This window comes from Paenibacillus cucumis (ex Kampfer et al. 2016), assembly GCF_019748695.1.
GTDB classification, from domain to species: Bacteria; Bacillota; Bacilli; order Paenibacillales; family Paenibacillaceae; genus Paenibacillus; species Paenibacillus polysaccharolyticus.
Genome location: NZ_JACLIC010000012.1, coordinates 115,344 through 173,014, shown reverse-complemented (window position 1 = coordinate 173,014; position 57,671 = coordinate 115,344). Strand labels below are relative to the sequence as shown.

Annotated in this window: 48 protein-coding genes and 2 pseudogenes (2 of these 50 cut by a window edge); 16 read left to right on the top strand and 34 right to left on the bottom strand. The window is 43.8% G+C overall.

Features of this window, described 5'->3' with window-relative positions; all coding sequences use genetic code 11:
* Positions 1-1,119, bottom strand: partial view of an MFS transporter gene (locus H7T88_RS08710; RefSeq protein ID WP_221788123.1) — the 5' portion only. The gene continues 390 nt to the left of window position 1, outside the view; the window shows 1,119 of its 1,509 coding nt (coding positions 1-1,119); the start codon lies at positions 1,117-1,119; the stop codon falls past the left edge of the window.
* A gap of 132 nt (positions 1,120-1,251) precedes the next feature.
* Here H7T88_RS08710 and H7T88_RS08705 point away from each other — a divergent pair, with 132 nt between their 5' ends.
* Positions 1,252-2,073, top strand: a complete 822-nt coding sequence (locus H7T88_RS08705; RefSeq protein WP_221788121.1) for a MerR family transcriptional regulator — start codon at positions 1,252-1,254, stop codon at positions 2,071-2,073.
* A 91-nt stretch (positions 2,074-2,164) separates the two neighbouring features.
* On the opposite strand, the gene H7T88_RS08700 is transcribed toward H7T88_RS08705, so the two are convergent.
* The 3 genes from H7T88_RS08700 to H7T88_RS08690 form a co-directional block, all read right to left on the bottom strand.
* Positions 2,165-3,799 carry a hypothetical protein gene (locus H7T88_RS08700; protein WP_221788120.1) on the bottom strand — a complete coding sequence of 545 codons (1,635 nt, stop codon included), beginning with the start codon at positions 3,797-3,799 and terminating at the stop codon, positions 2,165-2,167.
* Positions 3,783-4,529: an ABC transporter ATP-binding protein gene (locus tag H7T88_RS08695; RefSeq protein ID WP_154888732.1), complete on the bottom strand. Its 747-nt coding sequence runs from the start codon at positions 4,527-4,529 to the stop codon at positions 3,783-3,785. Before H7T88_RS08695 ends, H7T88_RS08700 begins: the two co-directional genes overlap by 17 nt.
* An 872-nt stretch (positions 4,530-5,401) precedes the next feature.
* A complete protein-coding gene (locus H7T88_RS08690; protein WP_221788119.1) occupies positions 5,402-6,283 on the bottom strand; it encodes a nucleoside hydrolase in 882 nt (293 codons plus the stop codon).
* A 242-nt stretch (positions 6,284-6,525) separates the two neighbouring features.
* On the opposite strand from H7T88_RS08690, the gene H7T88_RS08685 reads away from it, so the two are divergent.
* Together H7T88_RS08685 and H7T88_RS08680 are read left to right on the top strand one after the other, a co-directional pair.
* Positions 6,526-8,256 (top strand): sensor histidine kinase, encoded by a 1,731-nt coding sequence (locus tag H7T88_RS08685; RefSeq protein WP_221788118.1) that lies wholly within the window; start codon positions 6,526-6,528, stop codon positions 8,254-8,256.
* Positions 8,234-9,874 carry a response regulator gene (locus H7T88_RS08680; RefSeq protein ID WP_221788117.1) on the top strand — a complete coding sequence of 547 codons (1,641 nt, stop codon included), beginning with the start codon at positions 8,234-8,236 and terminating at the stop codon, positions 9,872-9,874. Before H7T88_RS08685 ends, H7T88_RS08680 begins: the two co-directional genes overlap by 23 nt.
* A 101-nt stretch (positions 9,875-9,975) precedes the next feature.
* Here the strand turns inward: H7T88_RS08680 and H7T88_RS08675 are convergent, their stop codons facing one another.
* The 8 genes from H7T88_RS08675 to H7T88_RS08640 all read right to left on the bottom strand — a co-directional run bounded on the left by H7T88_RS08675 (position 9,976) and on the right by H7T88_RS08640 (position 17,913).
* Positions 9,976-11,661: an extracellular solute-binding protein gene (locus H7T88_RS08675; RefSeq protein ID WP_154888778.1), complete on the bottom strand. Its 1,686-nt coding sequence runs from the start codon at positions 11,659-11,661 to the stop codon at positions 9,976-9,978.
* 47 nt (positions 11,662-11,708) lie between these two features.
* Positions 11,709-12,587, bottom strand: coding sequence for a carbohydrate ABC transporter permease (locus H7T88_RS08670; protein WP_221788116.1), 879 nt, complete (start codon positions 12,585-12,587; stop codon positions 11,709-11,711).
* Positions 12,588-12,605: 18 nt separating this feature from the next.
* Entirely contained in the window at positions 12,606-13,571 is a 966-nt protein-coding gene (locus H7T88_RS08665; protein WP_154985468.1) for an ABC transporter permease, read from the bottom strand.
* A gap of 266 nt (positions 13,572-13,837) precedes the next feature.
* Positions 13,838-14,800 carry a threonine ammonia-lyase gene (locus H7T88_RS08660; RefSeq protein ID WP_221788115.1) on the bottom strand — a complete coding sequence of 321 codons (963 nt, stop codon included), beginning with the start codon at positions 14,798-14,800 and terminating at the stop codon, positions 13,838-13,840.
* Between the two features lie 12 nt (positions 14,801-14,812).
* On the bottom strand, positions 14,813-15,817 hold the full coding sequence (locus tag H7T88_RS08655; protein WP_221788114.1) for an ornithine cyclodeaminase family protein: 1,005 nt from the start codon (positions 15,815-15,817) through the stop codon (positions 14,813-14,815).
* Between the two features lie 206 nt (positions 15,818-16,023).
* Positions 16,024-16,707, bottom strand: a complete 684-nt coding sequence (locus H7T88_RS08650) for a metal-dependent hydrolase (RefSeq protein ID WP_221788113.1) — start codon at positions 16,705-16,707, stop codon at positions 16,024-16,026.
* A gap of 138 nt (positions 16,708-16,845) precedes the next feature.
* Complete coding sequence (locus H7T88_RS08645) at positions 16,846-17,481, bottom strand: FMN-dependent NADH-azoreductase (RefSeq protein ID WP_221788112.1); 636 nt, start codon at positions 17,479-17,481, stop codon at positions 16,846-16,848.
* A gap of 48 nt (positions 17,482-17,529) precedes the next feature.
* A complete protein-coding gene (locus H7T88_RS08640; protein ID WP_090916249.1) occupies positions 17,530-17,913 on the bottom strand; it encodes a tautomerase family protein in 384 nt (127 codons plus the stop codon).
* A gap of 133 nt (positions 17,914-18,046) precedes the next feature.
* Here H7T88_RS08640 and H7T88_RS08635 point away from each other — a divergent pair, with 133 nt between their 5' ends.
* Entirely contained in the window at positions 18,047-20,575 is a 2,529-nt protein-coding gene (locus tag H7T88_RS08635; RefSeq protein ID WP_221788110.1) for a tetratricopeptide repeat protein, read from the top strand.
* Positions 20,576-20,784: 209 nt separating this feature from the next.
* Complete coding sequence (locus H7T88_RS08630) at positions 20,785-21,435, top strand: CPBP family intramembrane glutamic endopeptidase (RefSeq protein ID WP_221788108.1); 651 nt, start codon at positions 20,785-20,787, stop codon at positions 21,433-21,435.
* An 88-nt stretch (positions 21,436-21,523) separates the two neighbouring features.
* Here the strand turns inward: H7T88_RS08630 and H7T88_RS08625 are convergent, their stop codons facing one another.
* The 5 genes from H7T88_RS08625 to H7T88_RS08605 all read right to left on the bottom strand — a co-directional run bounded on the left by H7T88_RS08625 (position 21,524) and on the right by H7T88_RS08605 (position 27,602).
* Positions 21,524-22,420 (bottom strand): alpha/beta fold hydrolase, encoded by an 897-nt coding sequence (locus H7T88_RS08625; RefSeq protein ID WP_221788106.1) that lies wholly within the window; start codon positions 22,418-22,420, stop codon positions 21,524-21,526.
* A gap of 14 nt (positions 22,421-22,434) precedes the next feature.
* Positions 22,435-23,040, bottom strand: coding sequence for a DUF2239 family protein (locus tag H7T88_RS08620; RefSeq protein WP_221788104.1), 606 nt, complete (start codon positions 23,038-23,040; stop codon positions 22,435-22,437).
* A gap of 204 nt (positions 23,041-23,244) precedes the next feature.
* Positions 23,245-25,179, bottom strand: a complete 1,935-nt coding sequence (locus tag H7T88_RS08615; RefSeq protein ID WP_221788103.1) for an AraC family transcriptional regulator — start codon at positions 25,177-25,179, stop codon at positions 23,245-23,247.
* A 341-nt stretch (positions 25,180-25,520) separates the two neighbouring features.
* On the bottom strand, positions 25,521-26,150 hold the full coding sequence (locus H7T88_RS08610) for a sugar O-acetyltransferase (RefSeq protein ID WP_221788102.1): 630 nt from the start codon (positions 26,148-26,150) through the stop codon (positions 25,521-25,523).
* 75 nt (positions 26,151-26,225) lie between these two features.
* Complete coding sequence (locus tag H7T88_RS08605; protein WP_312027595.1) at positions 26,226-27,602, bottom strand: MATE family efflux transporter; 1,377 nt, start codon at positions 27,600-27,602, stop codon at positions 26,226-26,228.
* Between the two features lie 119 nt (positions 27,603-27,721).
* Between H7T88_RS08605 and H7T88_RS08600 the strand changes: the two genes are divergently transcribed.
* Both H7T88_RS08600 and H7T88_RS08595 read left to right on the top strand, forming a co-directional pair.
* Positions 27,722-28,609 carry a helix-turn-helix transcriptional regulator gene (locus tag H7T88_RS08600; protein WP_221788101.1) on the top strand — a complete coding sequence of 296 codons (888 nt, stop codon included), beginning with the start codon at positions 27,722-27,724 and terminating at the stop codon, positions 28,607-28,609.
* Positions 28,610-28,731: 122 nt separating this feature from the next.
* Positions 28,732-29,445: a DUF421 domain-containing protein gene (locus H7T88_RS08595; RefSeq protein WP_221788100.1), complete on the top strand. Its 714-nt coding sequence runs from the start codon at positions 28,732-28,734 to the stop codon at positions 29,443-29,445.
* Positions 29,446-29,493: 48 nt separating this feature from the next.
* On the opposite strand, the gene H7T88_RS08590 is transcribed toward H7T88_RS08595, so the two are convergent.
* Positions 29,494-30,408, bottom strand: a complete 915-nt coding sequence (locus tag H7T88_RS08590) for a LysR family transcriptional regulator (RefSeq protein WP_221788099.1) — start codon at positions 30,406-30,408, stop codon at positions 29,494-29,496.
* 89 nt (positions 30,409-30,497) lie between these two features.
* Between H7T88_RS08590 and H7T88_RS08585 the strand changes: the two are divergent.
* Positions 30,498-31,391 (top strand): annotated as a pseudogene (locus H7T88_RS08585) (alpha/beta hydrolase); the annotation flags it as partial.
* A 198-nt stretch (positions 31,392-31,589) separates the two neighbouring features.
* On the opposite strand, the gene H7T88_RS08580 reads toward H7T88_RS08585, so the two are convergent.
* The 7 genes and pseudogenes from H7T88_RS08580 to H7T88_RS08550 form a co-directional block, all read right to left on the bottom strand.
* The gene (locus H7T88_RS08580) at positions 31,590-32,975 is read right to left on the bottom strand and encodes an erythromycin esterase family protein (RefSeq protein ID WP_221788097.1); all 1,386 of its coding nucleotides are present in this window, start codon (positions 32,973-32,975) and stop codon (positions 31,590-31,592) included.
* A 204-nt stretch (positions 32,976-33,179) separates the two neighbouring features.
* Positions 33,180-33,674 carry an SMI1/KNR4 family protein gene (locus H7T88_RS08575; RefSeq protein ID WP_154959173.1) on the bottom strand — a complete coding sequence of 165 codons (495 nt, stop codon included), beginning with the start codon at positions 33,672-33,674 and terminating at the stop codon, positions 33,180-33,182.
* 83 nt (positions 33,675-33,757) lie between these two features.
* Positions 33,758-34,009, bottom strand: a complete 252-nt coding sequence (locus H7T88_RS08570; RefSeq protein ID WP_090916224.1) for a hypothetical protein — start codon at positions 34,007-34,009, stop codon at positions 33,758-33,760.
* A pseudogene (locus tag H7T88_RS08565) lies at positions 34,006-35,620 on the bottom strand (xylulokinase). Before H7T88_RS08565 ends, H7T88_RS08570 begins: the two are co-directional and overlap by 4 nt.
* A gap of 254 nt (positions 35,621-35,874) precedes the next feature.
* On the bottom strand, positions 35,875-36,246 hold the full coding sequence (locus tag H7T88_RS08560) for a DUF4180 domain-containing protein (RefSeq protein WP_221788096.1): 372 nt from the start codon (positions 36,244-36,246) through the stop codon (positions 35,875-35,877).
* 61 nt (positions 36,247-36,307) lie between these two features.
* Positions 36,308-36,727, bottom strand: coding sequence for a GNAT family N-acetyltransferase (locus H7T88_RS08555; RefSeq protein ID WP_154959171.1), 420 nt, complete (start codon positions 36,725-36,727; stop codon positions 36,308-36,310).
* Between the two features lie 44 nt (positions 36,728-36,771).
* A complete protein-coding gene (locus H7T88_RS08550; RefSeq protein ID WP_154959170.1) occupies positions 36,772-37,353 on the bottom strand; it encodes a TetR/AcrR family transcriptional regulator in 582 nt (193 codons plus the stop codon).
* A gap of 200 nt (positions 37,354-37,553) precedes the next feature.
* Here H7T88_RS08550 and lpdA point away from each other — a divergent pair, with 200 nt between their 5' ends.
* Positions 37,554-38,918: a dihydrolipoyl dehydrogenase gene (gene lpdA, locus H7T88_RS08545; RefSeq protein ID WP_221788095.1), complete on the top strand. Its 1,365-nt coding sequence runs from the start codon at positions 37,554-37,556 to the stop codon at positions 38,916-38,918.
* Positions 38,919-39,047: 129 nt separating this feature from the next.
* Here lpdA and H7T88_RS08540 read toward each other — a convergent pair whose 3' ends face one another.
* The gene (locus tag H7T88_RS08540; protein WP_221788094.1) at positions 39,048-40,226 is read right to left on the bottom strand and encodes an MFS transporter; all 1,179 of its coding nucleotides are present in this window, start codon (positions 40,224-40,226) and stop codon (positions 39,048-39,050) included.
* Between the two features lie 123 nt (positions 40,227-40,349).
* Here H7T88_RS08540 and H7T88_RS08535 point away from each other — a divergent pair, with 123 nt between their 5' ends.
* On the top strand, positions 40,350-41,240 hold the full coding sequence (locus H7T88_RS08535; protein ID WP_221788093.1) for a LysR family transcriptional regulator: 891 nt from the start codon (positions 40,350-40,352) through the stop codon (positions 41,238-41,240).
* A 42-nt stretch (positions 41,241-41,282) separates the two neighbouring features.
* Complete coding sequence (locus H7T88_RS08530; RefSeq protein ID WP_221788092.1) at positions 41,283-41,846, top strand: GNAT family N-acetyltransferase; 564 nt, start codon at positions 41,283-41,285, stop codon at positions 41,844-41,846.
* Positions 41,847-41,894: 48 nt separating this feature from the next.
* On the opposite strand, the gene H7T88_RS08525 is transcribed toward H7T88_RS08530, so the two are convergent.
* Both H7T88_RS08525 and H7T88_RS08520 read right to left on the bottom strand, forming a co-directional pair.
* Entirely contained in the window at positions 41,895-42,248 is a 354-nt protein-coding gene (locus H7T88_RS08525; RefSeq protein ID WP_221788091.1) for an SH3 domain-containing protein, read from the bottom strand.
* 46 nt (positions 42,249-42,294) lie between these two features.
* Entirely contained in the window at positions 42,295-42,954 is a 660-nt protein-coding gene (locus H7T88_RS08520) for a TetR/AcrR family transcriptional regulator (RefSeq protein WP_221788090.1), read from the bottom strand.
* Between the two features lie 121 nt (positions 42,955-43,075).
* On the opposite strand from H7T88_RS08520, the gene H7T88_RS08515 reads away from it, so the two are divergent.
* Complete coding sequence (locus H7T88_RS08515) at positions 43,076-44,644, top strand: FAD-dependent monooxygenase (protein WP_221788089.1); 1,569 nt, start codon at positions 43,076-43,078, stop codon at positions 44,642-44,644.
* A gap of 74 nt (positions 44,645-44,718) precedes the next feature.
* On the opposite strand, the gene H7T88_RS08510 is transcribed toward H7T88_RS08515, so the two are convergent.
* The 4 genes from H7T88_RS08510 to H7T88_RS08495 all read right to left on the bottom strand — a co-directional run bounded on the left by H7T88_RS08510 (position 44,719) and on the right by H7T88_RS08495 (position 50,809).
* Positions 44,719-46,311: a glycoside hydrolase family 43 protein gene (locus H7T88_RS08510; RefSeq protein ID WP_154888840.1), complete on the bottom strand. Its 1,593-nt coding sequence runs from the start codon at positions 46,309-46,311 to the stop codon at positions 44,719-44,721.
* Between the two features lie 81 nt (positions 46,312-46,392).
* A complete protein-coding gene (locus H7T88_RS08505) occupies positions 46,393-48,390 on the bottom strand; it encodes a YjhG/YagF family D-xylonate dehydratase (RefSeq protein ID WP_312027594.1) in 1,998 nt (665 codons plus the stop codon).
* An 18-nt stretch (positions 48,391-48,408) separates the two neighbouring features.
* Positions 48,409-49,875, bottom strand: a complete 1,467-nt coding sequence (gucD, locus tag H7T88_RS08500) for an alpha-ketoglutaric semialdehyde dehydrogenase GucD (RefSeq protein ID WP_221788088.1) — start codon at positions 49,873-49,875, stop codon at positions 48,409-48,411.
* A gap of 55 nt (positions 49,876-49,930) precedes the next feature.
* Complete coding sequence (locus tag H7T88_RS08495; protein WP_221788087.1) at positions 49,931-50,809, bottom strand: fumarylacetoacetate hydrolase family protein; 879 nt, start codon at positions 50,807-50,809, stop codon at positions 49,931-49,933.
* Positions 50,810-51,022: 213 nt separating this feature from the next.
* Between H7T88_RS08495 and H7T88_RS08490 the strand changes: the two genes are divergently transcribed.
* Positions 51,023-51,937, top strand: coding sequence for an AraC family transcriptional regulator (locus H7T88_RS08490; protein WP_221788086.1), 915 nt, complete (start codon positions 51,023-51,025; stop codon positions 51,935-51,937).
* Positions 51,938-52,061: 124 nt separating this feature from the next.
* Here H7T88_RS08490 and H7T88_RS08485 read toward each other — a convergent pair whose 3' ends face one another.
* Entirely contained in the window at positions 52,062-53,483 is a 1,422-nt protein-coding gene (locus tag H7T88_RS08485) for a family 43 glycosylhydrolase (RefSeq protein WP_221788085.1), read from the bottom strand.
* 138 nt (positions 53,484-53,621) lie between these two features.
* Here H7T88_RS08485 and H7T88_RS08480 point away from each other — a divergent pair, with 138 nt between their 5' ends.
* The 3 genes from H7T88_RS08480 to H7T88_RS08470 all read left to right on the top strand — a co-directional run bounded on the left by H7T88_RS08480 (position 53,622) and on the right by H7T88_RS08470 (position 55,922).
* Positions 53,622-54,380, top strand: a complete 759-nt coding sequence (locus H7T88_RS08480) for an AraC family transcriptional regulator (RefSeq protein WP_221788083.1) — start codon at positions 53,622-53,624, stop codon at positions 54,378-54,380.
* Between the two features lie 238 nt (positions 54,381-54,618).
* Positions 54,619-55,140 carry a DinB family protein gene (locus tag H7T88_RS08475; protein ID WP_221788082.1) on the top strand — a complete coding sequence of 174 codons (522 nt, stop codon included), beginning with the start codon at positions 54,619-54,621 and terminating at the stop codon, positions 55,138-55,140.
* 8 nt (positions 55,141-55,148) lie between these two features.
* Positions 55,149-55,922: an AAA family ATPase gene (locus tag H7T88_RS08470; protein ID WP_312027593.1), complete on the top strand. Its 774-nt coding sequence runs from the start codon at positions 55,149-55,151 to the stop codon at positions 55,920-55,922.
* Positions 55,923-56,115: 193 nt separating this feature from the next.
* On the opposite strand, the gene uidA is transcribed toward H7T88_RS08470, so the two are convergent.
* Positions 56,116-57,671 carry the 3' portion of a beta-glucuronidase gene (uidA, locus tag H7T88_RS08465; protein ID WP_221788081.1) on the bottom strand. The gene runs 232 nt beyond the window's last position, so only the last 1,556 of its 1,788 coding nucleotides appear in the window; its start codon lies off the right edge, out of view; it ends in the stop codon at positions 56,116-56,118.

Here is a 57,671-nt window from a genome sequence, read left to right as displayed (position 1 = left end):
TGCTACCGTCATCCCGCCACCTAAGCCTACTCCAAAAATGGCTAGTCCAAATACCTGACCAGCAATGCCCGAATCAAATTGTACAAGATAGATTCCTAATCCTGCTGCTGTAAGGAATAGAACAGCACCCTTGATATAAATAACATTGAAGCGATTCAAGAGCATTCCGGTCACTGGAGCTGCAATGACAGATGCAAAAGGGATCGTTAACGTATATACTCCGGCTAGTAGTGGGCTGAAACCTTCTATTAATTGAAGGCGTTGCGTCACAATATATTGGATTCCCGTCATAGCAAATAAACCTACCAATGCCGTAATAAATCCTGTGGTAAACAGAGGTATCTTAAATAATGAAAGGTCAATAAGTGGGTCAGAACTTCTGTTTTGACGACGTATAAAGATAAGAAGTGCCACAATGCCGACAGCAGCTCCGATTACTGCAAAAGTTACCGAACCTTCGCGGCGAGTAAACTCCTTGATCGCATAAATTAGAGTCACCAAGGCAATCATAATTTGGATTGAACTGGTTAAGTCAAATTTTTTACTTCTATTCCCTTCATGTTTAGGAACGATCAGTATGGTTAGTGCAAATGCTAGTATTGCAATCGGTAAATTAATTAAGAATACAGATCCCCACGAGAAATACTCGAGAAGAAGTCCACCAACAATGGGTCCAAGTCCTGCACCTCCTGAGGCAACAGCACCCCAAATACCAATAGCCAAGCCTAACTCACGGGGATCTGTAAACGTAACTCTGACGATTGCCATGGTAGCAGGCATCATAATCGATGCTCCGACAGCAAGAAGTACCCTTGCCGCGATCAAAACATAGGGGTTGGGAGCAAATGCCGCAGTAAGTGAAGCGATTGAAAATATAATCAAACCTATTAAGAAAACCCGTTTATAACCCAGGCGGTCTCCTAATGTCCCCATTGCGGGAAGCAAACCCGCCATAACAAGTGAGTAACCATTTAATATCCATAATTTTTGTGAAGCAGTCGCACCTAATTCATGTGTTAACGTTGGCATAGCCGTGTAAAGAATGGTCATATCCATGACGATGAGTAAGAGTGCACTGGATACAATGATTAAAATCATCCAGCGTTTGAATGTTGACATAAGTAATCTTCCTCCGTACGAATTATTTTAAACTTTTAACATATTGAACTATAATGTATAGGGTAACCCTATAGTCAACAAACATTTTCAGCGAATTTAATACATAGCTATAGAGGCATGGAGGATAGAAAAATGTCGAATATATCAAACGAATATTTCACAACCAGTGAACTAGCTAAAACTTGCGGAGTGACTAAACATACCCTTTTTCATTATGATGATATTGGACTGTTAAAACCTGAATTTGTCAATTCTAAAGGCTACCGTTATTATTCCGTTCAACAATGTCTTGTACTTGATTTGATTATTGTGCTCAAAAAAGCTGGGAGTTCACTAGAGGAAATCAAGGTGTTTCTCCAGAAGCAAAATACGCCTCTATTAATCAATATGTTAAAAGAAAAACAGGTGGAGTTGGAAAGAGAACAACGTAGAATTACTCAGATGCAAAATATTTTGACAAGTGCCATCAAGATGACAGAGGAAGCAACAGTAGAGTTACGAAACGCACCAATGATTCTAGAATGCCTAGAGGAATATTTTATAACTACCCAACTGGATATAGGTGATGGTGATAAGGAGTTTGCCAAAAAATTAACCGAACATCGAGACTTTTGTGAAACACACTATATCGATCATGAATTTGCGATTTGGACGATTATAAGTAAAGACCGATTTGAATCCGGGGGCTATTATCCTGAATACATAGCAAACCAAATAAAGACCTCCATTCCTGAAGAAAAGATGTTGATCAAACCTGCAGGTTTATATGCAGTTATAGATCACAAAGGATCATACGATAGCATGCCACAAACGTATTCTGTCATTAAAAATTTCATTGCAAGTAAAGGAATGAATATAAGCGGAGATGTATATGCATTGGAACTGCACACCTATTGGACAGAAAAGAATCCAGACGACTATAAAATACGGATATTTGTTCAAGTATCACATTGATCTCTTCCTCATTTGCATGCCAGATGAATAACAAAATCCCCCCTTCTTTTTAAAAGGGAGGATTAATGTTAAACGTTTAATATGTTCACTCTCATTTGACTCTAAAATGGTGATGAGCATATTTGCTGACAAGAGGTACAGCACTGAATAGATAACCTACCGTCAACACGATTATGGCAGCAGTTAACAACCAGAGTGCAGGCCCTAGAAAGATCGCGACAACAATACCTAATGAGATCAGACTGTTCACGATTGTAAAAAGAGGATTGTTGGTCTCCAACTCGACTGTGTAGGGCTGGAGTACATAGTACAACAATAGATGATGTACTGAGAAAAAAACAGCCAGCGTAATGATTAAAATCCAGATAGCAAGAAGTGAATCTATATTCCGTCCCTCACTTAATATGAGTACAGGCACACTTGTGACAGCCGCAAAACACAAGCCTAATTTTAAATTGGTGCTTAATATATATTTAAACCTCAAAAGGGAATGCTGTTTCGCATCCTTACGGTAAAATGCATAACGCATAAGTGGTATATCGCAATGATAGAATAACATTTTGCAGATTTGACTACCTACCGTCAGACTTAGCATGGCTAGAATGAGTAAAGGCGTAAATCTTTCTACTACATTCAGCGAAATATGATCTTTGAAAATGAATGCCAAGCAAGATAACAATAAACCAATGATCATAATAGCGATTAAACGTCTGTGGATCGGTGCGAGAAGGAGATTCGAGTGCCTCTTAACAAATAAATCATGCATCTGCTCGTATCCCTTTTTGTTTACGGTGTTCTGGACGCTCTGCTCAATGACATGGAGGTTAGTGGATGAAGGCTGGCTAAGATCGCTCCCCTTCGACTGGATGATTCTTTGTTGAAGATCAGCGATCATGAGTTCTGTGTTCAACAGCGGATCAGCATTATTTGTTACTGCGCGCACTGCGGCTGCATATTCCGTATGTTTGAGCAAAATATACCCGGCGACAGTTCCTGACAACACGATGATGGTCACAAACCAACGTTGATCCAATATCGTAGCCCCAAATAAAGGAATGCTCCATTGGGTTAAAGGAAGGTAAGCGAGAGCAAGTGCGATTAACATTGTTAAACTCGTAGCCCACGTTTTCTGTATGAGAACAATGCCTTTCTGCTGAAATATTGCCAAATGTAAAAATTCGCATAAGACTCTCCAACAAGTCATGATTCCGACGACTTGCAATACATGGCTGATCGAAAAATTGAAAAATAAGGAGACCAGTGTAAAGGCCACTCCTTGATATAAGAAAAATGTGGTATACCTGTGAAACAGTATAGCTCGCATATATCGAGTTGGCGCTATTCGCATAAGCTTGATCGCAGTATACTTCATCTTATTTGTTTCCAGCACTTTCGCACCCGTCACTGCACCCATCACGCCACTAATGCAAAAATACATGTGAAGAGCGAGTACAAATCGATCCGTATAATGATCTTCCGTCCATAAAAGTATGGGCAATGCGAGCATTCCGCAGAAGTAGATTAAACTTTCTAATAAACCAGCTCCAAACATTAGAACTACTGCGACTGCACCTAATGTGCGTTTCGCCCGGAAAGCAGCATATGTTTGGTCACTAATGAGAGGGCCTACCACCGGTAACCTTTGCATGAAATATATTAAACGGTTGACTAGCGTGATCACCTGCAACTGCCACATGAGAGAAACTGTATTAAAGATTCCCTGCATCGGCATTCTCCTTCTGGCTACCCTCTTCGCCTTCATGTCGCAATAACTCAATAATCTGTGCTTCAAAGTCGGGTTGAGTGAGAATATCAGGTGAAATCCGAGTCAAACTCCCTTGATTTAAAATAACTAACTCGTCGCACAGATCCGTTGCCAGTTGCAGTATGTGAGTTGAAAAAATCAGGATATGGTCCCTTTTCAGATCACGCAGCAGTTGTTTCATCTCGCTCGCAACAATGACGTCAAAGGAAGTGAGCGGTTCGTCCAGTAGAATCACAGCGGGTTTCATCAGTAAGAATAGCATCATTTGAACTTTATTTTTCATTCCGTGTGAATACTGTTTAATGAGTTTGTGACGGTCTTCTAATGTCATGTGCATCATATCGAATAAGTCATCAATATTGTTTCCTCGCCCTTCGATTACATCAGCGTTAACATCTATAAAAAATCGTACAAACTCATATCCCGTCAGAAATTCTGGCAACATAGGCAGTGAATAAACATAACCTACATCATCTACCTCTAAGTGCCGCGATGTCGCATCGTTAACTAGTTCCATTGCGCCGCCATCCGCCTGAATCTCGCCACCTAGGCAATTGAATAATGTTGTTTTTCCAGCGCCATTTCGACCAAGAAGGCCATAGATTTTTCCTTTTTCAAATTGAAAGTTTAGATCGTTTAAAACATTTTTCTCACCAAAACTCTTCCTTACATTCTGTAATACCAGTTTCATTAATTAGCTCCTCGCTTTCAAAACCCTTATTTTCGTCCATATACAAATTGATTAATTGTTTAGTTTTCATACTTATCAATCCCTTCAAATTATTTTCATAAAAGGATAGCCATTCACATCCCTTTAGAAGGTAAATCGTCTTAATGGAACCCAGTAGATAATCTTGGGAAATTAGACAATTACTTAATCTTGTATTCGATCTTGATTTATAATATTCCTTGTTGTATCTAAGAATAAAAAACCGAACCATCTAATGATAGTTCGGTTTTGAACAGTAGATTTCTTTCCATATAGACCATAGCTGGTTGTGAGTTTCACTAGTAATGATCGGAACCATTCCCCTACGTCGTCCTTCTGTACATTTTTTTATTCCGAGTCATCCGCTATAAGGGGTCTGTTACCCATAAAATCCCAATATGTATATTGTCTATCGCAACTACTCCTGTGTCGAACGTATACCCGAATGAGTCAGATATCGTTGTCCATGAGGATAGCTTAAAGTCGCCAGCATTTGAGTCAAAATCTGCGTTTGTATAGAAAATGGCGTTTGGGGAGTGAAGTTATACACTTATTTTATGAAATAACCGAATGTTTGAAGAGTAGATTTTATACAGAAAATAGTTCGCTAAATCTATTAAAACAAAGGAGTATATCTATGCTCAAAATCTTCTCCAAAATCTATTCTGAGTATTTAGTAATTCCACGACCATTTCGCATGCTTATTTTGTGGGGGTGGATTTCATGTTTTTAACAGTTGGATTTAAGTTTAAATGGTTCTTTTTTTGATAGGTCCTAAACACATGGAAGAATAATAAAACTAAAAACCGTTGATCATATTTCAGATTAACAACGGTTTTAAGAATTGAATTTCTTTAGCAGTTTAACGTACCCGATAAAATTTGATAGAAACGTTCCTTATCGACTTCCCGAGAAATTTCTACGTTGCCATTACGGGCTGCTTCGAATGAGGTACCTCCCATTAACGTTTGCTTTTGGGTTTCCAGGCGGACAAATCCTTTTTCGAATTGACAAACTTCGGGATAAAAAATACTAACAGCCGCGAGCGGATCGTGTAGAGTCAGCTTGTTCGAGCTTTCCAGCCACGAATTACCAAAATCAAATACGGATTTCATCAATTCGGATTTCGCAGGGAAAAGTTCTCCAGCTCTGGTTGCCTCTATAGTCAATTGTTCTGTAATCTCCAGTGTGATGGCTCGGTGAGTCGCTATGTTAGAAGCGAAAACAATTTGAGATGCGAGCGGATCTGCCCATGAGTTCCAATTGTAATAGGGCTCAGGCAATGGTTCATGGCCGAAATATCCATTCATCACATAGAGTCCTTTTAACAGGTATGCAGCATCAGGATAGGTATTGAACAACGTTGCAATATTCGTCATGTTTCCAATGCCGAGTAACACTATTTCACGTGGATGAGACCTAATCATCTCATACATAAAAGCAGGCGCATCCGATTTGTCATAGATATCATGTTCCCAGTTGGATAAGGCCGCCGCACCGTCAGGCTTTGGATAGACAGGCACAGGCTGCAACGTTGTGTCCAATCCAGCAATAATCGGAATGTCTCTGTTCACGTTTCTACATATCGCACTCGCAATGGCTGCCCGCTTCTCCGGCTCTCCACAAACGGTGGTAATGCCGACTAAGTCACACCGTGGCTCTTTTAATAAATAGGCTAGACAGATCGCGTCATCAATGTCTCCACCAATATCAGTATCAAGTAGAACGTTTTCCATGTTTTAAACCTCCTGTATATGAAATTAGCTATACAAGAGAACAGTGCAAATCCCCATACTGTACCTCCAGCATTTGATATAGCTCAGTTTATCATAAATCTTTAGACAGATATCAAAATGTTTGCGCTTGGCCGATGGGTTGTAACTCCCCCACTCTCTCTCATGTTCCTTCCCCTAATATAGCAAGATATTGTAGAATAAAGGGTAGTCATTATGCTTCTTTGCTGCACAGGGGGAAAAATATGTTGAAGGAAAAGTTTTCAAAAGAAAACGCTTCTATTTTTCAAAAACTGGCGCTGGGCCTGGTTTTGATGTTTGTACTAATCATCCTGATCTTTTGGTGGATCTATCGATTAAACGTGGATGAAATTCAGCGTGAGCTGCAGAAGAACAAACTGGGTGAAGTGCGTTTCATGTCTTCCCAGCTGTCCAATCAATTCGAGCAGGTATTAATGAATGCGCTGACATTATCGGAGGATCAATCGGTTAGAGGTTATACGTATGCGCTCACTTACGGTAATGATTTTGCTAAATATAAGGCCAAACTCGAGCTGATGGAGAAGCTGGCTCTTAACAGTGCTTCAACGGCTTGGAACAATACGATCATTCTGTATTATCCAGATGAGAAGGCTACCGTATCTTCGGACCGTGAATTTTCATTTCAGCCGTTTGTCATGTCCAAAGATCCGCTGGATAAATGGACGTTACATATGAACAAGGATGGTACGGGGTATTATTCGCATCTTACCAAGGGACATCGAGGACCGATGTACATTGAGATTCGAATATCCTTAGAGGTTTTGCAGAAAATGATGTCTGAATATACTTCCGGGACACCCATGCTCTATGATTCGCATTTTAAGACAGCAATCCGGGGAGCAGGCTCCTCACAACTTGCCGAAGCTGACGCACAGGTTATTCCACAGATCAGAAATGATAGCGGTTTCTTCGAAATCAAATTTCAGGATCAGAATTATTTCATCAGTTATATGAAAGCAAGTATTCTCGATTTGTACTTTATTGATTACCATCTTACCAATCAATTGCAACAGTCTATCTCACGTAACAATACATTATTTGTGCTGGCGCTGATGGCGATGCTTCTGCTCTCTCTACTGTACACTCTGGCGCTGCGAAATCAGATCCAACAACCGATTATTCGTTTGCGTAAAGCGATTGATCGTTTTGACCGGGGAGATTTCTCCAGCCGTGTTGATGAAACCCAGACTCTTGAGTTTCGAATATTAGGCCGGTCGTTTAACCGAATGGCCGAGAATACCCAGACGTTAATCGAGCAGGTGCTACTTGGAGAGCTTTCGGTCAAAGAGGCCAGGTTGAAGCAGTATCAAGCCCAGATCAATCCACATTTTCTATATAACTGCCTCAACTATATTCAGAGCAAATCCAGTGTCAAAGACTATGAATCTGTAACCGCCATGACCCTGGAACTGGCTGCCTATTGCCGTTATATTCACCGCATTGAAGATATGGATACAACGCTTGGTGAGGAGCTCCGTTTTGTGAATCATTACATGTCCATCATACATATGCGAAAAAAGAGTATTACCTGTGAGATTCATGTGCCAAAACAGCTTCTATCTATTCGCATTCCTCGCATGATCCTGCAACCGCTCGTTGAAAATGGTGTCAAACACGGGATAGAACCTTCCATGGGTCCTGGGAAAATTACAATTCGTGCAGAGCAGGATCAGGAGTTCATACGTATCACGGTTGCAGACAATGGTGTAGGCATGCCAGCAGAACGGCTTGCACTCATCAGTGAGCATATGGATGAATTAACACGTCCAGAAGAACAGATTGGAACTGGAGTCCGAAATGTAAATCAGCGAATCAAGCTTACATATGGCAAACGATCGGGCTTGTCCATACAATCCAGCCTATATGAAGGTACCACGTACATCATTACTATACATAAGGAGGATATTGCAGATGCATCAGATTCTGTTAGTTGACGATGAATCCTATGTGATCGACGATCTTGAGATCTCATTCCCATGGGATCAATACCGTATTGAAGTTATTCACAAAGCATACTCCGGCATGCAGGCATTATCCATTCTGGAGGAACAAACGGTAGACATTGTGATCACTGATATTTCAATGCCTGTCATGAACGGACTTGAACTGATACGGCAGATCAAGGCGGTAAAACCCAACCTTCCCTGCATTTTGCTTACCGGTTATGCCGAGTTTGAGTATGCCAAAGAAGCGACGAAATATGGTGTTGTCGAGTATTTATTGAAACCGCTGGATGTCGAAAAGCTGGCATCCTGTCTCGAAAAAACAGTGCTGTCGATTGAAGAACAGATTCGCAGGGCTTTGTCCTATGAACAAGCCATGAACTCATTTCGTGAGCATCTGCCTTCGCTGAAGGACAGATTACTGAATCAACTGATTGAAGGTAATCGTTATTCAGAAGATGTTTTGAACGATAAGTTGGGCCATTATCAGTTACCCTTCAGTGCGGAAGATAATGTGCAGCTTGTTCTGGTGCGGTTGGAAGAGCATTTCACCAGGTATACGACGACCAGCCTGCAATTGTTTGAATACGCTGTGACCAACATTGCGTGTGAGTTATTTAATACGGCTTTTCATACCTGGCATTGCAGGGATCATTACGATTATTTGGTCTTTTTGTTAAAGCCCGCTGGACCTGGAGCCAGCGAAATTGATACTTCACCAGAGACGAATCACAGTGAGCAGATTACGAAGCAAAGTAAAGATCTCACCCATCTTTCCCTGCAGTTGCATCACAATGTTAATGAATACCTGAAAGGTGGCATTTCGGTTATTCTTAGCCATGGAGGTAGACTTCAGCATGATATTCGTGACATGTACGAGCAAGCCCTATCGGCTCTCAAAAAGCAGGTAGGTAACGGCACGGGATACTTCCTTTCCCTCGAGGAAAGTTATCGCCCCGTATCCATTCGTTCTTTGCATATATTATATGAACCTCCAACCTTCAATCATTTACTTGAAACGGCACAATGGGAAGTATTCAAAGAACGTCTACACCGAATTAAGATCGGATATAGTGCGCTACCTGAACAAACCGAAGAACATCTGGATGAGATTCAGATTGTATTGTTATCGGCCTTTCATTACATTGCCCACAAAAACCAAGCGCTGTTGTCCGATCTGGTAGGAAACGAATGGGTTCCACGTGTGCCCTTCCGTTCAGTCTCCCAACTTACGGATTGGGCGGATAACATGCTTGATCGGCTGCGTATTAAGCTGGAAGAACAGTCTTTTGATGAGCAACATGACGTTATTCATCAGATCAAGACATTTGTTTCTGCTAATTTGCACTCCCTCAGTCTTCAATCGATCGCAGATCATGTATCCTTGCATCCGGTATACGTCTCCAAGCTGTTTAAACAATTTCAAGGTATCAGCTTAAGTGAGTATATTTTAAGCGTGAAAATGGATCTTGCCCTCTACCTGCTCAACCATTCGCAGGATAAGATATATGAGATTTCCGAAAAACTGGGGTATGCCAACTCCCAATATTTCATCAAGGTGTTTCGTGATAAATTCGGGATGACACCGCAGGAATACCGGGAACAGTAATGCGGCATATCGTGAAGAAAGTAGCATAAAACAAAGTAAAAACCGCGCTTCACGTACACAGGTCAATGAAACCCCTTGTACGTAAAGCGCGGTTCGTTTTTTTATTTTATCGTGTCATACCATGCATTGACTTCTTCCGTGATCTCTTTACCTCCAGAAGTCATATACTGCTCCGCAAAAGTATCAAATTCCTCAATCGGCGCTTGGCCATAAATGATTTTGTTCAATACTTCCTTCTCCAGCTTGGTCAGCATATCGCCTCTGGCAACCTGTGTTTTCGTTGGAACACCCGTGAACATCTGAGGCATTACAATATCTTTTTGATCAATGACAATTTTGGCTGCCTTAATCTGTTCAGGGATTCGGTCCGCCAGGTTTTTCTCATACTGAGTGGTCGGCTCTTTGCCATTCGCAAGATCAGCTAACGTATTCATCATCAGGTTAGGAATGATCGCTCCATCAAAGGTTAATGAATAACGGATCGCATCAATCCAGCCGCCCGGAATTTTGTCGCTTTGCTGCTCTTTATATACCTCACCGTCAGGGCCGATATCATAATCATATCCTTTGGCAAACCCGTGTACGAATGTTGTGCTGTCCGGATTAGCCCAGTGATCAAACAGATAGTTCTGGTATACAAAGAAAGCGTCTTTGTGTTCCATATCTTTGTTGATCAGAACAGCACCCGTACTAATTGGTGTTCCGTGGCGTCCCATTTTACCATCGGGACCAGCAGGAAGTGGATAAGCTTTATATTCAGCACCTGGCACATTTTGCTGCAGATCCGGGATTGGCCAGCCTGTCATCCAATAAGGGCCAACGATAATACCAGACTTGCCGGCAGTGAATGCTTCAGCGGCCTTAGGCTCATCATACAGTCCCGCTTCCTTATCAATATAACCTTTCTGCATCCACTCTTTCATCTTCTCCAGTGCCGGTTTCATCTCTGGTTGGATAGAGCCGTATGCAAGCGAACCGTCTGCAGCTTTATTCCACTGATTCGGCATCGCTCCAAACATACCAAAAATCCAGCCGGATTCTGCCATCCATGTGTTCAAATTGTTTTTGAACCCTACAGAGAGAGCAACGGTGTCTTTCTTCCCGTTTCCATCCGGGTCTTGATTGACGAAGGCATCCATTACCGTTTCTAATTCATCTAATGTTGTTGGTGCCTTCAGATTCAGCTTCTTAAGCCAGTCTTCACGAATGTACATCACTGGATCATTGTTGTAAGCGTTCTCCAGAATAGGAATTGCCATTCGTTTACCATCACGGATGTAGGGATTCCATACATTCGGATCTTCCGCCATCGCTTTTTTATACGTATCCGAAGCATATTTATCGAACAGTTCTCCTGCATCCACGAATTGACCCGATTCAATTAAATCACTGATTAATGTCTGGCTGCCACGGAAAGAGATAATATCCGGCATTTTTTGACCCGATGTGAGCATTAGGCGAAGTTTGGTCTGGTAAGCATTATTTTGTTCACTGACCGTCCATAAGTACTTAATATCGATCCCTAGTGTATCGTGAGCCCACTTGGTATGAACGTTATTTTCAATGTTTTCCCCATTTTTGAATTTCAGGCTGCTAGTGATTGGGAATACCGTCGAAATGGTAACCGGTTCAACATACTTACCATTTTCAAACGGGGCGGAATAAAATTCATTACTGTCGCTAGGATTTTTCTGTGATGTAGAATCGTTACTGCATGCTGCGAGTACACCAGATAACATTGTAGCAGCCATCAGAATGCGAAGCGGCTTTTTCCATGTTTTTAACATGTTGTCTCCCCCATATCATATAAAATTTAGTTAACCCTGAATTGGTCTTACTCTTTAACAGCACCAAGTACAATCCCTTTAACGAAAAAGCGTTGCAGTAAGGGGTACACCACCAAGATCGGTGCCATGCCAATGAAAATCTGTGCCGCCTTTATCGTCCGTTGTGAGATATTCTCCAGGTCTTCGGGACGTACTGAAACTTTACTGAAATCTTGCTGTACGATGATCGTCTGCAAGAACGTTGCGAGTGGATATTTTTCGTGATCCGTCAGGAAAATCAAACCATCGAACCAGGCGTTCCAGTGCCCTACCATGGAGAACAAGGATAGTGTAGCGATGGCTGGCATTGACACCGGCAAAAAGACAGAGACTAATGTTCGAAAGTAACCCGCACCATCAATGAATGCAGCTTCCTCCAGCTCTTTAGGCACATTGCGGAAGAAATTTAATAACAGAATCATATTCCACACAGATACCGCTCCGGGAAGAATAAGCACCCACATCGTATTGAGCAAATTAAGCTTCTGAATAAGAATGTAAAATGGAATTAAGCCTCCACTGAACAGCATCGTAAATACAAAGTACCAAGTGTAGATATTACGACGTTTAAAGCTTCGATTTTCGCGGGATAACGGATAGGCTGCCAGAATGACAACAATCATACTGAGAAGTGTACCCAGCACGGTTCGCTGTACAGCAACCCATAGGGATCGGATGAAGTTTTCATTAGCCAATGTTTTCTCATAAGCATCCAAAGTAAATTCAACCGGAAAGAGTCCAACCAGATTCGCATTGGCAGCTGCTTTACCGCTGAAGGAGACCGCGAGAATGTGAATCAACGGGATAATACAGAGTAACGATAATAAAATTAAGAACGTATAGTTAAACACGGTGAAAACTTTGTAAGGTTTTGTTTTATGATACATGCCGGTAAGGTCTCCTTTCTAGAAAATACGGTAATTTGCAAATTTATAAGCTGCACGGTATGCGAACACAATCAGAACGAATCCGACAACCGACTTGAACAGCCCGACTGCAGCCGAGAATCCAAACTTCCCGTCGATGAGACCTACCCGATAAACGAAGGTATCAATGATATCGCCCTTATCGTAAACGAGTGGGTTGTATAGATTGAAAATCTGGTCAAATCCTCCGTTCAAAATATTTCCGAGCGACAATGTGCCTACGACAATCATGATCGGAATCAGGGCAGGAATCGTAATGGACCAGGTTTGTTGCCACCGGCTCGCTCCATCCACTTCAGCAGCTTCATATAGTGCAGGGTTTATACCTGCCAGCGAGGCGAGAAAGATAATCGCGCCGAATCCGAATTCTTTCCAGATATCACTGGTGACCACAACGATTCTAAACCAGGTACCTTCTCCGAGGAAAAAGATTGGTTCCAGGCCAAACACGGCCCCAAGAAACTGATTGATCATGCCTTTTGTTGCGAGCATGTCCAGCAGTATTCCGCCTAGAATAACCCATGATAGAAAGTGCGGCAGATAAACGAACGTTTGTATACTCTTCTTGAAGGTTTCCTTCCGTACTTCGTTGAGGAGTAAGGCAAAGACCAATGGTGCAATCAGACCTCCAATCAGTTTCATTCCCGCAATAATTAAAGTGTTCCAGATCACCTGTACATTCTCCGGCATGCTAAACAGAAATTGAAAATGTTCCAGGCCGATCCAGGAAGACTTGGCAAACCCGAGCCAAGGTTTGTAATCCTGAAAAGCAATGACCAATCCGCCCATCGGTATGTACGCAAATATGAACGTCAAGATAACAGCGGGCAGTAGCATAAGATCCAGTGCCAGTGTTCGCTTAAAGCCTTTTTTGCGTTTGCTGCGCCGGGGACTCGGACGAATCACATCGGCTTGGGTGGATGGGGTGGCTTTTGCATTACTCATTCGTGTGCTCCCCTTCTTTCTCTATATTCTTCAGAGAGAGTCATCAGACTCTGGTGTATCTCCGTATATTCAGTATAGAGTCAGCGCTTCGAAGTCAACATGATAAAACGATAACTTCGATAACAAATTGTTAATATGACACGTTGTTTGAACGAAAATAACCCTCATGCCTATAGAGCGTTCTCTCCACAGGTAAGAGGGTTATTGATTTACAGGTATAATTCACCGAAAACAACTAAACATGTATTTAGTATGAAGTGTAAGTGTTAGTATTTGGATAAAATATTCAGGAGTACATCTCCATCAATGTTGCCACCGCTTAACACAAGTGCGACATTTCGACCACCGATTCGTTCCCTCTGTTCCATAATTGCTGCAACTACAGTAGCGCTTCCTGCTTCAATAATGTATTTTTCTTCTTTGGCCAGAAAACTTACGGCTCGGCCAATCGAATGCTCCGATACGGCAATAAAATCATCAACATAATCTTTAGCCATCTCGTAACTCAGTTTTCCAATTCCACCGAGGAGTGCGTCACAGAGGGATTCCTCGCTAGGATATTGTTCATATAAAGTATGATCTTCGTAAGATTTAATCATGGCTGGGCAGGCTTCGGTTTGCACTCCAACAATTCGAATGGACGGCTTGATCGATTTGGCAGCAACCGCAATCCCTGTAATCAGGCCCCCACCGCCTACTGGAACGACGATCGTATCAATATCCTGGTTTTGTTCTAAAATTTCAATGCCTATCGTGCCTTGTCCACCATAAATCTCCGGATCATCGTAGTAAGGATCAATATACGTTAAATGATGTTCATGAATGTACTTCATGCCGAGCGTATGAGCCTCGTCAAAATCTTTACCTAATTTCATCACTTCTGCTCCGAAATAGTTCATTTTATCAATTTTGCTTTGGGCTGTCGTTTCGGGAACAAACACCTTGACGGGACGAATTCCGAGAAGGGAAGCCGCGTAGCTCACAGCACTACCGTGGTTACCTGAAGAAATGGCGGCAACGCCTCTGTTCTTTTCTTCCTCGGATAGCGTCATCATTTTGTTTAAAGCCCCTCGGATTTTAAAGCTCTTTGCTCGTTGGAAGGACTCCAGTTTGAAAAAGTATCTTCTGTTCAGATCGCCTAGATAGAACGACTCTTCAAGTGGTGTTTTCTTCAGGTGTTTATTGATACGATCATATGCTTGTAACACATGTTCATAGTTAAAAGTCATTTCTCTTTCTCCCTAGATGCCAATTTTAACGCCGAGATTTCGTACCTCTGCAGTCTGCAATGCGATTTTCGCTGCATATATATCCAGAATCGCCATACCTGTCGCATCAAATATGGTGATTTGTTCGTTTGAGGTTCTTCCCTTTATTTTTCCTAAAATTAAATCCCCGATCTCCCCGCATATATGGCTTTCTGTAATCTTGCCTTCTTTCAGCGGTATCTCAATCTCACCCACTTGTATACAGTGTTCCCGATCATCTACATACAGGCGTGCTAGCGATATCAGGCTGGAGTGAATCTCCTGTTTCCCCGTCATATCTGCACCTATGCAAGAAAGGTGTGTGCCTTCTTTTACCCACTCCCTCTTAATGATCGGCGTTCTGGATGATGTGACGGTGATGATAATATCACTGCTTTTTACAGCTTCTTCTAACGATTCTGCTGCTTCAAACGTAACGTTCTCTAAGTTCGTACCAAATTCAGATTGAAGTCGGTGTGGTAAGGCGTTTACAAAAGTTCTCAGCTTCTCTTGGTCCCTACCGGCCACACAAACCGTTTTCAAGTTCGGAAGCACGGATAAGGCACAAGCTATTTGGAAGATCGCCTGATTGCCAGAGCCTACGACAAGGAGAGTTTCAGAGTCTTTTCTGGCCAAGTATTTTGCTCCGATTGCCCCCGAAGCACCTGTACGTATGCCCGTAATAAAGGATGCCTCGGTTATGCCTAAGGGTCTGCCTGTATCGGCATCAAATACGTTTATAAGCCCCGTCAAGGTGGGGAGTTGCTTCGCTTCATTCTCGGCAAACCATGTGATTGTTTTATGTCCAAATACCTTATCACTCTTCAAATATCCTGATTTGATATCCATATCTGCCTTGCCTGGAAGAAAATCGTAGAAGATTGTCGGCCAAGTCTCCGTGTTCTCTTCACTCCTAGCCTTGTAGACCGTTTCCACTAAATGTATCACCTGAGGTACATTCAATCCTTGTCTGACAACGTAATCACTTAAAAATCGCATATGGTACTCTCCTCCTTCTTTATCAAAAAAAGCACTGAATCTCATCCCTCCTACATTACATAGGCCCTAGTGGGGATTGAGACTCAATGCTTTTTATCGTTCTTACCCGGGGATAAAAACAAGCATGATATAAAATTTGTAGCTTTATTTTAGCTGAACTTTGTTGAGAATACAACGATTATTCCGTTTTGATATACAAATCAAACTCAGAGTTCAATTCCTTCGCCGGCTTCTAGAACTTTCCCTACTCCACTGGGCAAAAGCGCGACAAAGGAATGCGGGTTTTGCTGAATGAACGGAAAGGTATTGAAGTGAATCGGTACCACCTGTTTGGCTTGAAGCCATTCAGCCGCCACAGCCGCGTCTTCGGGTCCCATGGTGTGGTTGTCTCCAATGGGGAGAAAAGCGAGATCAATGGCATGGCGATCACCAATCACTTTCATATCATAAAACAGGCCAGTGTCTCCTGCATGGAACACCGTTTTTCCTTCAGAGGTAAATAAAATTCCTGTTGGCATGCCGGTATACGTAATTGTTTTCGAATTTTGGTTTACATAACTTGAACTATGGAAAGCTTGTGTCAATTTCACTCGCCCGAAGTCAAACGTATACGCACCCCCAATGCTCATGGCATGTGTACGAACGCCTTCCCATCCGAGCAGGTCGGCGAGTTCGGGTGAAGCAATAACCAGTGAATTGTTGCGTTTTGCAATGTCTACGGTATCTCCCACATGATCGCCGTGCCAGTGTGTCAGCAGAATAACGTCTGTTTCTATGGTGGATGGATCAAGATCGGTATGTGCGTTTCCGGTAATAAAAGGGTCAATTAAAATGATAGTGCCTTGCGTTTCGATCTTTACTACAGAATGTCCGTGGTAAGTTACTTTCATGACTGAATCCTCCTTGAATCAAGATACCCATCCTGCAAATGACGGATGGACCGAAAAATGCGTGATGGGTACAATGAGATGCGATACAAGTTGACGTATTGTAATTCCTATTTTTACATCGTTATTTTATATCTAGCATTAAAATGTTTGTGCTATGCTACGCGCTTGTTCAATGCCTTCGGCTTTGATCTGTGGTGCACGTTCTCCTGCTGTGGATACACCCTCGATAAACAGATGCTGAACGTCTGTGATGCCTACAAAATGAAGTACTGTTTCCAGATGACGGTTGCCATTCTCACGATCCGCTACAGGACCTGATGAGTATACTCCGCCACTTGCCTGAATGTGGAACGCTTTTTTGTTTTGTAGCAGGCCAACTGGACCGTTTTCGGTATATTTGAATGTTTTGGCTCTGACACAAAAGGAATCGATATAAGCTTTCATTACGGGAGGATAAGAAAAGTTCCACATGGGTGTCACAAAAACATATTTGTCTGCAGCCACGAATTCTTCGAGAAGTTCATTCAATTGAGTTACTTTTTGTTGCTGTATTTCAGTCAATTGATTGAATGTGCCGCCTGTTTGCAGTTTGCCCCAAGCATCCAATACGTCTGCATCGATGTGTGGGATATTGCGTTGATACAGATCTACGTGCACGACCTCATCTTGAGGGTGACTTTCACGATAAGCTTGTACGAATTGCTCGCCAGCCGAAAGGCTATACGATGTCTCGGGGTTACCGGGATGAGCTGTTACATATAGTAAAGTTGACATAGTTATGACTTCCTCTCTTATATAAGGTATGAATGCATTGTTACAGATCTAGACAATAAACGAAGCAATTCCATTGCCGTATGACCAGTTTTCTTTGGTAACTTCAATCAGATTAATGAATACATCTTCTTTTCGAATCCCCACCTTCTGATGTAACTCTTCAGCGAGCGCTTCATAAAATTCCTTTTTCATTTCGTCAGGACGACCCAGGTTCAAGGTGACCTGAATGATTAGGAAACCCTCACTTCTTTCGATATCCAGACAAGTTGGATCAAAGCTGAAATTTTCTCGATCCAGTTCTTCAATAATCAGAAAACGATCATTTGCGGGCACATGCAGTTTATCCACGATGGTTTGTAAAACAACTTCCTTGAGCTGCGTTTTCTCTTCGTTTGAACGACCTTTCAATGCGACAATGCGAGTTAAAGGCATCTGTGTTACCTCCTTAGTTAATTGGTGTTGATATGACTTATTTTATCTGCTACAATCCAGAACACGAATGTACAAGAGTTCGTGTTTGTTCGTGTGCTCAGGGTTGCTTAGACTATGAAATTCAGGTGATGTCATGGAAAACGATAAATACACAAACGATTGGCCCCATGAATGGATTAAAAAAATTCGTACAAGGCCTTCTCGGAAAGGCACTTTTAAAAAAATGCGGCAAGTGGATTTGGCCAAACGAGCTGGCGTAGATCCAAGGACGGTACAGCAATGGGAGAATGGGGATCGTCTGCCCAGTATCGGAAGCCTGAAGCAGATCATTCAGGCTTTTTGGGAAGAAGGACTTTTTCTAGAGGATGCTGCTATAGAGGAAGCTACAATGTTATGGAATACCGTCAAGCGATTCTCGGAAGCGCGTTCGGCGTCAGGTCGTGAATTTGCAGATTTTGATCAAACATGGTTCAACACCCTCATGGCAAGTGAAACTGTGCAACCTGAGGCTGTGAAAGAAGTGTCCACAACACCGTTCAAGGCAGCAGTACGATTACGCAATCGACCCTCCACCTTTGTCGGACGACAACATTCCAGAGAAGTGCTGACTGAGAAATTGATTGATCATGCTCTGATTTCTATCATCGGACCTGGTGGGATTGGCAAAACGTCTTTTGCTACCGAAGTGTCTTCCACACTCACAGCTCGTTTTTCGCAAGGAATATATATGTTTGAATTTGGTACAATCCATGATGCACATGACGTATATCCTTTGCTTTTATCTACATTGGGGCTGACCACCCAGGGGAAGATGTCGGATGAAGCTGTGATCATTGAAGCGATACGTCATTATGAGCTGCTTTTTATTTTTGATAACTGTGAACATATCATTGATACAATTGCTGAGGTAGCGGAATTCCTTTTGATGGAAACACCAGACCTACGAATAATAACCACCAGTCGAGAGCCTCTTAATATCACTCAAGAATTGGTTTATCGACTTCCTCCACTCTCTTCTCCCGCAGAGGAGGACTTATCGAATGTACATACTGAATCAGAATGGATGAGTTATGAAGCGATCCAGCTGTTTGTGGAACGAGCCAGCGTTCTGGTTCCGCACTTTGTGCCTACGCTTTCACATTTGAAGCAAATCGGTGCAATTTGCCGGAAAATTGAGGGCATACCTCTAGCGATTGAGCTTACGGTAGCACGAATGAACATGTTGAGCTTGGGACAGATTGAAGAACGTCTCACTCAGCAGCTTACCCTTTTGACTTCAGGTAAACGAACCGCCGGGCCTCGGCACCAAACACTGCGTTCAACCATTGATTGGAGTTATCATCTGCTGACAGGCAAGGAACGTCTTTTGCTCCAAAGGTTAAATGTATTTGCGGGCGGTTTCACGCTGGAAGCAGCAGAGGCAATCTGCATATGTGAACCGGATCTGTCTGGCCAGAAAGACCCTATTACGGTCGAAGATATGCTCGATCTTTTATCGGGTCTGGTTAACAAGTCTCTTGTCTCCACCGGGATTGATTCGCACCATGGCTCCATTCGTTACTCTTTGCTGGAGGCAATCAAGGAATATGCCACAGATAAATGGAACGAACAATCTGATGATGAAAAACGTAGTACTCTCTCTATGCGACATATGGAATATTACAAAGGCTATTTGATTCAGGCTGAAGCCTGCTTCAGAACCATTGAACGAGAGCTTAGTATCGAATCTGTGAGAACGGAATACGCCAACTTAAGTGCTGCACTTCAATGGTGCTATGCTCATGTTCACGCACGTGCATGGGGTCTTCATCTGGCGGCCCATCTGTATGGGTTCTGGCTTCACGAGGGCAGATTGAAGGATGGATTGTTCTGGCTGGAACGATTTTTGCATGTAGAAGAATCAAACGATGGTTCTGCAACGGATTGTGCCAAAGCATGGCACGGGTTAGGCATCATTCAATTTGTTCAAGGGAACATCCAATCGGGAATGGACGCTGCAACACGCAGTGTGGAGCTAGCCCTTGAACAACAAGACAATTCCCTGTCTGCCTCTTCCCTTCGCTTGCTTGCTTTTATCTACATTCGGCAGAACGATCTTCAAAAAGCGGAGGCAATGGCACAACAGAGCGTAGAATTGGCAAGAAGTATCAATGACTCTTGGAATCTTGCTTCTTCACTGCATGCGTACGGCAAAATTCGTTTGGAACAGCAACGTTATACAGAGGCTTCCAACTTGCTGGAAGAGAGCGTGCGTCTTTTTCAAATGGTAAAGGACCCATGGGAACTATCTGGTCCGTACGAATGTCTCGGGTATGCCGCGTTGAAACGCGGGGCAATGAATCAAGCGGTTGAATATTTCAAGAAATGTATCGCTGCAAGTCAGATCTACCGCGGTTCCTGGGTTCTTTCTCGTGGAGTTGAGGGTTTGGGAATAACATTATGTGCTCGGGGAGCATTAATGGAAGCCGCATTATTACTCGGTGCTGCCGAGAAAAGACGTCAGTCCTATGGCGGGGATAATCAACCGAGCTTTCCAGAAGAATATTTGGAATGTGTGGAAGCCATCCATCAAGGTTTACAGCAGCACGAATGGCAGATTTGGTGGAATAAAGGGGCAGACATGAGCCAAGCGCGAGTCCTTGCTTATGCGCTCGAATTGTAGAATGATCGTTTCTGAACCGTCTTAAGCCGTATTCTATCCTGGGCCAAAGTCAGAGAGCGATTCAACAATCACGGAGAGGTTTACTTGTTTTTTTCATATGGCTTATTCCTCTCACCCTACTTAGCTATGTACTGGCAATCAATGTGTCACCTGTATTTGGTCTGCTACTAATGTGGGCCCCAGGACTCTCATCTATCCAGACACGGCTTATGTTGCGCGAAGGCTTTGCAGATATTTCTCTGCGATTTGGCGAGATATTAACGTTAAAAACGCTTCCTTTTGTGCTACTATTTCCAGTAGTTGTCGGGTCGTTAGCTTATGGATTCGCCTGGATAACCGGCTTGGTCGACTACGTGCACACCAGTGGCTCTTTTATCTGGGCTCTGATGGGAAGTGTTATTTATCAGATGTTTGCTGGTACATTGTTCGGTGTGATCAGCAGTGCCGGTGAAGAGCTGGGATGGAGAGGCTATATGCTTACCAGATTAATAACAGCAGGTGTGCCCAAACCGATTCTTACAAGCGGGTTGATCTGGGGAGCGTGGCATATTCCCGCCATTCTGTTAGGGAGTTATTATTCGGGACCATCACTCGGATTGTCAATTATCCTATTTTTGATTACGATCAGTTCATTTAACTTTGTCATCAGTCATCTTCGTTTAAGTACAGGTAGCATATGGCCGGCAATCCTCCTTCATGCTTCCTGGAACGCCGTGATTCAGGATTCATTTGATCTCTCCACAAGCGGAGAAAACGCCTATCTATGGACGGGGGAATCCGGCATATTGGTTGCTTTGGTGATGCTGTTTGCCGTCTGGGTGTTTTCCCAAAGATCACAGTTGATGCAGCATAAAATATAATTAAATTTCGGACAACATGGGTTTACTGCGACTTATCACAAATAAAGATAATACAGTTTAAGCCGCTATTAAAGCGGCTTTTTACTCATCACGGGCGTGTACTGCGGGCTGTCCTTTCAATTCCATCAACAACGGTTTCAAACAGCTGCTGCGGCAAATCATGGCCCATACCTTCAAGTAACATCAATTCTGCACCGTTGATCGCTTCCGCCGTGTCTCTACCGCAAGCGGGAACAAACATCGGATCTTCCACACCGTGAATCACTAAGGCTGGGACCTTAACTTTTGCCAGTCGCGCCCGCCGATCACCTGAAACCGCAATTGCAGCAATCTGTCGCCCAACACTGCCCGGATCATAAGCTCGCTGTATTTCCTCTCGAATGAGTGAACGATACGCGTCTTCCTCAAAAGGGTAACCTGTACCGGCAATACGTTTAGCAAAAGCTACGCTGTGAGCCAAATAACCCTCTTCATCCTCCATCGGATTCGGTGCTGGCCCAGTCATCAACGCCATGACTTCCGGGGATGTCGGTGGAAGTTCCGTGTTACCTGTAGTCGACATTAGTGAAGTAAGCGAGAGGACACGCTCGGGATATTGGCTGGCCATAAGCTGGGCAATCATACCGCCCATCGAACGACCAACAACATGTGCTTTTTTGATCCTCAAGGCATTTAACAATCCAATTGTATCGTCAGCCATATCATCAAGGGTATATGGAAGATCAGGAAGTTTTCCCGACATGAGTGTTTTAGCAAGTGCTTCGAAATCTAATGTTGCATGATTGCTAAAATGGGTCGATAACCCCGTATCTCGATTATCAAAACGAATCACTCGAAATCCTCGTGCTGCTAACATCTCACAGAATGGAACCGTCCAACGAATCATCTGTGTGCCGAGCCCTGCAATTAATAGAATGGTTTCATTCTTTTCACTGCCATAACTGTCATAAGCAATATCAATATCGTTTACTCTTAACATATTCATTATGATGTTCTCCTCTATTCCTGCGTGAATGCATCACTGGACAAAGACTTAATATAATCTCTGATATCAGGTGTCCAATCATCAATGGATTCGTAAAAACGATTTTCATTCGGGGCATACAGTGCTCTCAAAGCTTCTTCGTATTGAGGGAAATCTCCCGCCATTGCTGTCATGAAATGATAGGTTGCTTCCTGCGCCGCACGAACTTTGTTTCCGTTCTCCCCTGAACGGCGAGCCTCATCAATCAGTTTTCGCAGGGTTACCGAAGCGCCTCCGGGTTGAGCTTTAAGCCAGTCCCATTGTCTAGGCAGCAAAGTAACTTCACCGGATACTACCCCTAGTTTAGGGCGGCCGGCTCTGCGAACGGGTTGTTCATTTTCCTTCGTATCCTTTATTCGTGTCGGTTTACTGTTAAGACGGTCTAATACGTCCTCTAAGCTTCCTCGAAAATCAATATCTATCGGTTTCCCAGTAGAATCGTCAAAAACAAGCAAATCAACAAGTGTATTCTCTTCCAAGTTTTCTTTTATGACTTTAACAACGTGTTGTAATGTACCTTTGACGAAATGTTTTCTGCCTACAAAGGCAGTGCAGTTTATTTCGACAGGTGAATCCTGCATGTTAACCCTCCTTTAATGATCTTCTTAATTGATTATACCCGGGTAAAAATACAAAGTCAATATTACCCGGGTATAATTCAGTTCTTAAACTTTTTTGCATGAAAAAACTCTCCTTACAGCAATAGGGATGACTTTTTCACCCAATTACTGTAGGAGAGCATATCGTATATAAAAAAATATAATCCCATTAGAAATTCAATACCGTTACCGACTTGCTGCTTCAATGATCCAGTCGGTCAACTGGGTAATTTGTTTTTTCAATGCGATAGGATCGCGGTACCAGGATTGGTTCTCGGTCCATAGATATACTCGATTGTTGCGCATTGGTTCCAGCAAGCCCCAAATGGGATCAGCCTGTAACTCCTGTAAACTGGCCTCGGTTGTAAGAATCAGATAATTACCCGTATATTCTGGTAAATTCTCTAGCGAAAATTCAGAGTAGGATTCTTGCAGCATATTTTCTGGAATCGCCGTAGGCGGCTTCAATCCCATGATTTCATACATTAGCCTGCCGCCACGCCCGGACTTTGGACCAAAAAGGAACACGGTCCCATCGTACTCCTGCATAACCGATAGCGTTTTTCCTTCAGGAACCGATTGTTGAACTTTTTTTCGAATATCAGCAGTATCTTTCTCGAATTGTTCGTTCCATCTCTCCGCTTCATCCCGTCGATCCAGCAAGTCACCGAAATACAGCATTTCCTCCTGAATGGAGGCAAAGTGATTGTAAGGAACGGAAACCGTAGGTGCGATTTTTTGATATTTTTCAACGACTTCAGACTGGCCGTTATGTGTAATGATCAAATCAGGTTGCAATTCTAGCAACTTTTCTACAGAGTCTCCTACATCTGTTACACCATCCAGCATTCCTTCAAGATATGGACTTGACATCAAAAACGATTCGCCAGCAATCGGTTCGACATCTAGCGCAAGTACAGTTCCGAGATACGATATTGCAGCTACGCGCTGCGGATGCTCGGGTACTTCTACATCGCCAAAAGCAGTTTTCACTATCTTGGTCTCTGAAGAAGGCGTAGGTTCCAACTCCTGAGAGGTCGAGGTAGAATTAGAATTAGTAGAAGCGTTAGCGTTACCCGTTGTACTCCCGCTATTTACTTGCCCACCACAAGCGGTTACGATCATGGTTAAACATAACAGGAGCGCTGCATAGAAACTTTGATTAACTCTGGTCATTTTTTGCTCACCTTCCCATTGAAATTGATAATCAATATCACTCAATTGGAAATGATAACGTACTCTGTCGCTCAGAACAACGGATGATTTTGACGTATTCCTTGCATGATCTGAAACGGATTGGCCATATTGTTTGCGGAAATGTCCTGGTGTCATGCCGGTGTACTTTTTGAACATACGGCTGAAATACATAAGGTCGGGATATCCAACATGCGAAGCAATCTCCTGTTGAGTTGCCATTGTAACAGCTAACAGTGATTTTGCTTCTTCCATTCGGAAACGGATTACGTAATCCAGCGGACTTAGACCGGTCTGTTCTTTGCATTTTCTCGATATGTATTGCTGGCTGTAATTTAATTGTTTAGCAAGAGCTTCTAAGGAGAAAGAATGTCGGTAATTTCTGGACAGATGTCGGACGATCTGTTCTGATAAGGAAAGCTCGCGATCTCTGTGCACGCTTTCCTGCAGAACAGCATGGACAAAACGGATAAAGTCCCCCTTTGTCACAAGTCGGGTCAATCCGTCATCAGGTTTTAACCAATGTTCGCGCATTGTTTGAAGCAAATCCAGCATGACAAGAGGTTCTGCGGGAGAGAAACCCCAACATTCCTTAAACGGATCTGATTCCTGAATCATCATGTGGAATTCTCTTAAGGAGGAAGCGGGAAGAGCTGCTTTGTACAGTACGATATACACGTTCAGCTCTTTTCGGCTACGAACGGTTAATCGAGCTCCCTTACCGGCGTGTAATACATAAAAACGGTCACAGAGCCATACTTCATTGTCGACCCATAATTCACCTTGTCCTTGCATAACGAATATAAAAGCGCTAGCCGGCAAGCGGTATTGATGTAAGTCATCATCAATGCCAGTCTGTTTTAGCCGTACATCCAACACGCGCACCATTACCTGATTCCAAATATGTATAAGTTTTTGAACGTCCATTAGATGATTTGTAATCCCCTCTTCTGTTCTAAAAGATAATCATTCTCAATTAGATTATATTTTAAAACACCATACAAAATAAGACGGATACTGTCAACAAGGCGTTTTCGAAATATACAGAGGTTGTCTGTTGTAGTTGTATCACGTGTGCATGATTACTAACTAGATTCATTATGCTGATCCTTATGGTAGGTATCTTCATTAACATTATGCTTGAATTGTTTGTTCATTTTACTTGCCATCTTGTGTGTGTACTGTGAATGAACTATCGCTCTAATGACGAAAATGAGTATGATTCCTGCAATAAGACAATACAATATGTTCATTGGAAAAGTCCTTTCTTACCACTCTACTTGATCAAACCGCATATCTTTATAGTAGAACTCTTGATCATGATCCGTAATCTCTCGAAGAACCCTGCATGGATTTCCAACCGCGATTACGTTAGCCGGGATATCTTTGGTGACCACACTACCTGCTCCAATGACACTTCCTTTGCCAATCGTAACGCCTGGTAAAATAATGGCTCCACTTCCGATCCACGCCCCATCTTCAATCACGACGGGTAATGCAAACATTGCACCTTCCTTGCGTCTTTGTGGGTGAACAGGATGATTCGTTACCGCAATCGTAACATTCGGGCCGAACATGACATCATTGCCGATTGTGACTTGGTAGTCGTCAACTACAGTGAGATTGAAATTGATATACACGTTATCACCTACGGATGTATTTGTACCATAGGACATGCGAATAGGCGGCTCCAACCATACGTTCTCTCCCATGCTCCCAAAGAGCTGCTTCATTAGTATTTTCCGCATTTCCACATCATCCGGGTGCAGATTATTGATCTCGTAGCATAACGCTTTGCCTCGCTGGCGGGCATGAGCTAATTCGGCAGCCTCTTCCAGATAATTTGCATCATGATCTGTAAATAATTGTTTACTTGCCATACGCTGTTGAATATTCATTACACGTTCTCCTTTGATAAAAAGCTGATATTTATTAGAGTTAGTTGCATTTATCTATCTTTGACTAAAGTAGTTTTATGCAAAGTTTCTAGTTAGGTTGTTGAGCCACTTCAATTGACGGTATCGCATGAAAGCAATAGGTAATTTCAGAACTTCATCCAAGCTGATCACAAGGTATAAGAAAATGGGAGACACTTGCCAAACAAAAGCACATAAGTAACTAAGCGGGAGAATAACAAACCACATGACCACCGTATCACACCATAAACCGAATTTGGAGTCTCCACCAGCCGGAAATATGCCAGCTATCGTTGTAGCGTTAAACGATTTGGCGACACAATAATATGCACTAATGTAGAGCATACCATCCAGATAACTTTGGGCAATGGGGTTTAAATTCACCAAGGAATAAACTAAAGGTTTCGTTACCAGGATGGTACAGCCTGCAACGACTCCAAAAATGAAAGCATACTTACACATGAGGTTGCCTGCATATTTGGCTTTGTCCATATCTCCTTGTCCTAGATACTTACCTACAAGTACAGAACCTCCGGCGGCAATGCCTCCACAGAGAACATTCGCCAAATTTTTCACGACAGACGCAATCGAGTTTGCTGCTACCATATCGGAGTTTACATGACCTATAATGGCAGCCGTAGCTGTAAGTGCTCCGCCCCATACGATATAATTCCCCTGTACTGGCAGTGTATATTGGAGAAAGTCTTTTAATAAATTCCGCTCAATGCGATCCCATACCGGTAAACGAAAACGAATGCTTCCTTTGGTCAAGGAGTGAACGATGCAACAGGCCAGTTCAATAAACCGGGCCAATACGGTGGCTAGAGCTACTGCAGCAATGGCCAGTTCAGGCTGGGAGGGGAATAAAACAAATATACACAGTGCATTAAAGAGAATATTCAAGATCAAACATAGAGAACTAATCCAGGCGCCGATCTTGGCCTTCTCCATACTTCTGATTACGCTGAGATACATTTGGGATAAACCCATCACAAGATAAGAAAACGAATTGAACTGTAGAAATCTGGAGCCGTATTGAATTAACTCAGGGTCGTTTGTAAATAAGCGCATAAGTGCCACGGGAAGAAATAAGGAGGTCATAAAAAATAAAATCGAGATACAGAATGAGAACATGCAGGCAATACTAAGAATGCGCTGTATGGCAGGTGTATCCTTCTTCCCCCAATATTGTGCTGTGAGAATACTTGCCCCTGCCGACATCCCCATGTAAAACAAGGTTAATACAAAGGTGATTTGCCCTGCAAGGGACACGGCCGCCATGGCCGATTGACTTATCACCCCCAACATGATGACATCCACAGATATCACCGTTGCCGAGATCAGATTCTGCAAAGCAATCGGAACTACAAGTGTCATCAACTCCCTGTTAAACTCTCGCTTGCCCAATTCTCCAAGCTGCATTGGTTTATTCACGAATATCCTGTCCCCTTTTGATTCGCCTTAATGTAAGAATAGGATATATACATTGTTGTTTCCATCAGAATTGGCTATAATTTTATCAATATCGTATGTTTTAGCTAAGGGGGATTAGGATGACCAATTTAGAGGTGTTCTCCGATTTGTCAGAACGTTTAAAATATAACTTTCCTGATCTCCCGCTTTATGTGAGAAAGGGAAATCTTCATCAATTTAACAACGAAGCAGCCGTTGCTCATTGGCATATCGATCTGGAGTTTATTTATGTACTGGAAGGCGCGATGAATTTTTCGGTGAATGGAAAGGTTACACGTTTGAATCCAGGGGAAGGAATTTTCGTGAATAGCCAGCGCTTGCACTTCGGCTACTCGCTTGCAGATCACAGCGATTGTGTATTCCTTGTGGTTGTCATTCATCCTTCAATCCTTGGTGAGAAGACGTCATTTTTACATTCTTACTGGGAGCAAAAATTCGGTCACATGATGACGGATTTTATGTTTCTCACGAATCAAATTGATTGGCAGAAAAGCCTGTTACAGTCCATTCAGGAAATCTATTGGGAGATGTACACGGAACATCTTACCCCGAATCCTTTTCGCTTAGTGTCACAGGCCTTAGCTTTGTGTGCGGCTATTGGGGATCACTTGCAGTTTGTTTCCGGACAATCAGGCGTATTAACGCATGTGCAGGAGATGACAAGCTTTATTCATCAGAACTATGATCAAAAAATATCACTTGAAGACATTGCAGCTGCCGGGGCGGTTTGCAGGAGTCGTTGCTGTACATTGTTTAATCAATATGTAGGCCAGACACCCAATAACTATGTGACGCAATATCGTCTTCAGAAGAGCTGTGAAATGTTGAAAGAAACACGAAGATCCGTAAGTGAAATTGCACTTGCATGCGGTTTCCAAAGTTCAAGTTATTTTTCATTCATTTTTCGTAAACAGATGGGGGTAACGCCTCAACATTATCGGAAGCAAGTTATAGACCATACGTCGTAAACCGAATCGTGGTGTGAAATCCACAGCAATTCCTAGCGTTTATCCTCCTCTTCTATTGGAAATAGTGTATACAAAGCATTCGCAGACAACAGAAATCCAAATTAAAAGGAAGTTGAAACGAATTGGAATTAGTTAAAGATCTCCTTCTCGTTACAGGACGGATCGTAACCATTTTCCCCCTGCTTCTAGTGATGGGGCTTGTTATGGGAAGAAGGTCAATCGGGGAGTTGCCTGTATTTGATTTTCTTGTGGTACTTGCACTTGGAGCTGTAGTAGGTGCAGATATTGCAGACCCTGAGATAGAGCATATTCCTACAGGTTATGCCATTATTTTTATTGGACTTATGCAAAGAATCGTTTCTTTGCTGGTGATCAAATACAAAACATTCGGCAAATGGATTACATTTAAACCGACCGTTGTCATATCGAATGGAAATTTAATTGTTTCCAATCTACATCAAGTCCGTTATTCCATTGATAACATCCTTCAAATGTTGCGTGAAAAAGATATATTTCATATGGAAGAGGTTGAGCTTGCGATATTGGAGGCAAACGGAAGATTGACGGTTCACAAAAGCCCATTAAAGGCTAGTGTGACCGTCGAAGATTTAGGATTAACGAAGACAGACCAAAGCATCGCTTATCCGTTGATTCTTGAGGGCAACGTTTCAAAACGTGTATTGGAATATGTCAACAAGGATGAAGCTTGGCTAGATGAACAACTTATTGCTCGGGGACTCCAGAGTGAGGACATCTTTTACGCATCAATCGACGAGAATTTGAAATTGCATATTTCACAGCCCACGCTTGATACAATCCCTCCAATTGAGCACTGAAGGCATATTGATTGTGTTTCCTAATGAATTCCTCTGGCTCACGATGGATTAATCCAACGAAGAGCCTTTTGTGTTTTGCACGAGATTTGTCAGCTTGGTTGTAAATTCTCCCACCATTTTAGAAATCGGTTCATCTGTTCGTATGATTCTGCCTAGAACGGCTTTCTCTGCGCTGAATTGTTGCAAAGGAACCGTAACTAATTGTTCCAGATAGATCGAAGATACCGCATTTAATATAAAATCGGGAGCGATCGTGATGGCATTCCCATAAACAATCATTTGACATAATGCATCCATATTATTGGTGATCAAGGCGATACGGTTGGTATGATTGGCGGACATTAATGTGTGTGCGATTGTTTCGATCTGTTCGTCTTTATATAGGACAAATACTTCATTATGTAAGTCTTCAGGCGATATCGTTTTAAAAAAACGTAAAGGTGAACGGGTGTTCATGATCAATACTGCGTCACCTTCAACAATTGGGACCCAATCAAATAAAGTGTTCCGTTGGCTTTTTGGGTACGATAGCAAGCCCATATTTGCATGACCCTCTTGAACGTCCTTCATTACCTTCTGCGTATCCCCCTCGATCATCTGGACTCTAAGTGTCGGATAGGTTTTCATCAATTCCAGCATCGTCTGCACCACTTGAGGAACAAAACCCGGAATGCTGGAGATGGTAATACTCTCTAAGGATTCTTCTTTTAGAGTAAGCAATGCACCTTGCATATGTTCAATATTTTTGAGAACGGCTGCCGCATGCTGGAGAATCAATTCCCCTTCTGCTGTTGGAAAGACCCCCCTTTTTGTTCGGTGAAAAATAACGGTATTCAGCTCTTCTTCCAATTGTTTGATCGACTGACTGATGGTTGGCACGGTAAGGTGATGTACATTTGCGGCCTTGGTGAATGAACCCCACTGTGCAGCAGATAATAAATATTGCAATTGTGAAATATTCATTCCATCCCTCTTATCCTTAAATATATATTTATGATACTAAATTATATTTAAATATCTTTTATGTTTAAAATCAAGTATTCTCATTACAGGAGGGCGATATGATGCGGAGTATACGAAGTTTTCTTGTAGAAGTATTGCTGAGAATCACGAAAAAAAAGCTGGACGTAAATGAATTTATGGAGAAACGCAGTCAAATCAATAGCGAATCCTATCAGGTCCCTGCTAAACTTAAACAGAAGTACAATATCACTAAAGACGGTAACCTGCCTTTGGATACGTATATACTAAAATCCAATTCTCGTTCCGACGAACGAATTGTGTTGTATTTGCCTGGTGGAGGATATGTTGAGCAACCACTGACATGGCACTGGCATTTCCTACACAACTTAACGAAACAATTAAACTGCACGGTGTATGCGCCGATTTACCCGAAGGCTCCAAATTATCAATGTACGGATGCAATTGAGAGCGTTCTGATGGTGTATCAACACCTGCTTAAAATAGCGAAACCTGAAAATATCGTCATCATGGGCGATTCTGCTGGAGGTGGTCTCTCTCTAGCCTTTGCACAATATTTATTAGAGCAAGAATTGCCACAGCCTAAAGACATCATTCTACTCTCTCCGTGGCTTGATATCACTCTAAATAACCCTCAAGTCCTTGCCATGATTGATAAAGAGCCGATGTTGAATTGGGACATGCTGGTTGAAGCTGGAAAGAGGTACGCTGGTGAAACCCCGCGAACACATTATTTAGTTAGTCCTATTCAGGGAGAGATTAAAAATCTGGGCAAGATTTCCCTGTTTATTGGTACACATGAATTTTTCCTTCCGGATGCTCGAAAATTCAGAGAAAAAGCTGCTCGTCAGTCGGTTGACATAAACTATTTTGAGTATCCAAAAATGAATCATGTCTTCCCCGTCTTTCCTATACCTGAAGCGAAAAAGGCGCTTAAACAGATTGTAGACATTATCCAAAAATAAGAAGAAGTATCAATTACATTTTAGAAAAAAGATATTTTGAAAAATGACATTGTAAAAAAGTCTAATCTAAACAGAATTAAAAAAGCCGCTCAATAGCGGCTTTTTTAAACGTCCTGAGCACTTTCCTCCACTTGCTCGGCTCGTTTAGTTCATTAGGTATCCTTAGATTTTTTGCAAAAATTAGATTTAGTGCTAATTCTACTTTGCTGAAGGATGAATGTCGCGGATCAACAAGATTCCATCGTACTGATCACGAGGGATCATCTTTTCATCCAATACGCCCCATGCTTTGGCTATGCGAGGTGTGAACAGCCATTCCGTCGCTGGGCTTAATGCTTGGTCTCTCAGATCTATAAATCGTGCAACACCCATCTCTGTTCCTAGAATATCTTCCAGGCTACCCTTGTCATGAGATTGAACCTGTTCCTCTTCGCCATTATTTTTGGATGAGCTTCCTTGGTAAGCAAATAAACCGATTACATAATTAGCTTGTTTCAGTGAATAAGGCAGAAGCTCCCCCATGGTGGGATATGGATTCTCGTCAAAATCATAACCGTTATGCTCTGTGATCATCGTAGAATTGTGTTTACGAATGTGATAGTTATGTCCCCATACGATCATTTTTTCATTGGGATATACCGTTTTGGCAAGCCAAGTCAGGTTATCGGCCATAACGCGATCACGTTCATAACTCGCCATTTGTAACTGCTTCTCAGGGTCAATTCCAGCAAACATGTTTATGATGTGTGGATGATAGTTATCCAGCATATCCAAACGGTTTTGCAATACACGTTCAATCAAGGGTACCAAGTCGGATTGTTTTGGCTGTGCTTGATGTAATTCATCTTGATTTTCGCTTACGAATTGCTGAAGAGCTAGATATTTTTCTTTAATCTTCTTTTTCTGCTTTTTAAATTCATCCATGTCGGTAATCGTGTTCATTTTCAAATACCATTGTTCCGTTTGAGCAAAACCGCTCGCTTTACTTGGATCGACTTGGGCGAACCAATCTTTGATGAAAGTAATGAAAGATTCCTTTGGGCCTTGTGCGTCAAATCCGGTTAAAATCAATGGATGATCGGTCTTGCTCTGCGCTGCAATGTATTCAAACAAAGGCAAGTTTTCTTTAACCTGCCACACACCAAAAATAGAATTTTTCATCAATTGTTCCGGCGTCGTCTGATGTACCTGTGAATACGCAGTAGCTGTATCCGAAAGATTAGACTCGAATGCGATGACGTTAAATCCTAATTCCTCATGCAAGAATTGAACTAACCGCACTTTCATCGAATTGTACTCAGAGGCACCATGCGAAGCTTCGCCCAAGCTAACGATTTGTTTATCTGCTAAAACAGGTTTCAGAAACTTCAAATCATTGTATTCATCCTCTTTTTCCAGTTTGACCGATGTGATCGTTTTGGCATTTGTACGAACGTGTTCTTTCCAGATTAGATCAGAAGACATAAGGCTCTCTTGTCCCTCTTTAGAAGAACCTGCCATATGCGCCGATGCACTCACAGACACCATACTTAAGCTGCAGATTACTGCTGTGGATAATAAAACCTTTTTGTACCATGGATTCATTAGGCTGACACTCCTTCTGCTGTGATGAAGTTCAGCTTAACATTCTCTGTTTAAAACCAGTCCACGTCATGTTTAAGGTTTGTTTAAAAATGGTAATGATACAAAGTGGAAACTCAAAAAAGCAGCTTCTCTTAAAGAAGACTGCTCTCCCATGTTTACACAAGTGGTATAACTTGTGAACGTATTTCTACGGGTTACTGCTTATTAAAGTTTAATTGAATCGGACATTATTTGTCGTAAAAAATGATGCAAATTGTCTGCGACTTTGTTAATCTCTTCAAACTCAGGTTCTTCTCCCCGTACAATAGAACCAATCTCGTTGTTTAAATCAATGGCATAAAAAGAATATTCATCACGAACAGACATCATAATCGGCAGATACTTACCCCACCATGCCGTAATTTCTGATCGCCACGCCTCATCGTCCACTGCTGCATCCAGGCTGATTAATTCAAATTCATTCCAGTGAAAGTCCGAATCAGAGCTATCGTTGTAGTCAGCCTCACACAGAAACCACGTCTGCTCGTTAGGTGTCATACATTCGTTGACCACACGCAAAAACGCTGTATACTCCGCGGGAATATTCGTGTATCTAGTGAGTAAACGAGGATCTAGATGGAGGTCACGTTCGGATTTAAGAGTTACAATCCATCCGTTTGACTCAGCCCAAGTCACAAATTCCAGAATCGTTTTATTCATAACGTACATCGCCCCTATCTTACAAGATTTTCCTCCAGAACGTTTGAGCATAGTCTAGTCCATCTGAAAAATAAGAGCTACAGTTAACCTTCATCCTTAAAATGGAAATGTTCGTGATGGATTGAATCCATTCCTGCCAGCTTCCCCGTTTTTTTGTGGTAAAACGCAAAGTTATGATTCAGCGGCATTCGCAGCAATTGATAATTGTGATCTCGGGGTAAAGTGTCGATTTCTTTCACGGCCTCTTCCCTCGTGCTGTACATGCCAATAGGAAAAAAATTAGGAAAGTGTGCAGAGGCATCTACTGCGAATATTCCCCAAACGAATTCAGTCAATGGATTTCATCTCTTTTCTGTAAATGATCGCCTGCTGCTTGCTCAATGGCTATTCCTTTCGTGTACCTTTCCATAAAGCGGTTGAACCCGTTCACATCAGAAATGTCCGGATCAATCTTCAGGGCTTCAATGTCTTTGAATACTTTCAGATGGAGGTAATCTGTCAAACTTTCGTTTTTCTCCTTACAAACCATATAGGAAGCTAATATGGTTATACCCCATGCACCACCCTCACCAGCAGTCGGCATGACAAATACGGGAACGTTTAAGTGCAACTGCACACATTTTCTGGCCAACGAAGGGCATCTTGAATAGTCCGCCATGTGCCAAGATCTGGTCAACCTTTATTTGCTCCTTCTGCGTTAAAATGTCCATTCCGATCCTTAATGTGCCAAACGCACTGAACAGATGTGTCCTCATAAAATTAGCGAGTGTAAAGCGGCTCTCTGGAGAACGAACAAATAACGGACGCCCCTGAGTCATACCGGTAATTTTTTCTCCCGAATAGTAACCATAACTTAGCAAACCGCCGCCATCCGGGTCTGCTTCGAGGGCTTTATTAAACAGAACATGGAACAAGTGACTGGCGTCAGCTTTATATCCTAATGCTTCATAAAACTCATGAAAAATTCTGATCCATGCATTGATATCACTAGTGCAATTGTTGGCAAGAACCATACCAACAGGACTTCCATCCGGTGTAGTCACAATGTCAATCTCGGGATACACCCCTATATCTTTATCCAGAACAATCATAGCAAAAATAGATGTTCCTGCGGATAGACTGCCGCTACTTGTATGGATACTATTCGTAGCTACCATGCCTGTTCCTGCATCCCCTTCCGGAGGGCAGAACGGAATGCCTGCTTGTAGATCGCCAGACGGGTCGATGAGACGTGCACCGGCTTCATGAAGATAGCCTGCATGTTCACCAGCCGAATATACTGAAGGTAGAAGATCTTCCAGTTTCCATGGATATTCTTTATGACTAATCCATTCGTTAAACTGCCTGATCATCCCTTCATTGTATCCTCGTGTCGCCCTATTGATCGGAAACATGCCGGAAGCATCCCCTACACCGATGGCTTTATTCCCTGTTAGAAGAAAGTGCATGTAACCCGACAACGTTGTTATATAGTTAATGTTCCTTACATGCTCTTCATCGTTTAAGATCGCCTGGTACAGGTGCGCAATACTCCAGCGCTCCGGAATTTTGTACCGGAATTCCCGGGTTAACAACATTGCTGCTGTACTTGTTGTGAGATTACGCCAAGTCCGAAAGGGAACTAACAGTTCTCCCGCGCTATCCAAAACAAGATAACCCTGCATCATGCCGGATAGACCGATGGAGCCTATGCTGTTCAGCATCACTCCATAATTGTTCATAACCTGCTGCTTCAGTTGAGCATAAACTTCTTGCAACCCTTGAACCATCTTATGGGGATGATAGGTCCAGTAATGATTATTCCACTGATTTTCCCATTCATAGCTACTGGAAGCAATGATTTCATGCGTGTTATTGATCAGAACAGCTTTGATCCGTGTTGATCCAAATTCAATACCAAGCGAGGTATTTCCGCTGAGGATCGCTCGTTTAAGATGTTGATCCATTATAAGCTTTGCACCACCTTTTACTTGAACTTGGTGAGATAATAACATGTTTACGGAACTTTGTATATTGGATAAACTAAGTTGATTTTATAAAATGTAAAAAAGACACACTTGATTCTCACCTGCCTGAAATGGATGTATAACCACATTTTCTGCATGCAAATGAAAATAAGATATGTCTTTCGCTCATGCGATTATTTTTAATCGAAGGAACGCTCATCCTTTATTTTGACCACACAGTCGATCTGTTGGCTCTATGCTTTCAAGCTGCTTAATTTTTCAATAGCCTGTTCCACGTCTTGAACGAAAAATATATCATTACCATTACTACTCTCGTAGATAAAGTCTTTCAGACTTTTGCTGGTATAGCCTGAGTAATCGCCAATAATCGCAATTTTGGTCTGATAATTGATGAATTTTTGCAGTACTTCACCAGCCAGACGTGTTTTCAGATCAAAGAACGCTTCACTAACTTCCGATTTATTAACGATGATCAGGTTGGAGTCCAATTCATATCTAACGGTTGCCATTAAGTCTAAGGCCGATTGCACATCCGAGATTAGTGTTTCGTTATTCGTGACGTAAGCGATGGATACTCCGTTTTTGTTTATTTGTTGAATGTTCATGTCTGATCCTCCCTCATCTCTGTTAACTAAGTATCAAAAATCATCTAAATATCGTTAGAGCCTATTTATATACAAGCACCCAGTATCTCGCTCCTGGTTCACCCTCTTCGATAACGGTCTTCCAGCCCTGCTTTTTATAGAACGACAGCGCCTTATGATTGTCTGAAACACACTTTAACGTGACGGGTGTCCCCAATCTGGCTATCGATTGCTGGAGTAACAGTTTACCTGCGCCTTTCCCAGCCGCCTTGGGGTGCACAAACAAATTATGAACAAAACGGTCAGGTACATATAGTGAAGCAAATCCAAGGATTTGATCCCCTGATTCGGCCACAAGAATCTCTTCTTCCGATGTATCCCGGTCAAAATCTTCGAGAGTCATCTCATCGGCATTAGCCCAGTGGAAGTTCTCCCGCCGGGAATGCAAATAAATTTCTCTCAATTGTGCATAATCTGAAGTTCTCGCTTCTCTAATGATCATTCGATCAATCCCCCATTCATCTGACTCATCAATTCATTTGGGTGTTACTTGGAGCCAGCGTTCACCGTTTGTTTGGCCTGTGTACGGCCCGCTTGTAACAAATCATCACTGAACTTTGAATCACTGACTGCACGTGCCAAAGCAACGGTTCCTACCATACTGCTCACTAGCGCATAACCGGCAGAAGTATCTATTTCAGCCAACTCTGTAATAAACGTAATAAAACGCTGTAACTCTCGTGTATAAGCCTGCCGTATTTCCTCCGATAGCTGAGAAATTTCACCTGACAGTGCAGGTAGGATACAACCGACTTCCGTTTGATCTCGATGCAAGGAGCCTAAATAAAAATCAATGACAGCCTCAATTGCAGACTGATCTTCATTTTTGTTTTTATCAGCAACTTTTTGTAGCATCTCCATAGTGTCACTAATAGCAAAATGACAGGTCTCCTTCACAAGCTGATCTTTGTTTTCAAAATGAGAGTAAAATCCCCCGTGTGTCAGTCCGGCACCTTTCATAATATGTGGAAGACTTATATTTCGAACGCCGTGGGTTCGGAATGCTTTAGCCGCACTAGTAATGATATGGTTGCGAACTTTGAGTTTGTGCCCTTTCGGATAAGGCATCGTGCTTCCTCTCCTTTTTGCCTAGGTCTGTATATATCGATCGTTTTTAAAATATTATATTTATCATATTATTTAATGTCAATTCATAGATCAGTACTTTCAGCAGAGGAAGAGTGATTATAAATGGAGTATTGACTCCTTTAAAATATGATGATTATAATATATTACGATCATCATATTTTACATCGGAGGTGCCCATTATGAATGCATTAGAAGTTGTAGACACCCTGGTCATTGGATCAGGGCCAGGAGGTTATGTAGCCGCACTACGATCCTCACAACTCGGGATGAAAACAGCTGTTGTGGAGCGTCAACAGATCGGCGGCGTATGTACACATGTAGGCTGTATCCCTTCCAAAGCGCTAATTGGTGAAGCGGAGCGTTTTACCTTACGCAGGCAATGGGGTGCTGTGGACAAGGGTATTTCCTTTCAGGAGGCTCAGGCTTTCAAGCAAGCCGTGGTGGATAAGCAGTCTGGAGGAGTTCGGTTTTTGCTGAAAACAGCGGGTGTCACTGTTCTGGAAGGTGAAGCTAGCTTAATAGATACACATACTGTCGTGATTCACCATGCTGAAGATGGTCAGCACCGAATCGTTTTTAAGCACCTCATTCTGGCGACCGGCTCCCGTCCCATTGAAATAAGTGCTCTTCCCTTCGGCGGACGTATTCTTTCATCCACCGAAGCGCTATCACTGCCCGAAATTCCTGAAAGCCTTGTTGTGGTTGGAGGCGGTTATATTGGCGTGGAGCTTGGTCAGATGTTTGCGAGATTTGGAACCAAAGTTACGATGCTTGAGGGGGGTGAACAGATTTTGCCCGGATTCGAAGCAGAGCTTGTTGAACCTGTTATTCGTCAACTGAAAAAGGACGGCATAACCGTCTTAACCGGAGCCAAAGTGACAGAAGCAGACCAGTATACGAGTCACATCGATCTCCACTATACACGTCTGAATGAACGCGGCATTGTTCAAGCGGAATATGCGTTAATTACGGTAGGCAGGAAACCGAACACAGACGGCACTTTAGGTCTTGAAAATATTGCTCTCTCCCCTACTCCACAAGGCTTGATCGAGATTGACGGGCAGTGCAGAACATCCATCCCGCATATTTATGCTATTGGAGATATCGTTCAAGGCCCTGCTCTAGCTCATAAAGCTTCGTATGAAGCAAAAATTGCAGCAGAGGTTATCGCAGGTAAACCCTCTATCCTCGACTACAAGGCTATTCCGCTAGTTGTGTTTTCTCATCCGGAGATCACTAGCGTCGGTCTTAGCGAGACGGAATGTAAGCAAAAATCCATTCCCATTGTTGTTGGAAAATCTGTTTTTTCCATCAATGGCCGTGCACTCGCTCTAAAGGAAACCGAAGGTTTTGTTAAAATTGTAGCTCACGCTACGACGGGGCTTGTATTAGGTGCACAGATTGTCGGGGCTGATGCTTCTACGCTGATCTCCGAGTTGTCTCTTGCTATTGAAATGGGAGCGACAGTTGAAGATTTGGCCATGACCATTCATCCTCACCCGACGCTGGGGGAAATCATTATGGAGGCTGCAGAACAAGCATAGAATGAACAATCGCCGCAAGCCTGTTCAAACGAATAGGTTGCGGCGATTTGTACTGTGAATTTGTGTAGGATCTGTAACAGCTTAAAAGCTCTAATTCAATGATCGAACCTGATTTTGGTAATTTTCTTATCAGCTTTTTTGCGCTTCATTACCCTTAGGAGCTCCAACAGCTTTTCTCCCCATGTTCATGGATAACTGTACACTAATCATTAGCATTACAATGACCAGCATAGCAATAATGGATACGTTAAACCGTCCGCTGAGATCAAAGATCCATCCAATAACAAGTGGACCGAAGGCACCCATGATATAACCTCCCATCTGTGACATCGCTGACCACGATCCTGCTTCCTCGGCCGTATTTGTTGCCATAATGGGTAGCATCAACGCTAGTGGAAACAATCCACCAGCACCGATACCAAGAAAAATAACGGCTGGTAGCATGGGCACAGGCAACAAGAGTAACACTAAACCAATGAGTTCAGAAACACTGCACAAGACAAGCCATAGCTTAATCTTTCCTGAGCGGTTTACAAGATTCGGAATCAGTAATGCAACAGGAACTTGAATCAATGTAAACACGGTCAGAAGCAACGCTGCGTTTGGTGCGCTGTATCCGAAGCTAAGAGCGATTGGTGAAATCCAAGCTGTCAAGCTATAGAACATGCTGGCCATGAAGCCAAAAAACAACGTGAATTGAATCGCTTTTTTATTGCCCAGAGGTAGTTTAACGCGTTGTGATCTGCTACTGGAGGGTTTGTTTTTTCGAATGAGTAAGGTCCAGAAGATCACAGCAATGAAACCAAAAGCTGCCCAGCAGGACAAGGCTAGTGAAAGATTGTGTTGATTTTGATTATAAATCGGAATGGTTAATCCGGATGCCAATGCTGCCCCAATCGTCATCGATACGGAGTAAATACTCACTATGCCTGGGCTTGCCGGGAAATACTTTTTAATAAAACTTGACAGTAGCGGTCCCGCAAAGCTGATGCCGATCCCTCCGACTAAGGCGGTAGCAAGTAGTAAGGTAATAGATTGATCTACACTGCGAAGTGCAGTGGCGAGTGTGATGAGCAGAAGCGAGATAAAAATAGTTCGCTCCAAACCGAGCCTCTGACTTAACGCGGTGGCGACGGGAGCAAACAATCCCATACACAAGACAGGCAGTGTGGTCAGAAGGCTTGCTGTTAATGCGCTTATACCTAACTCGGTTTGAATCATGCTCATCATGGATGCTACGGAAGTAATGATGGGTCGCAGGTTTAATGCCGCAATAAATAGAGCGAATAAATATAATGTTTTTTTCACTGTTCTTTTCCTCCTGCTTCTTCTTGAAGTCCCTTTGAGTATACGTCCGCCCCATCCATTGATCAATCCAATAATTTGTATTATTATGATAGTAAAATACTATTATTAAACGAGGAGAAAAAGATGGATACTCGAAATATAACATATTTTATGGCCGTCTTTGAGCATCTTCACTTCACAAAAGCCGCAGAGATTCTCGGGATTTCGCAGCCTACATTAAGTCAGCAGATACGTCTTCTTGAGGCTGAAGTCGGAATGCCTCTTTTCGATCGAATTGGCAAAAAAGTAGTTGCAACCGAGGCTGGCAGGCTGCTCCATCAATACGGAATGAAAATGATTCAGGCTGAAATGGATGCAAAAAGTGCGATTCAAGAACTTGTATCTGAGAAGCGTGGAACGGTCCGGCTTGCTGTTTTACCCTCTGATCTTGATTTTCAACTTGTTCCGCTGTTTGTTGAATTCAAGACTCGGTACCCTCATACGAAGCTACAGGCTTTTTCAACCATTTTCGTTCGAGACGAAGTACTAACACATAAAGTAGATCTTGGTATTGGTCTTCGTGGTCCCAAGGACAAGCGCCTTGTGCAGATTCCACTGGGAAGTGAGCCTTATGAACTGTTTGTTCATGCATCTAGTGATCTTGCGAAAAAACACGAAATAACCTTGGACGAATTGACACGGCTCGCGCTGGTCATGTATCCCAAAGGGTATATTGGCAGAGATTTGGTGGATGAGGTTTTCCGTGACCAAGGCCTGGAGTTAACGACGGTTATGGAAGCAGGTTCTGCATCTTCCCTTTTGCAGCTGGTAGCTGCTGGCATTGGTGCGACAATCCAGCCGAGAGAACTGTTAAAACAGCATTCCGGCTGGGAAGATATCGCAACGATTCCCATTGTTGGGCCTGCACCTGTTCGACACATGGAGTTGACCTACTATGCGGATCGATTCATTAGCAAAGCGCAACACCAACTAGCGGAGTGGTTGATTGAATTTTTTAAATCGAAAACGAACTAGTGAAAAGCGAAAATTCGAAGAGAATAAATGAGGTTTTATAAAATGGAGAAATCGAAAGAAATATTTGCCGTTTCGGAGCGTCTAGTGATTCGAAAGTTCGGCATGCAAGACGTTGAGTCATTCTATCAATACCGCTCTAATCCCGATATAGCTCGTTTTCAATCGTGGGAAAATTATACGATTCAAGATGCAGAATCATTTGTCAGCCGTCAATTAGAATCTTCCCCTGATCAGCCAGGGACTTGGTTTCAACATGCGGTTGCTTTGGCTGCGTCTGATCAGATTATCGGAGATTGTGCGATTCATACCCTTGGAGCCGAACCTCGAATTGTCGAGCTTGGATTTACTCTCGCGCCTGAGCATCAAGGGAAAGGATATATGCATGAAGCACTTTGTGCCCTGCTTGACTATGTTTTCGGTACACTGAACAAACATAAATTGATCGCTTTTTCCGATGTGCGTAACACAAAGTCTATTCACGTTCTGGAACGTTTGGGCATGAGACGCGAAGGACATTTGCTCGAAAATTACATGTCCAAAGGTCATTGGATCGATGAGTATCAATACGCGATTTTGCAATCGGAATGGCTAACCATGCGTAAGTAATCTTTGTGAAGAAATGGGTTGTTCCATTATGACGTAGAACCCAACGGGTCATTGTTCTAATGGAGTGATGACTTTGTTGGGCACCCAGCCCTTCTCCCCTTCAGTTGTATGCACATAGCTCCATTCGTTTAGTTCTCGTTCTTTTTGCACTACCGTACCTGGAGCCACGTTTAGTTCGTATGCTGAGTAGTCTTCTTGTACTTTTGCCATTTGTTCTTCATTAGGCGTGCTCAGTATTTGCTTGGGTACCCAGCCACGCTTCTTAGACTTGATAGATTCACAAAAAATCCAGTTCGGAAATTCAGTATCTTCCTCTCCATAATGAACAATATCTCCCTTAGCCAATACAATAGGGTCTGGATAATTCGACTGATGCGGGTGAATGACCTTGTATTGCTTCATATGTACTCCCTCCAGAATGTAATTCTTTAAAAAGTGAACCCAACCATTAGGACGATTCTTCATTTTTGTAATGAATGGCACGTTGTCCATAGGCGCGAAGGAAGACTCGTACTCCTTCAGTGATGATCCGTTTAGTTTGTTCATCTTGAACATTTCCGATTTTTTTCGGTTGATTAAATACCATCAGAAATGTTAATGCGGCGAAATGCTTTGTAGCCAGTTCGGGATCGGGCACATCAAGCAGTCCGTTTTCTCCAAACTCGGCAAACCTCCTGATCATCCCCTCTTCCGTTGCGTTGTCTAACTTTTCTAAAAAAGATATGGGTAGGTTGGCTTCTTCCATCGTCACCAGACGGATCAAAGCTCTATAATCAGAAGAACCGTTCGCAGAAGCTACGAATTGTTCACAGAACAAGATAAGCGCCTGCTCCAAATCTTCGAATTCCGAGAGGTAGTCTGTTATTCCTTGTTTGATCATGTCCAAAACCGCCCAACTCGTTTCTTCCACAACAGCAAGCAACAATTTTTGTTTGTCACCGTAATAATCATAAACTGTTCTTTTCGAAACACCTGCTTTAGCTGCGATCGCATCGACGCTGGAACGATCAAACCCATCTGAGAGAAACAAGTCTCGTGCCGCCGCAATAATTTTCGCTCTTTTGTCAGAAGAGCCTTTGCGGACTTTTTTGTTTTCCGTAGTATTCATCCTTAAGCTTCCCCCCTATAACTATACTATCAAAAATGAGTTCCTCTTTACAAACTACACTGCACGGTGTAGTTTAGTTTATATGACCTATCCCAATCCATGATCAAGGAGGAATTAACTTATGAACACGCCACAGTCTTTTGTTGATGTTCTTATTGTCGGGGCTGGGCCTACAGGGCTGACACTTGCCTGCGACCTTGCCCGTCGAAACGTAGACCATCGGATTATCGAACGAAGCACTTCGTATAACGTAGCGTCCCGTGCCAAAGGAATTCAGCCCCGTTCGCTTGAAGTCGTTGATGATTTGAAAGCCGTTCGTTACATTATGGACACAGGTGTCGTGGATTTACCTGTGCGCTATTACAACGAGGATGGCAGAAGTATAGTTAAGCCCTCTATTACCGTTGCGGCCAGCGCTGAACTCGGTTCACCCTATCCAGATCCGGTCTGGATTGCTCAATTTGATGTGGAAAAGGCGCTACGTGACCGATATGAGATGCTTGGCGGTAAAGTGGAGTTGGATATGGAAGCTGTAGGACTTGTTCAAGACTTGGAGGGTGTGCAGGTAACGGTGAATACACCAGAAGGAAAAGAGCAAATTCATGCCCGTTATGTGGTTGGCGCTGATGGTGGGAAAAGTAGTGTTCGCAAATTTATCCATCATCCATTGGTCGGGAATACACACGATCATGAACGCTGGTATCTTGGCGATGTACGTTTGGAAGGACTGGATCGTGATCATATCCATATCTGGACTTCGCCGGAGGGGATGGTCGGAGTAACGCCATTACCTAAATCCGATATTTGGCAACTGCAAGCTACCATTCCGTCAGAGATTAAGGAACCGGAAAAGCCATCGTTAGAAGTGTATCAGGATATGTTTAACCGTCGGGCAGGTGCTGGGCATGTTCAGTTTATCGATGCCTCCTGGCTATCTATCTACCGGATCAACGTGCGAATGGTTGAATCTTACCGCAACGGTCGGGTTTTTCTTGCCGGAGACGCTGCGCATGTTCACTCGCCAGCCGGAGGGCAAGGCATGAATACCGGGATGCAGGACGCCTACAACCTAGGATGGAAACTGGAATCCGTCATACGCGGAGCAAACACCACCTTGCTTGACACCTATGATGAGGAACGTCGTCCCGTAGCACAAGCGGTGCTTGAGGATAGCACCAAAAAAATGGGAGCGATTCTAGGGACAGCGACTGAACGTGGAGCATTATCCCAATCCTTAAGTACCGTATCCGATGATCTAACGAGCGGACTTCTTATTTCTTATCGTTCAAATTCTCTTACCCTCCCCTCTCATCAAGCCAATGTTACCCGTTCAATGCCTGGAGATCGTGCTCCTAATGCCAAGGGTCTGCAAAGTGCTGAGTTCACAGGAGATGTCTTTGACCTGTTGCGCGGCCCACACTGGACTCTTTTCGCTTTTGTAAACCGTACAGACCACCTTTCTCTAATGGACTTCACTTTTGATGAACTCCATACGCACTGCATTGTGCCATCACATGTCGAAGGGGAAGAATGCATTATTGACGCAGCAGGTAATGCCTATCAAATGTACGATATTACAAGCGAGACACTTTTATTGATTCGTCCTGATGGCTACATCGCATTACGCACTTCCATTGAGGACAGCGCACAGATTCTACAATACCTGAACTCTATGTATCACGCGAACTAGGTTATCCGCTGTAAACTTCTGTCGCTCAACCTAAAGATGGCCCCCGTGAAAACAGGAGCCATCTACATCGTTTTTTATGATGTAGAATAACGAAAATAATCAAAATCAGCATGTTTGCGGGTTCCACCCAGATCTTGCACACAAAGACCAATATAGGTTCCCGTGAACCGGATGTATTCCGGGGATTCATCGCATAGATGGGTAATATCCGTCCACTCACCGATCTGTTTCCATGACGCTTCACGATCTCCTAACGCATAGTAAAAGCAGGCACGATCATGATGGACGACTACTTTTAAACGAATTGGATTACCTGTCTGTAGCGGAATATCTTCCTCCAAAAGCTCATCATACACCCCATATTTAGACTGAAGGATGCCAATGCACAGTCCCTTCTCTTCTTGATGCGTCACCCTAAGGTAAAGGTAATCCTGCGTATCGTAATAGAGGATCAGTCCAGCCATCTGCTGTGGATAATCAGGCGCAAATTCCAGACACGTTTCAGCTTCACACTCGAAAGCCTCGAGTCTGCGAGCAAGCAAGCTTTGTCTATGGGTTGAACTCATCGATTCCATCCCATACAAACGTAAATAGCCAGGACGTTCCTTCAGTGTCAGCCAAGTGGCGTCCGGCGGGATACGAAGAGTGTTCCAGTCGTTACGAAGCTCGCTCTGATCAAAGTGGTCCATCTCCGCTGACGGCTCAAACTGCTGAGGCTTTATATTCGGTGCGGATACTTGAAGTTCTGGATATCGATCCCCGCTTGCAAGCCTTAACCACCCATCCTCGCTCCACGTACAGCGCTGCAGAGCCGTTTCACGTCCAAGGACACAGTGTTTCTCCTGAACAGGTCTGCCCACCAGATGTGCCATGTACCATTCGCCCGTGTGCGTCTCGACGAGACATCCGTGACCTGCCTTTTGCAGTGGTAAATCCGTTCTTCCGTGTGATGTGAGGATCGGATTGTTCGGATCAACTTCATACGGGCCTTGTAATGTACGTGAACGGGCAACCGTCACAGCATGCTCATAACCTGTTCCGCCTTCAGCGGTTACTAAATAATAATAACCATTGTGTTTATAAAGATGTGGTGCCTCTGTCAGTCCCAGTTCTGTTCCTTTAAAAATGTTGATAGCACTTCCGACCAGCTTCTGCTCCTGAACCGAATACTCCTGAAGTACAATACCTGCAAAGCGGTTTTTGCCCTTACGATGATCCCAAATCATGTTTACCAGCCACTTACGTCCATCTTCATCATGAAACAGAGAAGGATCAAAGCCGCTGCTGTTCAGATAGATTGGTTCAGACCATGGCCCTTCGATATTTGTTGCGGTCACGAGGTAGTTGTGAGTATCTTTAAAAGCACCTATTCTACTCTTCACATCCGTATATATTAGATAAAACATACCGTGATCATAGCTGAGACAAGGTGCCCATACGCCTCCAGAGTTGATATTCCCCTCCATGTTTAACTGGGATTTTCGCGTCAATGGTGAAGGTAACGCATGCCAGTGAACTAAATCCTTGGAGTGATGAATGCGGACACCTGGGAACCACTCGAAGGTGGATGTGGCAATATAATAATCTTCTCCTGCCCGGCATATGGAAGGATCGGGATGAAAGCCGGTGAGGATTGGATTGGTAATCATGGTTGTGGTTGTATTCATGAAAGCAACCTCCGGTAAAAGTAATAGCTATGAAACATTGCTGGCTAGCACATGGTAAAAGAATGCGTTGATTGCAGGGTCTCAGTTCCAACCGAGCGCCTTTTTGCCAGCCTCAAGTGCAGTTATGATGCGGTCTACATCGTATATATTCCCTCTCCAGGTGCCTCCACTGACCGATTGCAGCGCTGCCCACAAGCGTGTATCGTCAGGCAGTGCTTGGTCTGGTCGCATATCCGGATGAAAAGGCCGCTGTGCCAGGATCAATGCTCCTTCTTCGGGAGAAACTTCGATCCCTTCCGCTCCGACAAAATTAACACTTCCATCCAGCGTGTTCCGATCTACGACAATGTCAATTAAATCACCGTTTCGCAACTTTCCGATGGGACCGCCGGCAAGCGCTTCCGGTCCAACATGACCAATGCATGCACCGGTAGATACACCGGAGAAGCGGGCATCGGTAATGAGCGAAACATATTTTCCAAAGGAAAGATGTTTAAGTGCAGAAGTAAGTTGATACGTTTCCTCCATCCCTGTTCCAGATGGCCCACGTCCAAGCAGGACTATAATATCACCCGCGACTATTCCACCTGTTTTAATTGCACGGATGGCTTCACGTTCAGTGGTAAATACCTTGGCCACCCCCTTGTGACGATATACTCCTTGTTCATCGAGTACATCCGGGTCAATGGACGTAGATTTGATAACAGAGCCTTCGGGAGCAATATTGCCCGTTGGAAATGTCACAGTAGAGGAAATGCCCAGCCGCTGGGAGTGTTCCGCACTCATAATGACACTGTCCGGATCGATGCCATCGACCTCTTGCAACTGTTTTCGCATAACATGCCTGCGCTCGGATGACTCCCACCAATCCAGGACGTGACTCAAGGATGTGCCTGTTACCGTCTTCACAGACTCATCCAACAAACCAAGTCGTCTAAGATGGAGCATAACTTCTGGCACACCACCGGCCTGGAAAATCCGAATGGTCGGGTAGAAAATAGGGCCATTAGGGAGCGCACTCACCAGTCTCGGAACATGTTTATTGACCTGAATCCAGTCCTGTACATTGGGCAGGGTTAAACCGGCCGCATGTGCAATGGCAGGAATGTGAAGAAGTAGATTGGTGGATCCGCCGAAGGCTGCATGCACTACCATGGCATTACGAATCGATGCATCGGTGATAATGTCCGCCATTCTCAACCCTTGAGTCTCCATCTGGATCAGTGCACGTGAGGATTGCCGAGCCATCTCAAGCCAGATCGGTTGCCCTGAAGGGGCTAGAGCGGCATGAGGCACAGTTATTCCCAGTGCCTCTGCTACAACCTGCGCGGTTGCCGCTGTTCCTAGAAACTGACAGCCCCCGCCCGGGGTAGCGCAAGCCCGGCACCCTAACTCAGACGCCATCTCCAGTGAAAGCTCTCCGCTTGAGTACCTTGCACCGATCGTCTGAATTTTCCCGGCGTCTTCTCCATCCGTAGGCGGAAGAGTTACACCGCCAGGAACAATAACACCTGGCAGCTGCGGCATACCCGCCAGAGCAAGCATCATTGCGGGCAGTCCCTTGTCACATGTCGCCACGCCTAACACACCTTTGCGTGTGGGCAAAGATCGAATCAATCGGCGAAACACCATCGCAGCATCATTTCGATATGGCAGGGAGTCGAACATGCCGGTTGTTCCTTGTGATCTGCCGTCGCAGGGGTCGCTGACATAACCGGCAAACGGAATTCCGCCGCGGCTGGACAATTCATCTGCCGCTGCTTTCATCAGTAGTCCAACTTCCCAGTGGCCCGTATGATAACCGAGTGCTGTGGGACTGCCGTCCTCATTGCGTATACCACCTTGCGTACTTAAGATCAGATACTGTTTGCCGTTTAACTCTCCAGGCTTCCACCCCATGCCAACATTCTGGGACATGCCGAACAAGTCGCCACTTGGCGCATTTCGCAGTAAATCATCGGTTAGAGGCAGACGCCCTTCCACCCCGGGAGCATGGGCTTGAATCGTGAAGAGGTCAGATTGACTGTTACTCAGATCAGGCGAATTTTCACCCATAATGGATCGAATCTGTTCGTACATGATATCTCTCCCCGCAGTTTAAGATTTCACGAAGACGGTTTTGATTGCGGTGAAAAATTCAATAGCGGCCTGACCTTGCTCTCTGGAATGGGAACTGGACATCTTCATCCCGCCAAATGGAGCCTGTAGCTCGACACCCGCTGTTTCCGCATTAATTCTTACAAGTCCAGCGTCCATATCACGAATAAACGAAAGCATCGATCCAACGTTTTGTGTATAGATTGAAGCACTTAATCCATAGTCGCTATCATTGGCTAGCTCTATAGCTTCTTCAATGGAATCTACAGGCATTAAGGCCAGCACTGGGCCAAATATTTCTTCTCTAGCGATCGACATATGGGATTTGACACCTTCAAACACCGTCGGCTGTACATAGAATCCTTCTGCAAGCTCAGGACTGTCCGGTCTGTTCCCTCCGGCTAATAGTATTGCACCCTCATCCTGTCCTTTTTGAATGTAACTCAGGACTGTATTAAGCTGTCCTTCACTTGCGCATGGACCCATCCAGCTCTCGCCAGACATACCATCGCCCAAACGAATTTCCTCAACTTTTGACAGAAGCTTTTCCTTGAAAGCATCATAGACTTTTCGTTCAATGATTACGCGGCTGGTCGCCGTGCATTTCTGACCCGTTGATTTCAGGCCACCGCTAATCGTTCCTTCCACAGCCAAATCCAGGTCAGCATCAGCTGCAATGATGACCGGGTTTTTTCCACCCATTTCAAGCTGATATTTGGCTCCCCGAGAAAGTACAGCAGCACCGACCCGTTTACCCACTTCATTGGAGCCTGTAAACGTAATCCCGTTCACATCTGGATGTTCAGCCATTGCAGAACCGATTACCGAGCCTTTACCACACACCAGGTTGAGAACGCCAGCTGGAAGGCCTGCTTCTTCAAAACATTCCAACACTTTGGCTGCCGTAACCGCTGTCTCCTGTGCAGGTTTCAAAACAACCGTATTGCCGTAGATCAACGCAGGTGCAGCTTTCCAGATCGGGATAGCTACCGGGAAGTTCCACGGTGCAATTACACCAACAACACCAAGCGGTACACGCGTTGTAAACATTAAAGCTTCGCTATCTGTGGACGGAATGACATCACCCGTTTTACGCATGCCTTCACCTGCGTAATATCTCAAGATCGCGACGCCGCGCATTGTTTCTCCTTTGGCTTCAGGGAACGTTTTCCCCATTTCTCTCGTCATCGCTTCTGCGACTTCATTCGCTCTGCGTTCAAGTACGTTTGCCGCCTGAAAAAGAAAATTACCTCGTTCAGCGCCAGTTAACTTCCGCCAAGACTTTGCCGCTGCTTTTGCTGCTGCCACCGCTTGATTTAGATCTTCCACGCCAGAGGCAGGTACATGCCCCACCACTTCATTTCGATTGGCCGGGTTGATGCTAGCGTCTGTTTTTCCACTGGCAGCTTTCACCCATTCTCCATTAATAAAATTGCTATAGGTCTGCTCTAACTGAAAAGTGCTCATTGTTTTCATCCTCTCTAATCAGTCATAGAATTTAGTATTTAGAATTGTCAGATTGTCACGAGTTCGAAATAACGGGATTAATTAGCGTTCCGATGCTGCTGATTGAAATCTCGATACGGTCTCCTGGCTCAAGTGTAAAATCATTTGGCGGTACAATATTAGTACCGGTCAGAAGTACTGTACCGTCGAACAAGTCATTGTCTCTTGCCAAATACGACACCAGTTCATCCAGCTTACGGTTTAATTCACTCGTGCTGGCATCACTTTTTACAATGACTTCTCCATTGCGATAGATCTCGCAAATAATGCTCAGGTCATAGGGGTTCTGCACCGTTTCCGCTAGCCGGATCGCTGGCCCGATAGCGCAGGAATTGCGCCATATTTTGGCCTGCGGAAGATACAGCGGGTTTTCCCCTTCGATATCCCGGCAGCTCATGTCATTGCCTGCGATATATCCTACAATGCTGCCATCAGCGGCAAGCACAAGCCCAAGCTCGGGCTCTGGAATCTGCCATGTGGAATCACTGCGGAGCGTGACCGCTTCATTGGGTCCAATGGTACGAGCAGCTGTGGATTTGAAAAAAATTTCCGGACGTTCTGCATCATAAACTTTATCGTAAAAGGTAGTCGCATCCAGCTTGCCATCCGTTGCTTCATAATTACGAGCTTCCCTGCTTCGCTGATACGTTACACCTGCTGCCCATACTTCGGGTGCTTCAATGGGGTTGACAATATGCAGGGTTGTCCAATCGTCGGTCAGTTTGTTTACAGGTTTAAAAGCGCTTTCAACAAGTTGGACTGTTGAAATGCCCTGTTCTCTCGCTTGGTAGATCAAGGTCATGAAATCGGTCTGTGGCAAACGATAGGCTTGTTCATCATCCGTCACGGCTGCCAGCCACTTCTGTTCTCTATCCAGAAATCGAATAATTCGCATATAAACGTGCCTCCTGTGCCCCTACTGGGTTGATAATTCTAGATTAGCATTCACCATGTCTCATGACGATGTTCTAATCACTCCGACCATTTACCCTTTTCACGCATCATATTTCTGTTAAGATAAGGATATCAGTTTCACAAGGAGCTGATTTACACAGACACTCCGATGACAGAATAAAAAATCGTACAGGACAAGGGGGCTTGATTTGCAGTGGCGAAGCATTCAAAAGCGATGTATTTAGGCCGTTTGCCTGATGTTCGTCTGTCGTTCCAATTAATGGGGTTGCATGCCAGAAGAGCAGATTCGAACTGGACATATCCATCCCATGAACATTCGATGTATGAAATTCACTGGATGATGGAGGGTCAGATGAGCATGGTGATCAATGGAAAACTGCATCAGCAGTCCAAAGGAGATCTTTTGTTCATTCGTCCGGGAATCACCCATGCTTGCACAGGGGCAGGGCCAGAAGGTTTTACCTATTTTTCAGTTCATTTCAGTGTGCACGATACTTCTTTTTGCCGGGAACTCAACCGCAGCAAAGACACCTACTATCCAGCAACATCGAATCTGGCTATGGCGATGTCCCCGATCCTCTCTACATTGTATGAGCTGTCCACAGAGCATTTGTCTGAATCCTTATCCTCCTCGAAACAAATGAAAGTGCATGCCGCTGTATTTGAGCTACTTGGCTCACTCGTGGGACAGTTATCGCAGAACGCATCCGTCCCTGTATCCAGAAAAGAGGCGATTGCCCATCAGATCGCTGAGTATATCGAGGATTCGGTAAGATATATCCATCTACATAGTGAGATTCAAGAAACGGATAGAACCTGGATTCAGGATATTGCAAAATCGCTCAACTTGAGCACGTCACAGGTCAATCGAATTTTCCGAGAAGTGTACGGTCAGGCGCCGCGCAAGTATTTATCCGAAACGTTACTGAACGAAGCCCAGCGGCTATTAAAACAAACGGATCTGAATATTGATCATATTGCTATGATGCTCGGATACAAAACGAATGCACATTTTAGCCGCCAGTTCAAACGGTGGACAGGCATTGCGCCAAGTGAATTTCGCGTGCATGCCCAGCAGGATGTGATGAGTCTTACGCAAGAACAATAATGCGCAAAGATGGAGAAGAACGTACTGTTTAAATGAAACGCGATTCCATGTGAAAAAGAAAAAAGCAGCTCAAGGATGAGTGCCCTCACCACTGACTGCTTGGAACTTTTGAAGACAAATGAAGTTAATTCAGTTCAAATGAAGCCAGGCTCGCGCTGCCCATCCCCTGGTATGTAAAATACAAGGCCTGTTTACCGTCTGGAATGTGAATCGCGGCTGAATACGGCTTCCATACGTTGGTGAAGTGTACCGGGATGGTTCCCAGAACGGGTCCGTCCCAAGCGGTTTTTACCTCAAAGCTACCATTACAGTATCCACGCACCTTAATCGTGACTTGTTGAATGTCTTTACAATCGAAGTATTTAAAACCAGCTGTCGCAGATTCCGTCATATTGGCAATATATCCGCTTTCTTCGTCACCATCTCGGCCATCTTGGGTAATTTTCGGAAAGCGACTGTCGAGCCAAGCACCTGCACCAAATCCACCCGTATACAATTGATCTTCTTGGGTAAAAAGGTTGCACGCAAGATAGGCGGGGTACTCGCCTCTACCTTCCAAAGGTTCCCCATTCGAACCACAAGAGGTCATTTCAACTTGAGGGATGAAGCCATCCTTTTCAAACGTAAGCTTTTCAATACATCCCTGCCGGTTAAATGCATCTCCATTCGTATGTCTGTGGTAAAAAATGTACCATTCTGCGCCGATCTCTACGATACTTCCATGATTGTTCCCTCCATAATACATGGGCTTTCCAGCCGGCTTGTATGAATCGATGTGAAGATCACAGTTGCTCACAATTACACCTTGATATTCAAAGCCTTGAGTTGGAGACGTACTGGTTGCATAACAGAGTTCATGCATTACGGCCGAGGAATACACCAGATAGTAGAGGTCTCCTCTTTTGCGAATCGAAGGAGCTTCAAAAAATTCATGTCCTTCATATCCGCTTCCATCACTATATGGCTGACTTGGGGCTATAAATACCGGTTCCTCTACAATCGTTAGCATATCGGGGCCAAGTACTGTCGCCATTGCTCCATGTCTGGAACGGTCACCAGGTGCACAGAAGCCCGTGTAGAGATAAGTGAGCTCTCCTTCTGTCAGCACACCTGGATCGAATTGCGGCTCATCCCCTTCTCGTTCCCCAAGCCGAGTGCCGTCTGTATATTGAACATATCCATAGAATTCATATTTACCCGCAGGCGAATCACATACCGCTACAGAAACAACGGGTACTTTATCAAGTACATAATATAGATAATAGCGACCATCCGGTCCGATTGTCACATCGGGGGCATAAAGGCACATATGACCGTCGGGGTTCAGCGGATCATCTGTTTTTTGATAAATAACTCCCTCATTGCGCCAGTTACCAAGGTCATCTACAGGAGCAGACCAGCATACATAATCGTTCAGACAAAACGCATGTCCGTGAAACCGATCATGTGACCCGTAGACGTATACTCTGTCGTTAAACACATAAGGCTCGCCGTCAGGCACATACTCCCATGATGGGAGATAAGGGTTTAAACCTTGTTTTTTCATTGGAAAATGCACCCCTTGTTTAGATTTGTCAAGATAACTTTCGTATAATTAGGAGACACCGAGCATGTTCATGTTTCAATGGCGTTTCGATATACACGTAGACGAGATTCACAATACGCATGGTAAAGGTGAAATACGATGAATACGATTTATTACGTTGAATATGATGCTGAGCATCACAGTCCATTTGTGTTTGATATACCTGAAGGTCATGATTGCTGGCTGTTGGTCATTACGCAGACTCCGGCACTGTTCTGGGTTAATGGTCAACTGCAAGAATTCCCGCCCTATTGTGCTGTTCTGTATCCGCCCTATTCGAAAATATACTATCGCGCTTGCTCAGACCAATATGTGAACGATTGGATACGTTTTGCAAGTGACGAGCTCTATGTAACCGAAACCTCTCTCCCTCTGGGCGAGCCTTTTGCATTGGATGATCCTGAATATTGTCATAAGCTGTTTCAAATACTTGTCGCAGAGCATTCTCTCCAGAAAGGCTACAAGGAATCATCCATCGATTATTTGCTTCGCACATTGTTTAACAAACTGCTTGAATCTTATGTGCAAAAAAATATTGGCCCGCAGCATTATCCTCTGATGAAACTTCGGACAGCTATTCACAACCATCCAAGTCATCCATGGACTGTGGCTACAATGGCCAAAACTATGAATATCAGCCCGGGATACTTGCAACTCATTTATAAGAAATCATTCGGTTTGTCCTGCATAGATGATGTCATCCATAGCCGAATTCGCTTGGCTAAAGAGTACCTTAGACACCATCCCTATACGGTTGCAGAGATTGCGGACAGATGCGGGTACCGTAATGTCGAACATTTCTGTCGGCAATTCAAACAAATAACAGGTGTATCGCCTAAGCGATTCAAACATCAGTGAGTCTTAATGAGCATCTGCACTTCTGAAACAGACTTGTTTGTTTCTCCACGTTTCTTCGTGAAATGGTAGCGCTCTCTTATGATTTAAGATAAGGTTTTTAACACATTCATTCAATGATTTATCCTGACCGATTATTGATCAATCCTCATATGAGATCAGTTGTTGTAGTTTTCTTCGGTTCTACCTTGGATTAATGGTAAAATAAACAAAAAATGATGCCCACTAAAGGAGAGTTAATATGAACGAAAGACCGAGTCAAGAAGAATACGCTGCTTTCTACGAAGGATACATCCACCTTGTTCCTGAAGGAAATGTCATTGAGTTATTACAAAAGCAAGCGGAACGTGTGGAGAGCGCAATTCGCGCATTATCAGAGGAACAAGCCAATTACCGCTATGATGAAGGGAAATGGAGCGTTAAAGAGGTATTTGGTCACCTTATTGATAATGAGCGAATTATGAGCGGCCGTTTGTTACGCATCGCCAGAGGAGACAAGACCTCTCTTCCAGGATATGATCAGGACACACTTATGGAAGGTCACCCTTTTGAAGCTTATAGCGTGGTTGATCTGGCTGAAGAATATGCAGCGGTACGGTATTCCACCATTGTACTGCTCCGCCGCCTGAGTCCAGAAGCTTGGATGCGTATGGGGCAGGTCAATGATAACACGGCATCTACTCGTTCCATTGCTTATGTGATTACTGGACACGAGCTACATCACTTGTCAGTCCTTCGCGATCGTTATGATGTACAGATATAAGAGGTGAAGTGAAATTGAAAGGATCTCCAGCCTATTTGAGGCAAATACAGCTTAAACGGAATCAAATTGCTACTTATGATGAGTATCCGTTTGACTTGCCCGTTATTCGTAACCTGCATACGATGGATTTTCATCCCAAAGTTACGTACATTGTTGGTGAAAACGGGATGGGCAAGTCTACGTTAATGGAGTCGATTGCCGTGTCATGGGGATTCAATCCCGAAGGCGGCACGATGAACTTTACGTTTTCTACCCGAGCCACGCATTCGAACTTGTATGAGCATATTCAATTAGTCAAAGGCACACGGCGTCCGAAGGACGGTTTCTTTTTCAGGGCCGAGAGTTATTATAATCTGGCTACAACCATTGATGAGTTGGATCGTGAGCCTTCCTATGGTGCTCCCATCAAGGATTCATATGGAGGGAAATCGTTGCATGAGCAATCCCATGGAGAGTCGTTTTTTTCCACGTTTGTTCATCGGTTTGGCGGTCATGGTCTTTATATTCTGGACGAGCCTGAGGCGGCATTATCGCCGCTTCGCCAGATGGCCATGCTTGCCCGAATTCATGAGCTGGTAGAGCAAAATTCACAATTTATTATTGCTACCCACTCTCCTATTCTGATGGCTTATCCTGATGCGCAGATCTATAACCTGACACCGGAAGGCATCGAGGTACAGATCTTGGAGGAAACCGATCATTTCTTGATCATGAAGGAATTTTTGAATAACAAAGATAAGATGATTCAGCAGTTGTTTGAAGGAGCGGATACAGAGGATTAAGGACACCAACTACCGATTCTGATGCCGCCTCCTGACCTGCTCCTACAACCTGTGTTATCACTGCTACTAAATAAAAAAGAGCCAGCTAACCATATTGATTAGCTGGCTTACCTATTGATCACTAGAATGACTTGATCACTAAAATTACTTCTTGATCACTCGGATTGCTCACGTACATATTCCCGCTTCGTTCTTAGCCCTTATAATGAAAATCAGGTATGTTCGTCCACCGTCTTTTCAGTTCATGTGCGATAGCTTTCGGTTTGCGATCCCGTGTGAAAATGCCTTTTTTATTGCCTTGCACACGGATAATTCCCTGACTGGTGGCAAAATCAGCAAAATTCCATACTTGTTCACCGACAAATTGCTCAAATTCATCGAATACTTCATGGTTGGCTTTGTAAAATTCCACCTGGTATTCCTCCGTAAACATGACAGGTTCAACATCGTGCAATCCGGCAACCGTGTCTGCCCCGTACTCGGTCATCATGAAAGGTTTGTTCGGGCATCGCTTTAGCCAGCCATTGAATTCGGCACGAAGCTTTTCCTTGGCAGCATGCAAATCCCCACCATCCACATACCAGCCGTAATATCGGTTGAAAGTGAGTATATCCAACAGCTCTGCGATCTGATCTTTTTCTGGTGAAGATTCCATTTGAGTAACAATAGTCACCGGACGTTTCTGTGGATCTAACTCTCTCGTTAGATCAATCAGCGGTTTAAAATATTCATAGGCTCCCTTTTCTTCAGAGGCAGGCTCGTTAGCGATATTCCACATGACCACACAGGGATGATTTTTGTCCCGCTCAATGAGTTCCCGAATGACATCCTGATGATGTTCGAACGTATCAAGTTCATCCCATGTGTTCTTCAGCACGCCCCCGCGATGCACAACCAGCATGTTCAGATGCATGCCAACTGCGGCCACCTCATCAATCACAACAAATCCTTCCCGATCAGCCAGTCGCATCACTTCTTCCGAATATGGATAGTGTGCAGTTCGGAAGGAGTTGGCTCCCGACCATTTCATGAGATTAAAATCAAGCACATTGGCGGCCTCATTAAATCCCCTGCCATGAATAGTCGTATCCTCATGTTTGCCATACCCTTTGAAGTAAAAGGGTTTATCATTAATCAGGAACTTGCCTTCTTTCACTTCTACACTTCTCACCCCGAATGGCTGTTCATATACATCTATGGTTTCCCCTTCGGTTTGCAGTTCTACGCGCAACGTGTATAAGTAGGCATTCAGCGGCTCCCAGAGTCTAACATCAGATAGGATCATTGTGCCCGATTCGCCTTCGGATGCTGCAACCAAAAAGCCGGATTCATCGATAATTTCAGCTTTAACCGACGCAGAGCCAACCACATCAATGGAATAATGAACCTGTCCATCCAATTGGGTTACGATCGTGACGTCCTTAACATAGGTCGTTGGTGTTGTGTATATTTTTACAGGGCGATGCAGACCGGCATAGTTGAAAAAATCAAAGTTCGGCAGATTGTGCACCGTTGTTTGCCCATCTGAATGTTGTTTCTCAACAATGGAGCCAACGGGTAGTGTTGTTTCATCCACAATATTATTTACAGCGACGGTCAGGCGGTTCTTCCCTGTGTGCAGGTAACGGTTTATTTCAGCTTCAAAAGGTAAAAATCCGCCTTTGTGCTGGGTAACAAATTCCCCGTTCACATACACTTTGGCCATATGAGTAACGGAGCCAAAGCGCAAAACAACTCTCTCTTCATTCA

Coding starts and splice junctions, on each gene's coding strand:
- H7T88_RS08515 (WP_221788089.1), top strand. CDS start 43,076: ATGAACACGCCACAGTCTTTTGTTGATGTTCTTATTGTCGGGGCTGGG.
- H7T88_RS08700 (WP_221788120.1), bottom strand. CDS start 3,799: ATGCAGGGAATCTTTAATACAGTTTCTCTCATGTGGCAGTTGCAGGTG.
- H7T88_RS08615 (WP_221788103.1), bottom strand. CDS start 25,179: ATGGACGTTCAAAAACTTATACATATTTGGAATCAGGTAATGGTGCGC.
- H7T88_RS08705 (WP_221788121.1), top strand. CDS start 1,252: ATGTCGAATATATCAAACGAATATTTCACAACCAGTGAACTAGCTAAA.
- H7T88_RS08535 (WP_221788093.1), top strand. CDS start 40,350: ATGGATACTCGAAATATAACATATTTTATGGCCGTCTTTGAGCATCTT.
- H7T88_RS08485 (WP_221788085.1), bottom strand. CDS start 53,483: ATGAAAAAACAAGGTTTAAACCCTTATCTCCCATCATGGGAGTATGTG.
- H7T88_RS08630 (WP_221788108.1), top strand. CDS start 20,785: ATGTTGCGCGAAGGCTTTGCAGATATTTCTCTGCGATTTGGCGAGATA.
- H7T88_RS08685 (WP_221788118.1), top strand. CDS start 6,526: ATGTTGAAGGAAAAGTTTTCAAAAGAAAACGCTTCTATTTTTCAAAAA.
- H7T88_RS08675 (WP_154888778.1), bottom strand. CDS start 11,661: ATGTTAAAAACATGGAAAAAGCCGCTTCGCATTCTGATGGCTGCTACA.
- H7T88_RS08495 (WP_221788087.1), bottom strand. CDS start 50,809: ATGCGAATTATTCGATTTCTGGATAGAGAACAGAAGTGGCTGGCAGCC.
- H7T88_RS08525 (WP_221788091.1), bottom strand. CDS start 42,248: ATGAAGCAATACAAGGTCATTCACCCGCATCAGTCGAATTATCCAGAC.
- H7T88_RS08580 (WP_221788097.1), bottom strand. CDS start 32,975: ATGAATCCATGGTACAAAAAGGTTTTATTATCCACAGCAGTAATCTGC.
- H7T88_RS08680 (WP_221788117.1), top strand. CDS start 8,234: ATGCATCAGATTCTGTTAGTTGACGATGAATCCTATGTGATCGACGAT.
- H7T88_RS08480 (WP_221788083.1), top strand. CDS start 53,622: ATGAATACGATTTATTACGTTGAATATGATGCTGAGCATCACAGTCCA.
- gucD (WP_221788088.1), bottom strand. CDS start 49,875: ATGAGCACTTTTCAGTTAGAGCAGACCTATAGCAATTTTATTAATGGA.
- H7T88_RS08555 (WP_154959171.1), bottom strand. CDS start 36,727: ATGATCATTAGAGAAGCGAGAACTTCAGATTATGCACAATTGAGAGAA.
- H7T88_RS08475 (WP_221788082.1), top strand. CDS start 54,619: ATGAACGAAAGACCGAGTCAAGAAGAATACGCTGCTTTCTACGAAGGA.
- H7T88_RS08530 (WP_221788092.1), top strand. CDS start 41,283: ATGGAGAAATCGAAAGAAATATTTGCCGTTTCGGAGCGTCTAGTGATT.
- H7T88_RS08655 (WP_221788114.1), bottom strand. CDS start 15,817: ATGCGATTTTTAAGTGATTACGTTGTCAGACAAGGATTGAATGTACCT.
- lpdA (WP_221788095.1), top strand. CDS start 37,554: ATGAATGCATTAGAAGTTGTAGACACCCTGGTCATTGGATCAGGGCCA.
- H7T88_RS08610 (WP_221788102.1), bottom strand. CDS start 26,150: ATGAATATTCAACAGCGTATGGCAAGTAAACAATTATTTACAGATCAT.
- H7T88_RS08690 (WP_221788119.1), bottom strand. CDS start 6,283: ATGGAAAACGTTCTACTTGATACTGATATTGGTGGAGACATTGATGAC.
- H7T88_RS08625 (WP_221788106.1), bottom strand. CDS start 22,420: ATGAATATGTTAAGAGTAAACGATATTGATATTGCTTATGACAGTTAT.
- H7T88_RS08645 (WP_221788112.1), bottom strand. CDS start 17,481: ATGTCAACTTTACTATATGTAACAGCTCATCCCGGTAACCCCGAGACA.
- H7T88_RS08650 (WP_221788113.1), bottom strand. CDS start 16,707: ATGAAAGTAACTTACCACGGACATTCTGTAGTAAAGATCGAAACGCAA.
- H7T88_RS08670 (WP_221788116.1), bottom strand. CDS start 12,587: ATGTATCATAAAACAAAACCTTACAAAGTTTTCACCGTGTTTAACTAT.
- H7T88_RS08575 (WP_154959173.1), bottom strand. CDS start 33,674: ATGAATAAAACGATTCTGGAATTTGTGACTTGGGCTGAGTCAAACGGA.
- H7T88_RS08510 (WP_154888840.1), bottom strand. CDS start 46,311: ATGAATACAACCACAACCATGATTACCAATCCAATCCTCACCGGCTTT.
- H7T88_RS08560 (WP_221788096.1), bottom strand. CDS start 36,246: ATGAACATTCAACAAATAAACAAAAACGGAGTATCCATCGCTTACGTC.
- H7T88_RS08660 (WP_221788115.1), bottom strand. CDS start 14,800: ATGACTTTTAACTATGAACATGTGTTACAAGCATATGATCGTATCAAT.
- H7T88_RS08550 (WP_154959170.1), bottom strand. CDS start 37,353: ATGCCTTATCCGAAAGGGCACAAACTCAAAGTTCGCAACCATATCATT.
- H7T88_RS08590 (WP_221788099.1), bottom strand. CDS start 30,408: ATGAATATTTCACAATTGCAATATTTATTATCTGCTGCACAGTGGGGT.
- H7T88_RS08520 (WP_221788090.1), bottom strand. CDS start 42,954: ATGAATACTACGGAAAACAAAAAAGTCCGCAAAGGCTCTTCTGACAAA.
- H7T88_RS08665 (WP_154985468.1), bottom strand. CDS start 13,571: ATGAGTAATGCAAAAGCCACCCCATCCACCCAAGCCGATGTGATTCGT.
- H7T88_RS08635 (WP_221788110.1), top strand. CDS start 18,047: ATGGAAAACGATAAATACACAAACGATTGGCCCCATGAATGGATTAAA.
- H7T88_RS08505 (WP_312027594.1), bottom strand. CDS start 48,390: ATGTACGAACAGATTCGATCCATTATGGGTGAAAATTCGCCTGATCTG.
- H7T88_RS08600 (WP_221788101.1), top strand. CDS start 27,722: ATGACCAATTTAGAGGTGTTCTCCGATTTGTCAGAACGTTTAAAATAT.
- H7T88_RS08620 (WP_221788104.1), bottom strand. CDS start 23,040: ATGCAGGATTCACCTGTCGAAATAAACTGCACTGCCTTTGTAGGCAGA.
- H7T88_RS08640 (WP_090916249.1), bottom strand. CDS start 17,913: ATGCCTTTAACTCGCATTGTCGCATTGAAAGGTCGTTCAAACGAAGAG.
- H7T88_RS08695 (WP_154888732.1), bottom strand. CDS start 4,529: ATGAAACTGGTATTACAGAATGTAAGGAAGAGTTTTGGTGAGAAAAAT.